Origin of the sequence: Myroides sp. LoEW2-1 (assembly GCF_009767705.1) — a bacterium.
GTDB lineage: Bacteria > Bacteroidota > Bacteroidia > Flavobacteriales > Flavobacteriaceae > Flavobacterium > Flavobacterium album_A.
In genome coordinates this window covers 1-47,483 of record NZ_WSPP01000190.1, presented here as the reverse complement: position 1 = coordinate 47,483, position 47,483 = coordinate 1, and the positions used below count along the sequence as shown (strand labels likewise).

General features: G+C 35.1%; 39 protein-coding genes. 10 read left to right on the top strand and 29 right to left on the bottom strand.

Features of this window, described 5'->3' with window-relative positions:
* Window positions 1-187: 187 nt before the first annotated feature.
* The 5 genes from GOQ24_RS11590 to GOQ24_RS11570 all read right to left on the bottom strand — a co-directional run bounded on the left by GOQ24_RS11590 (window position 188) and on the right by GOQ24_RS11570 (window position 6,442).
* Window positions 188-775: a DJ-1/PfpI family protein gene (locus GOQ24_RS11590; RefSeq protein ID WP_155092698.1), complete on the bottom strand. Its 588-nt coding sequence runs from the start codon at window positions 773-775 to the stop codon at window positions 188-190.
* A gap of 144 nt (window positions 776-919) precedes the next feature.
* Window positions 920-1,747: a mechanosensitive ion channel family protein gene (locus GOQ24_RS11585; protein WP_160339760.1), complete on the bottom strand. Its 828-nt coding sequence runs from the start codon at window positions 1,745-1,747 to the stop codon at window positions 920-922.
* A gap of 20 nt (window positions 1,748-1,767) precedes the next feature.
* Entirely contained in the window at window positions 1,768-2,967 is a 1,200-nt protein-coding gene (locus GOQ24_RS11580) for an aminopeptidase C (protein WP_160339759.1), read from the bottom strand.
* Window positions 2,968-3,418: 451 nt separating this feature from the next.
* Entirely contained in the window at window positions 3,419-4,300 is an 882-nt protein-coding gene (locus GOQ24_RS11575) for a hypothetical protein (protein WP_160339758.1), read from the bottom strand.
* A gap of 240 nt (window positions 4,301-4,540) precedes the next feature.
* A complete protein-coding gene (locus tag GOQ24_RS11570) occupies window positions 4,541-6,442 on the bottom strand; it encodes a S9 family peptidase (protein ID WP_160339757.1) in 1,902 nt (633 codons plus the stop codon).
* 419 nt (window positions 6,443-6,861) lie between these two features.
* Here GOQ24_RS11570 and GOQ24_RS11565 point away from each other — a divergent pair, with 419 nt between their 5' ends.
* Both GOQ24_RS11565 and GOQ24_RS11560 read left to right on the top strand, forming a co-directional pair.
* Complete coding sequence (locus tag GOQ24_RS11565) at window positions 6,862-8,094, top strand: dicarboxylate/amino acid:cation symporter (RefSeq protein ID WP_155092693.1); 1,233 nt, start codon at window positions 6,862-6,864, stop codon at window positions 8,092-8,094.
* 25 nt (window positions 8,095-8,119) lie between these two features.
* Window positions 8,120-8,833, top strand: coding sequence for a DedA family protein (locus GOQ24_RS11560; RefSeq protein WP_160339756.1), 714 nt, complete (start codon window positions 8,120-8,122; stop codon window positions 8,831-8,833).
* Window positions 8,834-8,975: 142 nt separating this feature from the next.
* On the opposite strand, the gene GOQ24_RS11555 is transcribed toward GOQ24_RS11560, so the two are convergent.
* The 13 genes from GOQ24_RS11555 to GOQ24_RS11495 form a co-directional block, all read right to left on the bottom strand.
* Window positions 8,976-9,314, bottom strand: a complete 339-nt coding sequence (locus GOQ24_RS11555; protein ID WP_155092691.1) for a 2Fe-2S iron-sulfur cluster-binding protein — start codon at window positions 9,312-9,314, stop codon at window positions 8,976-8,978.
* Between the two features lie 2 nt (window positions 9,315-9,316).
* The gene (locus tag GOQ24_RS11550) at window positions 9,317-10,369 is read right to left on the bottom strand and encodes an NAD(P)/FAD-dependent oxidoreductase (RefSeq protein WP_155092690.1); all 1,053 of its coding nucleotides are present in this window, start codon (window positions 10,367-10,369) and stop codon (window positions 9,317-9,319) included.
* Window positions 10,370-10,488: 119 nt separating this feature from the next.
* The gene (locus GOQ24_RS11545; RefSeq protein WP_155092689.1) at window positions 10,489-10,728 is read right to left on the bottom strand and encodes a NifU family protein; all 240 of its coding nucleotides are present in this window, start codon (window positions 10,726-10,728) and stop codon (window positions 10,489-10,491) included.
* A gap of 20 nt (window positions 10,729-10,748) precedes the next feature.
* The gene (locus GOQ24_RS11540) at window positions 10,749-11,879 is read right to left on the bottom strand and encodes an Mrp/NBP35 family ATP-binding protein (RefSeq protein ID WP_160339755.1); all 1,131 of its coding nucleotides are present in this window, start codon (window positions 11,877-11,879) and stop codon (window positions 10,749-10,751) included.
* Between the two features lie 118 nt (window positions 11,880-11,997).
* Window positions 11,998-13,293 carry a TolC family protein gene (locus GOQ24_RS11535; RefSeq protein ID WP_160339754.1) on the bottom strand — a complete coding sequence of 432 codons (1,296 nt, stop codon included), beginning with the start codon at window positions 13,291-13,293 and terminating at the stop codon, window positions 11,998-12,000.
* Window positions 13,286-15,715 (bottom strand): ABC transporter permease, encoded by a 2,430-nt coding sequence (locus GOQ24_RS11530; RefSeq protein ID WP_160339753.1) that lies wholly within the window; start codon window positions 15,713-15,715, stop codon window positions 13,286-13,288. The genes GOQ24_RS11535 and GOQ24_RS11530 overlap by 8 nt, the downstream gene beginning before the upstream one ends.
* A gap of 20 nt (window positions 15,716-15,735) precedes the next feature.
* A complete protein-coding gene (locus GOQ24_RS11525) occupies window positions 15,736-16,566 on the bottom strand; it encodes a GIN domain-containing protein (protein ID WP_160339752.1) in 831 nt (276 codons plus the stop codon).
* Window positions 16,567-16,585: 19 nt separating this feature from the next.
* The gene (locus tag GOQ24_RS11520) at window positions 16,586-19,039 is read right to left on the bottom strand and encodes an ABC transporter permease (protein WP_160339751.1); all 2,454 of its coding nucleotides are present in this window, start codon (window positions 19,037-19,039) and stop codon (window positions 16,586-16,588) included.
* A 2-nt stretch (window positions 19,040-19,041) separates the two neighbouring features.
* Window positions 19,042-21,462: an ABC transporter permease gene (locus tag GOQ24_RS11515; RefSeq protein WP_160339750.1), complete on the bottom strand. Its 2,421-nt coding sequence runs from the start codon at window positions 21,460-21,462 to the stop codon at window positions 19,042-19,044.
* A gap of 2 nt (window positions 21,463-21,464) precedes the next feature.
* The gene (locus GOQ24_RS11510) at window positions 21,465-23,840 is read right to left on the bottom strand and encodes an ABC transporter permease (RefSeq protein ID WP_160339749.1); all 2,376 of its coding nucleotides are present in this window, start codon (window positions 23,838-23,840) and stop codon (window positions 21,465-21,467) included.
* Window positions 23,841-23,842: 2 nt separating this feature from the next.
* Window positions 23,843-24,595, bottom strand: coding sequence for a GIN domain-containing protein (locus tag GOQ24_RS11505; protein ID WP_155092682.1), 753 nt, complete (start codon window positions 24,593-24,595; stop codon window positions 23,843-23,845).
* 3 nt (window positions 24,596-24,598) lie between these two features.
* Window positions 24,599-25,282 carry an ABC transporter ATP-binding protein gene (locus GOQ24_RS11500; RefSeq protein ID WP_196216225.1) on the bottom strand — a complete coding sequence of 228 codons (684 nt, stop codon included), beginning with the start codon at window positions 25,280-25,282 and terminating at the stop codon, window positions 24,599-24,601.
* A 25-nt stretch (window positions 25,283-25,307) separates the two neighbouring features.
* Window positions 25,308-26,564: an efflux RND transporter periplasmic adaptor subunit gene (locus GOQ24_RS11495; RefSeq protein ID WP_230381539.1), complete on the bottom strand. Its 1,257-nt coding sequence runs from the start codon at window positions 26,562-26,564 to the stop codon at window positions 25,308-25,310.
* Between the two features lie 139 nt (window positions 26,565-26,703).
* On the opposite strand from GOQ24_RS11495, the gene GOQ24_RS11490 reads away from it, so the two are divergent.
* Both GOQ24_RS11490 and GOQ24_RS11485 read left to right on the top strand, forming a co-directional pair.
* Window positions 26,704-28,050, top strand: coding sequence for a sigma-54-dependent transcriptional regulator (locus tag GOQ24_RS11490; protein ID WP_160339748.1), 1,347 nt, complete (start codon window positions 26,704-26,706; stop codon window positions 28,048-28,050).
* A gap of 13 nt (window positions 28,051-28,063) precedes the next feature.
* A complete protein-coding gene (locus GOQ24_RS11485) occupies window positions 28,064-29,389 on the top strand; it encodes a sensor histidine kinase (protein ID WP_155092679.1) in 1,326 nt (441 codons plus the stop codon).
* Window positions 29,390-29,483: 94 nt separating this feature from the next.
* Here GOQ24_RS11485 and GOQ24_RS11480 read toward each other — a convergent pair whose 3' ends face one another.
* The 6 genes from GOQ24_RS11480 to GOQ24_RS11455 all read right to left on the bottom strand — a co-directional run bounded on the left by GOQ24_RS11480 (window position 29,484) and on the right by GOQ24_RS11455 (window position 34,259).
* A complete protein-coding gene (locus GOQ24_RS11480; protein ID WP_160339747.1) occupies window positions 29,484-29,846 on the bottom strand; it encodes a hypothetical protein in 363 nt (120 codons plus the stop codon).
* 899 nt (window positions 29,847-30,745) lie between these two features.
* Window positions 30,746-31,078, bottom strand: a complete 333-nt coding sequence (locus GOQ24_RS11475; protein WP_155092677.1) for an MGMT family protein — start codon at window positions 31,076-31,078, stop codon at window positions 30,746-30,748.
* 2 nt (window positions 31,079-31,080) lie between these two features.
* The gene (locus GOQ24_RS11470) at window positions 31,081-31,710 is read right to left on the bottom strand and encodes a LysE family translocator (RefSeq protein WP_155092676.1); all 630 of its coding nucleotides are present in this window, start codon (window positions 31,708-31,710) and stop codon (window positions 31,081-31,083) included.
* A gap of 1 nt (window position 31,711) precedes the next feature.
* Window positions 31,712-32,383: a tRNA (guanosine(46)-N7)-methyltransferase TrmB gene (gene trmB / locus GOQ24_RS11465; RefSeq protein WP_160339746.1), complete on the bottom strand. Its 672-nt coding sequence runs from the start codon at window positions 32,381-32,383 to the stop codon at window positions 31,712-31,714.
* Between the two features lie 81 nt (window positions 32,384-32,464).
* Window positions 32,465-33,541 carry a sensor histidine kinase gene (locus GOQ24_RS11460; RefSeq protein ID WP_160339745.1) on the bottom strand — a complete coding sequence of 359 codons (1,077 nt, stop codon included), beginning with the start codon at window positions 33,539-33,541 and terminating at the stop codon, window positions 32,465-32,467.
* Window positions 33,542-33,563: 22 nt separating this feature from the next.
* Window positions 33,564-34,259, bottom strand: coding sequence for a response regulator transcription factor (locus GOQ24_RS11455; RefSeq protein ID WP_155092701.1), 696 nt, complete (start codon window positions 34,257-34,259; stop codon window positions 33,564-33,566).
* Between the two features lie 180 nt (window positions 34,260-34,439).
* On the opposite strand from GOQ24_RS11455, the gene GOQ24_RS11450 reads away from it, so the two are divergent.
* The 4 genes from GOQ24_RS11450 to GOQ24_RS11435 all read left to right on the top strand — a co-directional run bounded on the left by GOQ24_RS11450 (window position 34,440) and on the right by GOQ24_RS11435 (window position 40,193).
* Window positions 34,440-37,184, top strand: a complete 2,745-nt coding sequence (locus tag GOQ24_RS11450) for a TonB-dependent receptor (protein ID WP_160339744.1) — start codon at window positions 34,440-34,442, stop codon at window positions 37,182-37,184.
* A gap of 314 nt (window positions 37,185-37,498) precedes the next feature.
* On the top strand, window positions 37,499-38,671 hold the full coding sequence (locus tag GOQ24_RS11445) for a hypothetical protein (RefSeq protein WP_160339743.1): 1,173 nt from the start codon (window positions 37,499-37,501) through the stop codon (window positions 38,669-38,671).
* Window positions 38,672-38,778: 107 nt separating this feature from the next.
* Window positions 38,779-39,129: a T9SS type A sorting domain-containing protein gene (locus GOQ24_RS11440; RefSeq protein ID WP_166520744.1), complete on the top strand. Its 351-nt coding sequence runs from the start codon at window positions 38,779-38,781 to the stop codon at window positions 39,127-39,129.
* Window positions 39,130-39,212: 83 nt separating this feature from the next.
* The gene (locus GOQ24_RS11435) at window positions 39,213-40,193 is read left to right on the top strand and encodes an acyl transferase (protein WP_160339742.1); all 981 of its coding nucleotides are present in this window, start codon (window positions 39,213-39,215) and stop codon (window positions 40,191-40,193) included.
* A gap of 53 nt (window positions 40,194-40,246) precedes the next feature.
* On the opposite strand, the gene gldC is transcribed toward GOQ24_RS11435, so the two are convergent.
* Together gldC and gldB are read right to left on the bottom strand one after the other, a co-directional pair.
* Window positions 40,247-40,585, bottom strand: a complete 339-nt coding sequence (gldC, locus tag GOQ24_RS11430) for a gliding motility protein GldC (protein WP_155091529.1) — start codon at window positions 40,583-40,585, stop codon at window positions 40,247-40,249.
* A complete protein-coding gene (gene gldB, locus GOQ24_RS11425) occupies window positions 40,585-41,571 on the bottom strand; it encodes a gliding motility lipoprotein GldB (protein ID WP_160339741.1) in 987 nt (328 codons plus the stop codon). Before gldB ends, gldC begins: the two co-directional genes overlap by 1 nt.
* Window positions 41,572-41,640: 69 nt before the next feature.
* Between gldB and nadE the strand changes: the two genes are divergently transcribed.
* Both nadE and GOQ24_RS11415 read left to right on the top strand, forming a co-directional pair.
* A complete protein-coding gene (nadE, locus tag GOQ24_RS11420; RefSeq protein WP_160339740.1) occupies window positions 41,641-42,444 on the top strand; it encodes an NAD(+) synthase in 804 nt (267 codons plus the stop codon).
* A gap of 73 nt (window positions 42,445-42,517) precedes the next feature.
* Window positions 42,518-42,988: a hypothetical protein gene (locus GOQ24_RS11415; RefSeq protein ID WP_160339739.1), complete on the top strand. Its 471-nt coding sequence runs from the start codon at window positions 42,518-42,520 to the stop codon at window positions 42,986-42,988.
* A gap of 30 nt (window positions 42,989-43,018) precedes the next feature.
* On the opposite strand, the gene dnaG is transcribed toward GOQ24_RS11415, so the two are convergent.
* The 3 genes from dnaG to rlmN form a co-directional block, all read right to left on the bottom strand.
* Window positions 43,019-45,010 (bottom strand): DNA primase, encoded by a 1,992-nt coding sequence (gene dnaG, locus GOQ24_RS11410; RefSeq protein WP_155091533.1) that lies wholly within the window; start codon window positions 45,008-45,010, stop codon window positions 43,019-43,021.
* A 96-nt stretch (window positions 45,011-45,106) separates the two neighbouring features.
* Complete coding sequence (locus GOQ24_RS11405) at window positions 45,107-46,087, bottom strand: polyprenyl synthetase family protein (protein WP_160339761.1); 981 nt, start codon at window positions 46,085-46,087, stop codon at window positions 45,107-45,109.
* A 140-nt stretch (window positions 46,088-46,227) separates the two neighbouring features.
* On the bottom strand, window positions 46,228-47,268 hold the full coding sequence (gene rlmN / locus GOQ24_RS11400) for a 23S rRNA (adenine(2503)-C(2))-methyltransferase RlmN (protein ID WP_155091534.1): 1,041 nt from the start codon (window positions 47,266-47,268) through the stop codon (window positions 46,228-46,230).
* Window positions 47,269-47,483: the final 215 nt, after the last annotated feature.

Here is a 47,483-nt window from a genome sequence, read left to right as displayed (position 1 = left end):
ATTAAATAACAGAGGGGGGCTTGAAGCCCCCCTCTGTTATATGTATACTCTATCTATGAAATTAATCAACAACAAATATATCTATATAGATAAAGTCATTTCACATTCATTACAAATAGCAAGCGAATTGTAGCTGCACATCTAAAGCACAAACCATAACAAAATACAACTACACAGACGGAGTTACTCAAGAAGCCTCACTCCAAACACCGTGCTTAAACAATTGATACCATTGCTCAACGTAATATTTATCGACATTTAAAACTAACAATATTTCCTTTGTAAACTCAATAGGAGAAATCCCATTAGCTGTAATCACGCCATCATCAAAAACGACAGGTTGATCAATATATAGTAGCTCGCCTTTATACATCGATGCTTGCTCCTGTAAATACTCAAGCGAATTACTCGTATGTAATTTATTGTCTAACAAACCGACACTTGCCAACAACAATGTCGCACTGCAAATTGAAGCGATGACACACTGACTTTCAACCACTTGATTTAAGTAACTAAACAATTTCGTTTTTGTCCTGCGATTGCTCTCCCATAAATGACCACCAGGAATAATAAAAGCAGCAACGCGATTCCATGCGATGTCCCTTAAACTTTTCGTAGGAGTAACTTCCAATCCCCCCATAGAAACCACCTTTTGCCTGCAATCAGATACAAACTCAATCTTGAATTGATTCAATTTTCTGAGTTCAGGAAGTAGAAAAGATATTTCCCAATCCGAATATCCTTCAAACAAATAGATATATACAGTCTGTTTCATAACCTTTAATTTTTATCAAATTTACCCATAATATAGCAAAAGCTATTATTTGTATTGCTATTAATATTAGCAATCTATTGAATATGAAACAGAAAGGCCCCGTACAATAAATGTACGAGGCCTATAACTTATTATGAATTTATCCTACTTTGTATTATCTGATATAATATGCAAATCTCTTTGTGGAAATGGAATCTCGATATTTGCCTCATCTAAAGCATTTTTAACTATCTGCTGTATCACGAATACGGTATCCCAGTAATTAGCTTTATCCATCCATACACGTACATTTAAGTTTACAGAGCTATCCGCTAAACTGTTCACAAAAATGATAGGCTTCGGATCTTGTTTGACTGCTTCATGTTTGGCAAGAGCCTCTTGGATAACATTCTGTGCTGTCTTAATATTAGCATCATACGAGATACCTACTACGAAGTCATAACGACGAGAAGTAATATCACTATAATTAGTAATTACCGAGTTAGCCAACGGCCCGTTTGGACAATAGATCTTTAATCCTGTAGCTCCAGTTATCGTAGTATAAAGCAGGTCTATTTTCTCAACTGTTCCTTCTACTCCCCCAGTGTTAGAGATATACTCTCCTACTTTAAAAGGCTTAAACAACAAGATCAACACCCCTCCAGCAAAGTTAGATAAACTCCCCTGAAGTGCTAGACCAATAGCTAAACCTGCAGAAGCAAATATCGCTAAGAATGAAGATATCTCAATTCCCATAGTATTAGCAGCAGTCAACAGTAATAGTATATACAATATCGCCTGTATAATACTCAACAAGAAACCTCTAAGAGACTTCTCCATATCACGCTTTTCAAATCGATGGCGTAAACCTCTTAAAACAGCTTTAACTATAAACCCTCCAATAATTAATATTAGAATTCCTACCCCAATTTTAGGTAGAGCTCCCATAATATTAGTTATCATATTTTCTAATCCTCCAGCAAATTTTTCCATAACAATTTTTTAATTTCTATTTACAATTTCATTTTTTTAGCTATTCCCTTAGGGATACCATCTTTATGGATCATGATATCCGTCGTTTTATACTTCACGAACTCTTTACTCATATACATATATCCTTTATAGTCATTCGTAGTTCCCCAAGAGTTCTTGATGATATAGTACTCTCTACCTTTTTGATCTTTAGCGATACCTACGATGTGCATCCCGTGATCATCTGTAGTCGTATAGTTATCGAATGCCTCTTGACGCATCTCAGGAGTAACTTTTCTCTCTGGTTTTGGCCCGTTAAACATTTCTTCTTTCTCTTCAGCAGACATATCCTCCCAATCCTTTTCAGGAACGAAAGCTACACCATTTTTCCAGCTAAAATATTTCTCACTCACATCACCAGCCCATGCTACAGTAAAACCATTATTCACTGCGTGATCGATGATCTCTGTTAGCTCCTGCATCGGTACATTATACACTTGATCAAATGCCCAGTTATCAGGAACTAATAAAATAAACTTTTCATAGAAAGGATAGTTCAAATCAGAACCTATTTCAATATAATCATCTGCATTTAGGCCAATTACTTCACTTGCAAAACTTTTAGGAGTATATTCTTTACCTTCCCAAGTAAACTTTTCAGGTACCTCTCCAAGATAAGCATCTATAGCAGCAGCATAAGCTTTTTCCCAGTTCGGAGTAAGTTTCCCATTGGGATTGGAAACGACAGCTTTGAGGATTCCCTCTTGAATAGCAGCCATTTCAGCAAACTTATTCTTAGTCGTACCATAGTTTAATCCTGCATAGACAGACTGAGGCACCGCCCCATATTTTCTATACATATTAATTACATCGTGAAAGGCACCACCATCACCAAGTGTAACAGCTCCATGCATTTTCACATACATTTTTCCCTTTTCAATATAAGCATTACGCGCTGAGAAGATTTGAGATATCTCAACAGGACGCTTACCCATGCGCATCATCTCTGATTCAAGAAATGAATTTGCAGAATAGCTCCAACAAGTACCCGAAGACCCCTGATTTTTAATCGTAGTATTTTCTATATCAACTACAGGTGTAAATTGATATAACTCTTTACTCTTCTCACTTGCATTGTATTTCAACGCATTCACTAAATTATCTTGTGCAAAAGATTGCACAGAAAAGCCCGCTGATAAAATAGCAGCAAATACCCATGCTTTTAATTGATTTCTATACATATTGTTAGGTTTGTTAGAATCGTAAAGATAAAAAAAGTGATTTAAACAGCCTTATTTTCTATCATAAAACTATTTTTCTGTCATACTTTTAGGTAAAACAGCAACTTTAGTTACTTAATTCGCAATCTGTTTTTCTAATGTGATAGCCCTACCATCATCCACACCCCATGCCAGCATGGTACGCTAACTCTTACGACTTTGATTGTATTGATATGTATATGATTACTATATGTTCGGGTAGTGATCGGCTAATAATGGTACTTTTAAGCCGACCATATGCCTATCACAAGCCGACCACAAGCCGACCACCTCGAAAAAAAGTAAAAAACACTGGGATATCCCATTTATACGAACCAGCACAATGACAGAAAAATAACCCTGTCTTAAACAAAAAAGAGGTTATTTCCCATTGCAGGAAATAACCTCTTCTATCTAATATATGATAGACTTACTATAACTCTTTATAAATAATTACAGCACTACCATCAACTTTCTGTGTAAAAACTACTTCCTTGTACTTATTCTCCTCTCTATCCCATTCATCACCAACAAAGTGTTCTTCCATACTATAAACAAATGACACTGGATAATTATCAGCATCATAGGTATAAGTAATAACAACTTCTACTTCTTCCTTACCTTCTACCAGCGTATGTTTTAAATAAGTAGGATTATTAGAAGGCAGTAACCTATTTGCATAATCTAATCCCATAATAGCTCCCTTATTATTACCAAAATCAACCTGTGTTTTCTTACTTAGGTCAACGGCTCCAGTAGTATTCAAGGTATGAAATGCTCCAAAAGGTTTGTCATCATATTTCATAACACTGCTATATGTACCGACAACTTGATTTTCATCATTATACGAATAAAAAGTCATATCTACTACATTCCCTTTATCAACACTATTAATAACACCCAGTTTACTAAAATTAAAAGGAGTTAAACCTAAAACTTCTGCCACAACATACTTGGTAGTTACTAACTGATCTCCACCTGGAAAATACTCAAGTTGAGTCGATTCGACCTCTTTTACTATCCCTTTATCATCATAGATAAATTTGTAGCCAGAATCGTTATCTGAATCAGACACTCTGTGTAATTTCTTATCTACATAGGTAAAATCAACAGTAGCTTCTTCTACTTCTTCTATTTCACCTCTATCATTAAGCTTACTGTCAATTATAATCTTATCGATTACCTTTATTTTATTATTTGGTGGAGTTATCCCTCCACCGTTCTCACCATTGCCAGTAGAACCTCCGTCATCTGAGCTACAAGATGCTCCAAGAAATGCAAGTGCAATAAAAGCACCAAAAACTATCTTTTTCATATTAATTAATTTTTACACAAATTTAAGTTAATTAACACTTATTATTAACAATAAAGCAATTATTGCATTTTTTAAATATAAAGAGCTCTTTTGCCATACAACACACTGTGTTTCAATCACATATTTAACACAAAACAACCAATTACAACAAATTGATAGAATAAAAATATTGACATAAAAAAACAGTGTATCTCCATTACCAGAGATACACTGTTTTTTAACCATAAAATGTATTATCTATTACAACGTTTCTTTCAACCAACGGAAGAACTCACCTTGCCATACTTGAGCATTCTGTGGTCTTACAACCCAGTGATTCTCCTCTGGTAAATACAAGAATCTACTCTTTACCCCTCTCAATTGAGCTGCTTGGAAAGCTTCTTGTCCTTGTCCAATTGGTACGCGATAATCTTTCCCTCCTTGAATAATAAGGATAGGTGTATTCCATTTATCAACATTATTGATTGGATTGAAATTAGCATAAGCATTTTGAGCATCTTTGTTGTCTTTCTCCCAATATGCACCTCCAGTGTCAAAATTAGGGAAGAACACTTCTTCAGTCGTTCCATACATACTTACCAAGTCAAATACTCCACAGTGTGAAATAAAAGACTTAAAGCGATTCTCGTGAATACCTGCTAAGAAAAACACTGAATATCCACCATAGCTCGCTCCTACAGCACCTAATCTCTCTTTATCAACATACTTTTCGGTAGCTACATCATCTATAGCTGCCAAATAATCTTGCATTGGTTTTCCACCCCAATCTTTGCTAATTGCCTCATTCCACTCTACGCCATGACCAGGCATTCCTCTGCGGTTTGGAGCTACAATAATATATCCCTCTGCAGCCATCAATTGAAAATTCCAACGGAAAGAATAAAACTGAGATAAGGCAGACTGCGGTCCTCCTTGTGCATAAAGCAATGTCGGATACTTCTTATTCGGATCAAAATTTGGAGGATAAACTACCCAGGTAACCATATCTTTTCCATCCACAGTTTTCACAATTCTTTTTTCACTGTGACTCAAAGCAATTTTTGAATAAATATCATCGTTTACTTTCGTAATTTGATTCCAAGTTTTCTTTTTCATATCATACGAAAACACTTCTGTTGCATGGTTAAAGTCTGTACGGGTAACAATTGCTTTATCACCGTCAATGCCAACAATACCAGTCACGTCAAACTTACCATCCGTAATTTGTCTTACTACAGGAGCAATTCGCTTTCTTCCAGGAAAGTTAACTTCAAAAAGCTGTATAGTTCCACCAACAGCAGCAGTAAAGTATATCTTACTTCCATCTTTACTCCATTGGTAACTACCTACTGTACCATCCCAATTTGCGGTTAGATTTTGATCTCCACCTTCATAACGCACAATTAAGTCATTCTTGTCTGCTTCATAACCATCTCTTTTCATTTGCAGCCAAGTCAAATATCCTTGTGGAGAAAACGTAGGATTCGTATCATAACCAACATTTGCCTCAGTCAAGTTCTTCGTCACTTTTGTAGCTAAGTTATACTCATACAAATCTGTGTTTGTACTTGTAGCGTACTCTGTACCGAACTTCTTCTTTGCTACGTAAACAATACTCTTGCCGTCAGGAGCCCATACGTAATCTTCATCTCCACCAAAAGGTTTTTGTGGTGCGTCATAAGGTTCATTAGGCATAATATCAATAGCTGCATCTTCCTTTCCAATAGGAGCATAAAAAACGTGGTTATGAGAACCATCATTCCAAGTATCCCAATGTCTATAGTCTAATCCATCAAAAACGTAAGCATCCGACTTAGGCATGTTCGGATACAGATCTTTTCCTAATACATTATTGACTTTAACAGCCTTGTCCAACAGCATATATTCTCCTGTAGGAGATACATTCTTATCTGTCAGTAAATCTTTATACTCAGTAATCTCAGTTGGCACACCACCTGCTAAAGGAATTTGATAAGTAGTAGTATCAAACTTATCTTCTTCCATATTGGCATAGCCTACTTTGTAAATTAAGTTTTTACCATCTTTCGAAATTCCGAGTGGAGACACTCGTCCTAGTTTCCAAAGTAATTCTTTAGTCATTACCTCTTGTGAAAACGCGCTTAAACTTGCTAAACTCAAGGCAAACAAAAATATTTTCTTCATAGTTAGGGATTTATAAAGCCGTAAATTTAGCCTTTTCTTTTAATTATCAAATCTTCTATACCGTTTAATAAGCCTCTTTAACAGTCTTCTAATTGGAAATCGCAAAGCAGGAAGTCAAAGAAAAGTTCTAAACAGCTGAGTTAAGACCATAGCAAATGGATCTGAATAAACTGTAAATCAAATGGGGCGAATCAGCCAAAAAAGAATTACTTAATTGTCAATAAAAACAAGAAACAACTAACTATATCACATGCTTCAGTAGTTAAACATCTAATATATAGACAAAGAATAGTTAGACATTAAAATAGAAAAGAAACAAAGAATACAACAAAACCATCTTTTATCTATTGTTATTTTTTTGTGAAAGAGGATATTATTATAAAAAAATAACTATTTTCACGCACAAATCTTTATTGTAGATGAAAAACAACAAACTTTTTATCGCAATTATTATTGCTTTAATCATGGGTGTACTTTTGGGATGCACCTTTTATTACCAGTTCCCAGCACATAAAGAAGTCTTTGCGAATAACATTAGGTTACTTGGAACAATTTTTATTCGACTGATCCAAATGATTATCGCTCCACTTGTATTCTGTACACTTGTTGTAGGAATAGCGAAAATGGGGGATATGAAAATGGTGGGCCGTGTAGGAGTAAAAGCGATGGCATGGTTCATCACAGCTTCCTTCTTTTCACTTGCAATTGGACTTGCTTTAGTCAATTTATTCAAACCCGGTGTTAATGCAAAGTTTGACTTAGACAATATGCAAGATGCAACTGAGTTAGTTTCTAAAACTGATGCTTTAAGTCTTAAATCATTTATAGAACACTTGATACCTCAGAGTGTTTTTGAAGCCTTTGCGCACAATGAGATCTTACAAATTGTAGTATTTGCCGTTTTCTTTGGTATTGCCTTAACAACCTTAGGGGAACGCGGTAATCAAATCATAACCTTATTCGACAAAATATCTGAAGTTGTCTTAAAGATGGTAACCTATGTGATGTGGACTGCACCATTAGGTGTATTAGGAGCTATAGCGGGGATTGTCGCAGTGAATGGACTTTCCATCTTCTTGGTTTACGGAAAGTTCTTAATTGCATTTTTAGGAGGCCTAATTGTTCTTTGGACTATCTTAATCATTGCCGGATACTTCTTCCTTGGCAAAGACGTATGGCGCTTAATGAAAGCAATCAAAGAGCCGCTATTAATTGCCTTTTCTACAACGAGTAGTGAAGCTGTATTCCCTAAATTAGTAGAAAACTTAAAAGAATACGGATGTTCTCCAAAAGTAGTGTCATTTGTATTACCTTTGGGATACTCTTTCAATTTGGATGGCAGTATGATGTATCTAACATTTGCCAGTATCTTCATCGCTCAGATTTACGAAGTAGAAATGTCATTAGCAACACAGATAGGAATGCTATTAGTACTAATGGTTACAAGTAAAGGTGTTGCAGGAGTTCCACGTGCATCTTTGATTGTTATTGTAGCTACTTGTGCAATGTTTAATATACCACCTGAAGGAATCGCTTTAATATTGCCAATTGATCATTTTTGCGATATGGGCCGTAGTATGACAAACGTATTGGGGAATGGTTTATCAACAGCAGCGATAGACAAATTTGAAACAAACAGTCAAGAAGAATAAAACAGACAAACTATAAAAAAACACTATGGAAGAATTTCAAATTTCCCAATTGATTAACCCAGAGTTTTACATCAATTTACAAATTGCAGGGCATTCAATTGGAATTTATGTAGTACTATTTATTGTATTTGCAGAGACAGGGTTATTTGCAGGTTTCTTTTTACCTGGAGATAGTTTACTTTTCTTATCAGGTATTTACAGTACTGCTCTAATGCAAGAACTTTTCAATATTGACAGTGATTTTATCAATGTTGCATTACTTGCCACTTTTGTCGCTATCTCAGGTATATTAGGAAATACCTTTGGCTACTGGTTTGGGGCAAAAAGTGGAAATTATCTCTACAATGTAAAAGATAATTTCATTTACAAAAAGAAATACTTATACGAGTCAAAAGTATTCTTTGAAAGACACGGAGGTAGAGCAATTATCTTTGCGCGTTTCTTACCTGTTGTAAGAACATTTGCTCCAATTATCGCAGGAATTGTTCGCATGGATGTTAAGCGTTTTATGTTCTACAATGTGATTAGTTCATTCTTGTGGGCAACTACATTAATCTTCGCTGGGCACTATTTGCAAGTATGGTTATTAGAAAGCTATGATATCAACTTAAAACACTATATAGAGTATATCGTATTGTTCTTAGTATTAGTGACAACACTACCTGTAATCATCAAACTATTAAAGAGCAAAGCAGGCAAATCTAATAAAAAGGAAATTTCATCTGAGGAAGGAGAATAATCCTACTTCATTCTAATTATATCAAAAAGCTTCATTGAATACATGAAGCTTTTTTATGGTCTAAAATAGGTAAAACTAAAAAAGGGAATTACTTCGTCTTGAAGTAATTCCCTTTTTGGTATAGTGTATTTAGTTGACAAGTTTAACTCTCAGGAGCCAATTGAACAACTAATCCTTCTAAACTTGGTTCAATGTGTATTTGACAACCTAAACGACTATTATCCTTAACGTTAAACGCCTCGGAAAGCATAGCCTCCTCATCTGGGTTCATTTCAGGTAACTCAACCTCATCGCCATTGATGACATAACATTGACATGAAGCGCACATTGCCATACCTCCACAAATACCAATAGTACCTTCTGGAGCAAGTTCATATGCACGTACCACTTCCATCACATTCATTCCCATATCAGTAGGAGCATCCACAATATGTGTTTCTCCATCTCTGTCAATAATGGTAAGTTTAATATCTTCTGCCATAACTATTCAATAGATTTTACAACAGCTTTTTCAGCCTCTTTACGAGTACCATCAAAGCCATTAATTCCAGAAACAGTAGTATATTTCAATACGAACTTCTTACCTGGGTTCAACATATTATACACACTTTGACACATTAAAGTAGCTTCGTGGAATCCACATAAAATAAGTTTTAATTTTCCAGGATAAATATTCACGTCACCGATAGCGTAAATACCTGGAATATTCGTTTGGTAGTCCAATGCATTATTAACTTTAATAGCGTTCTTTTCTATCTCAAGTCCCCAATCTGCAATAGGTCCTAACTTTGGAGTTAAACCAAACAATGGAATGAAATAGTCACAAGCTATTTCTCGTTTTTCTCCTTCGATATCAACGACAACAGCTTCTAACTTATCCGTTCCTTTTAATTCAACTATTTCACCTGGAGTAAGCATATTAATCTTACCTTGGTCTTTTAAAGCCTGTACTTTTTCTACTGAATCTAAAGCTCCACGGAACTCGTTACGTCTGTGAACTAAATGTACTTCCGCAGCAAGATCTGCAAGGTAGATACTCCAATCTAAAGCAGAGTCACCTCCACCAGCAATAACAATCTTCTTGCCAGCAAACATTTCAGGTTTTTTAACGAAATACTCAACCCCTTTATCTTCGTAAAAAGCTAAGTTTTCTAACTCTGGTTTACGTGGTTCAAAAGATCCTAATCCTCCAGCAATAGCAACTGCCTTACCGTGGTGTTTTGTCCCTTTGTTAGTTGTAACAATGAAAGTTCCATCTTCTAATTTTTCAACTGTTTCGGCTACTTCATTCAAAGTAAAGCCAGGTTGGAACTGTTTAATTTGTTCCATCAAGTTGTCAATTAATTCCGCTGCTCCTACAGAAGGATAGCCCGGAATATCAAAGATTGGTTTTTTTGGATATAACTCAGTTAATTGTCCTCCAGGTTGTGGTAACCCGTCAATTAAATGACATTTTAATTTTAAAAGCCCTGCTTCGAATACAGCAAATAGCCCCGTTGGCCCAGCTCCAATAATAATTATATCTGTCTCGATCATGATGTAGTGTTTACTTTAGTGCAAAGTTCAACTTTGCAGTGATTATTAGAAATGATAAAAGTCAATCAGCAGTAAAAAACACCATGAATGCCTTATTAACTGATTGACCTTAAATATTATTATCCAACATTAACTACAGATTCAATCTCTGGTGCGTACTTTTTAATAGTAGTTTCAACACCAGCGCTTAAAGTCATTTGGTTTACGCTACATGCAGTACAAGCCCCTTCTAAACGAACTTTAACGTGTTTATCATCAACAATATCGATTAAAGTGATGTCTCCTCCGTCTGTTTGCAAAAATGGGCGTATTTCATCTAACGCCTTCATAACATTTTCTCTGATAGTTTCTGATGCCATAGTTTTCAATTGATTAATTCTTATTTTTTACCTACTGCTGAACAACCAGCCATGGTAGTTATTTTAATAGCTTCTGTAGGAGGCAAAGATTCGTTTCTCTTCACAACTTGTTCTACAACATTTCTTGTTACTTCTTCGAACACGCTTGTTACTACCGTGTCATTTTGTAAAGCTGCTGGGCGACCAAAGTCACCAGCTTCGCGAATGCTTTGTACAATAGGTACTTCTCCTAAGAAAGGAACGTCTAAATCTTTGGCTAAATTACGCGCACCGTTCTCTCCGAAAATATAATACTTATTCTCAGGTAGTTCAGCAGGAGTAAAATATGCCATATTTTCAACGATACCAAGTACTGGTACATTGATACTTTCAGACATAAACATAGAAACACCTTTCTTAGCATCTGCTAAAGCAACTGCTTGAGGTGTTGATACAACAACAGCACCTGTTATAGGTAATGACTGCATAATAGATAAGTGAATATCTCCAGTTCCAGGAGGTAAGTCTATCAATAAGAAATCTAATTCACCCCAATCAGCGTCAAAAATCATTTGATTCAATGCTTTTGCCGCCATTGGACCTCTCCAGATAACAGCTTGATCCCCTTTTGTAAAAAATCCAATAGAAAGTATTTCTACTCCATAGGCGTTGATAGGTTTCATCTTAGATTTACCATCTACCTCAACAGAAATAGGTCTTGCACTTTCAACGTCAAACATAATAGGCATTGAAGGACCATAGATATCTGCATCTAATACCCCCACGTTAAAGCCCATATTAGCCAATGTTGCTGCAAGATTAGCAGTTACAGTAGATTTACCCACACCACCTTTACCTGATGAAATCGCAACTATATTCTTTATGCCAGGAATTGCTTTTCCTTTGATCTCAGGTTTTTCAGGAGCTTCAATCTTGATATTAACTTTAACCTTAGCTTTTTCATAGACGTGATCGTGAATAGCTTTCATCACATCTACTTCAGCTCTTTTCTTGATATGTAATGCTGGTGTAGATAAAACTAAATCAACAACTACTTCGTCTCCGAAAGTCATTACGTTAGCTACTGCACCACTTTCAACCATATTTTTCCCTTCTCCAGCTACAGATATAGTCTCTAAAGCTTTAAGAATCTCTTTTCTCTCTAATTTCATTATATAAGATTAGTTTTCAACAAATTAATATGATAACACTTATATGCAAAGATAATAGGAAATATTGAGATTTTAGTGTTAATATATTCTAAATACAAATAAGCCTTTAAACTCAGTATCAGAGCTTATTGCTATTATTCAACGCTAATCTTTTTTCTAAAAATTGACGATCTAAGTTATTCTTCACCAATGCATATTGAGAAGTAAGCAATTGGTTTTTTGCTGAATTAAAAGAGAAGATATCTACCTTGCCATTTTCGTATTTCACTTGTGTTGTCGTAAATGACTTTTCGGACATTTCAATACTTTTTATCAAGTTTTTCTCCAGTGTTTTTAATTGCTGAATCTCGTGTTCTAACTGTGTATTTTCGTTGTTTAATTCAAGCTCAATTTCCTTAATTTTCAAATCGTTAAGTGCTATTTCAGTATTCTTTGTTCTCACCTGCCTAATCACAGTTCCTCCCGTAAAAACAGGAATACTAAGGCGGATACCAACATAGTGACTTTTGTTGTCGCCTAACTGCTTAGAGAAGGCATTCACCTGTGCATCTAAAGCTGTATTAAAGGGTTTTGAATAGAATGATCCATATTGATAACTTACAGAAAGTTTTGGTAAACTTTGAGAACTTATCAATTGCTTCTCTTTTTGCAAGAAAAGGCTATTTAAACGTTGTTTTTCCAACCTTGGATTAAACAAATAATCCGTAAAAAGTCCAATAGATTCCGTGTTATTTACTAATTCAAATAACTCCACTTGACTGTCACTCACATTGAGGAAATGTAAAAACTGTAACTTTTGATTATACAGGTTATTTTGGGTTCTTTCTATTGCTATTTGCTCGCTGTTATAAATATACTCAATGTCATACAAATCACTATTAGGCTTAGCTCCAGCATCTACTTCTTTTAATACGCGCTTGTAATTTGTCTCACTATTTTTCAGTTGTTCTACTTGAATTTTCAAATACTCTTGCAAGCCTAATATCTCATAAAAGCGAAGAAGCAAAGAACTCTGATAGTGAAACAAAACTTCTTGTTCAGAAAGTTCTGACAGATTCAAGGCCAAGCTCTCTTGTTGATATTTCACAATATTAGACCAGTTAAAAAGCTCTACATTAGCATCCAAAGAAAGCTGAGTAGATGCCATATTTGAACTAACTCTGCTATTAGTCGTCGGATCAATTGCTGACCCAAAATTATAACCTTGATTGCCATTTACTCCGATATTGGGCAAATAATAAGAAGCTACACTTTGTTTCTGACGCTCTACAACTTGTGTTTCTAAAGCAGCTACCATTAGTTTTAAACTATTCTCTTTTCCTTTTTCTACACAGTACTCCAAAGTCCACTTCTCCTGAGCTACTCCGACAACACTGAACAGAATAGTCAATACTAAACACCAATTCTTACTCATACTTTATATATTTTAAAACGTCAATACGCGTTGCCTTCCTTGCCTTCCAAATCACTAATAGGATAGATAATAAAAACAAACTACTAAATGCTATTATAAAAGGCACTGCCGTTATCGCTTCACGGTATGCAAAATCTTCTAACCAGAGTTGAACAGCAAAATAAACAGGGTACACAGAGATACAGAATCCGAGTACACAGTACAGCATAAAACTTTTCGACAAAGCAACAGTCAACTTTCTCGAATCGGCACCCATAACTTTTCGGATAGCAACTTCTTTTAATCTATTCTCAATACTGAACGACACAATAGACAATAGCCCTATAAGTGCCGTAAATACAGATATACTCATTAGTACAAAGAACAGTGTTTTTTGATACGTTGCTTGGCGGTACGTATTGGCAAACTGTTCATTTGCAAAACCATATTCCATAGGGTATACTGGCTCTACGCGATCTTTCCAAAACTTCTCTATACGAAATAATGTACCTTGCACATCATCTGTCTTCAGCTTGACAGATATAGTCCCTAACAGATGATGAAACCATCCTACTGAGTCACCTAAGAAATAAGTTTGAGGAGATACTTCCGTATTAAAACCGTGTAAATTAAAATTCTTGACAACACCAATAATCTGAAATACTCTATTATTCCAACGAATCTCTTTGCCAATCACTCCCTCTTTAAAATTAAATGCCTTCTCAAATGCTTCATTAACTAAGACCTTTTCACTATTATCCGTCCGTAACTCTGGATCAAAAAACCTTCCTTCCTTTAATTGAATTCCCATAACATCTAAAAAGCTATGATCTACAACTATATTACCACTATGCAATGAAACATCTCCAATGAAATTAGTAGAAGAACTTCCTACTTGTTGTCCAATTTTAAAAGAATGAGCGGTTACTCCTTCTACTCCTTGAATCTTTAAAAAGTCATCCTTAAAGTCCCTAAATACCTCATCTCGATTTTGGAAGCCCGATAGTTCGTATTTTATATTTACAATTTGCTCCCCTTTAAATCCAAGGTTTTGATTTATGAGATAGGTTATTTGCTTATTCATAAACAAAGCTATCGTCAAAAAGAAGAAGGCAATGACAAATTGCAAGACCAAGAAGATATTGCGAATAACAACTCCTGATTTACTTCTTACAAAGTTTCCTTTTAGCACTTTCAAGGGATTAAAAGATGCGGCGAAAAGAGCAGGTAATATAGCTGATAATAAAAGTATAACAACGACCACAATAGACAATTCAACTATAAAATCACTTATATAGAAAACAAGTGCTCTGTCTACTAATAAATTAAAATATGGCAACAACAATTCGACTAAAAACAAAGCGATTATAAGAGACATGAGAATTGTCAAAAGGGATTCAAACACGAATTGACTGATTATATTTGATCTCGCACCTCCTAATGCCTTTCGAATACCTACTTCTCTTGCACGTTTAAAACTCTGTACCATGCTTAAGTTAACAGCATTGAAAATAGACAATAGCAATAACAACAAAGAAACAACTAACATACTCGTCAATATTTTCTTTGCATTACTCCCACTTCCATATATCTGAGATTTCGGATTAAGATGAGCAGATTCTAAATCAAAAAACACGTACTGATCTTCCTTCAGATACTTCGCACGGTACTCGTCTTCGGTAATCCCCTCGCTTTTAGCATAACTTGTTAAGAAAGGTTGATAAAGTGTATTGATGACTCTGTCTTTTACTATATCGAGTTGAACGCCCTCTTTTAATTTTATCAGGATATTATAATTATAATCACCCCAAATATTGATATTATCTTTAATCATCTGCTCTGCTCCATAAGATACAAGTGCATTAGGAGCATTAGACGTCGCCGAAGGAATTTGATAAACTAAACGAACAACAACATGCTTTCCTCCATCTAATTCAATCTCTTTTCCAACTGGATCTACTCCTTCACCAAATAGGCGAATAGCTTGTTGATGTTCTAATGCGATAGCATTGTCTTTATTATCTTGATAGCTCTTTATAGACCCATATACTGCAGGAAAAGGAAACATATCGAGATAAGAAGCCTGGTGATCAGCTATATTAAATATAAAATCTTGCTTATCTCCAACGACAATACTCTTTCTGCGAGTGAAGTTCCACAAAAAAGTATATGATTCAACAACATCTGAAAGCTCCTCAATTTGCGTCGCCATAGGAGCAGGTAACCAAGGACTTATTTCCCCATCTTCAAACCCCGCACTATAAACCTCATATACTCTATCCTTGTAAGGATTCCATTGATTGTAACTATGTTCATTATGCCAATATATTAATACTAATAATAAGGCAGTTACCCCAATAGATAATCCCAGAACATTTAAAATAGTGAAGAACTTATTCTTCCAGAAATACCTTAGATATAACTTAAACCAGTTGTTAATCATTAGAATCCTTATTTATTTAATTAATCTATATTTTTCACTTGTCCTGAAGAGGAAGTGTTTGAACTCACTATCTTAGCTCCTCCTGTATATAAAACACGTCCTGAAGAACTCGCTCTACCAGATACCTCATCAGTTACATTAAACACCATAGAACCAGACGAACTTGCCTTGCCTTCTAATACCTTAGTCGTAAAGTCACCAGCTTTTATATTCCCACTGCTTGACGCAGTAGCATTCACTGAATCAGCCTTTCCAGATAAACTCATTCGTGCAGAACTACTCACTCCAAGACTTACATCACTTGTCTTTAAAGAGATATCTATACTCGCAGAAGAGCTAGCGCTTGCAGAAGTCTTATTCATCACTTCAAACTCACCTTGCACTTTAGAAGATGAACTACATTCAATATTCAAATTATCAGCTTGTACTAACGCTCCTGTAAACTTTGCTGAACTACTCGTCTTCACGTCAAATGACTTTGCAATAACCTTGTTCAATAAGTTAAACTTAGATGAAGATGATGCTCTTACTCCTTCTAAAGTAGGATTACTAACGGTTACTTTTACTTTGCCAAATTCACTCGAATTAAAGCCCCAGTTCTTTCTGTTTTTCTTCTTCTGTTCAATATAAATCTGCAATTCTCCTGTAGCAGTAACCTCCGTCTTTACATCTTTCATATTCTCAGATTTCTCCACCTCAACTACTACACTCTTCGACTCACCGTAAGTAAAGTTTACTTCTATTGCCTGTGAAGATTTAACGGAACTAAAATCGTTCACTTGACGTGTTTCTTTTGACTGTGCAAATACACTTCCTCCTACTAATAAGAAGAACATGACTATTTTTTTCATATTTAAATTTGTTTTATGGTTATTCATACTTGATGTACTTCAATACATTGATCTTCGTCGCTGACCAGGCTTTAATAAAAACAACTATCCCTGTTAATAAGAGAATTAGTAAAAGACTCACTACAAAAGGCATGACACTGATATCAATTCTAAAAGCATAATCACTTAACCACTTATTCAAAAAGTAATAACTCGGGAATATAGCTATACCAAATCCTATTAAACACATCATTACATATTGCATCGATAACTGCATTAGCAAACTTGAAGCACTTGCTCCTAATACTTTGCGAATAGCTACTTCCTTTAAGCGGTTATTAATATTAAAAGAAGCCAAGCTATACAGTCCAAATAAGGCGATAAACACAACAATTGCGTTAAGCGTTAAAAAAACGTCTTTCTCTTTCTTTACATTATTAAATGTCTTTGCATACTTTTTATCCAAAAACTCATAACTAAAAGGCTCTTCTGAAACATCTCTTCTCTCCCATATCTTTGCTATTTCATTCATCGTTTTTTCAACATTATCTCCTTTAACTTTGACTGTAATCTGTCTGCTATTTAATCCCACCCATGAAATGGTTTTTAAACTAAAGAAAACAAGAGGAGCATAATCGGCTTTCAAATTATATAGATTAAAATCTTTAACGACTCCCACTATAGTTAATTTTCTATCGTTCCACTCTATAGTTTTTCCTATAGGATTCTCTTCTTTCATCTCGTAAGCAGTGCGCTCACTAATCAATATATTAGAGATAGAATCAGTGGAAAATTCAGATGACAAACTTCTACCCTCTTTCATTTTAATATCTAATACATCTAAATAGTTATAATCCATTCCTACATTGATCCCTTGTACCCTATTACCCTTATACAAAAAACTAGATGAACTACCGAAATTACTACCGATACCAATAGAAGCAATCGAAATATCTTCAACCCCATTTAGTGTCATTATCTCTTCTTTAAGAGAGTGATAAACATTCAGCTTCTCTCCATGAGGTCCTTTATATAAATAAGGAATAATGACAACTTGATCTCCCTTAAATCCAAGATCCTTATTCATCATATATGTCACCTGCTCATATACGATATAACTACCCACCATAAAAAAGCAAGCCACCGTAAACTGCACGACTAACATGACGTTCTTTAATGTCTTGCCTTTCTTACTCTTATTTACCTCGCCTTTTAGCACCTCTAACGTTTTAAAACTCGCAGTAAATAAAGCAGGAATGATACCGACCAAAAGAATCACACATACCATGAACAACAATAACCACGGCAATATATAAGCTCCTTCTACTTCCATCTGTGAATTGAGAAAAACCCTTAACCAAGGTATTGTAAATTCAATCAATACAAAGGCAATAATACAAGCTAATGCTGATGTGATGAAAGCTTCAAATAACCCTTGAAAAATAAGGTTCTTCTTAGTCGCACCTAATGTCTTTCTAATTCCTACTTCTCGTGTACGACTGATTGCCTGAGCAGTACTTAAGTTGATATAGTTAAACACTGATAATATCAATATCAGCAGAGAAAGTCCGATAATTATATTTAATCTCCCAACATTAGTTGCCCCTTCAGGTGTACCACTTAATTCAGATCTCTTCTGCATTCTTTGTTCTGATAAAACATGTAATTTATACCCTTTGTCCTTTAGTGCTCTAAATTCGTCCAAGGTCACTCCTTCTTCTTCTACCATGTACTCCTCTAAACTCATACCTTTATCCTGAGCCAATGACGCATATACATACCTAATCAAAATATCTTTTATCAGCCACTCTACTTCAGCTGTGTACTTAGCATCATCTAACTTTAACCAAATAGTTGAATTATAGTTACCCCATTGTTCTATCCCCTCTTTTTCATACTGATCTACTGCATTAACCAGAATGTTAGCCATCACAGAACTTCTCCTCTCTTTTAACTTATAAATAGCACTAATGACATAGTTTTCTTTATAACAAACTACAGTTTTACCTATTGGATCTTCATCTCCAAACAATTGCTTTGCATACTCCTCTGCAATCACTGCAGTATTAGGTCCGCTAAATGGATTACTTCTATCTCCTTTTATAATCTCTGATGGAAAAAAGCTAAAAAAGTTAGACTTTACAAAACCTACCTTCTCTACCTCTCTTTTCACTCCTCCTATAGCTATTTTTCCTTCTCCATAATAATTGTCCATATACGTATAATCAACGATATGAGAAGACTCTTCTTGTAGCTTAGAGCCAAAGGGATAAGGCAACTTCATCCAGCTTGTATCTGCATTCAGAATAGACTCTACTGTGAAGATATTGTCTTTATTCGGGTTATCTTGATCATAAGAAACCTCTTCTCTATAATGTACAAAAGACAGTATAACAGAAGCAAACCCCACCCCTAAACTTACTAATGTCAGAATAAAATAGATTTTATTCTTCAACACATTAGACCAATATATTTTCAACCAGTTCTTTAACATTTTTATTCGTATTTGATATACTTTAATACATCTACTCTTGTCGCCTTATAAGCACGACTGATAACAATCAACAATGTCAATCCTAAAATCAACAATAAACTATACACGTACACACCCCATCCAATCTCTATGCGATAAGCATAGTTTGCCAACCACTTATTTAAAAAGTAATAACTCGGGAATACTGCTATACCAAATCCAACCAAACAATAAACAACATACTGATACGACAACTGTCTTAGTAAGCCAGTTGTCTCAGCTCCAAGTACCTTGCGGATAGCTACTTCTCTTAGCTTTGTTCCTATTGTAAAAGACGATACAGCAAACAATCCAAATAAAGCAATGAATACAACAATATTGCTCAATACACCAAACATCTTTCGTTCTAATAATACCCGGTCAAAAGTCTTGGCAAACTGCTTGTCTACAAACTCATAATCGAAAGGAATCTTACTCTCATTATTGTACTTTAGCCATAGTTTCTCTATGTCCTTCAATACTTGTTCTATTCGCTCTGGTTCTACTTTGATTGACACCTCTTCAAACAGTCCCTTAGCACCCTGAAAAGTTTCGTGATGTGCAAATACTTGAGGGTTAATACCATTCTCTACACCACTTAAATTAAAGTTTTGTATAACTCCTACTACTGTATATTTCTTTTTATTACTGACTATTTCTGAATTAATAGGTTCTTTGATATTAAACATTTCGATAAATGCCTCATTGACTAAAACATTATTGATACTGTCTGATGCAAATTGATCTGAGAGCATTCTTCCCTCTTTAAGTTTAATCTGCATAACATCAAGATAATCATAATCTAAAACAATGCGACTAACCAATAATTTGTCCTCTCCCTTTTCAAAAAAAGAAAACACGTTTCTACCACCTAATGGACCAAAAACCATTGAAGAAGCTGTTACATTAACTACACCAGTTACATTCTGTACTTCCGTTTTAAAGTTATTGTACTTATCAAAGCGAATGCTATCGTATTTTGTCTCTGATAAGAAAGGAACTGAAATAATTTGATCTCCTTTGAACCCGAGATCTTTGTTGAGCATATAATTAACTTGTTTATTAATAATTATAGAGCCTATAATAAAAAAACAAGCGATAACAAACTGCAAAACCAATAAGCTGTTACGCATTAAGCTACCCTTTGCATCATTAGCAATACGCCCCTTCAGCACACTGATTGCTTTATGTCTTGAGATATACATAGCAGGGACAAATCCGCAAAGCACGATAACCACTATCAGAATAGCTACTATAATAAATATATGCTGTATAAAAGAGATACTAATATTTACATTCAAGAATATATTGATATAAGGCAACAGTAATTCCATAACGCAAATAGCCAATACAAAACTTGTGAGAACCATTAAGGACGACTCAAAAATGCATTGTAAATAAATATCCATTCGCTTTGCCCCTAATACTTTACGTACTCCTATTTCTTTGCCTCTTTCCATCATTTGGGTTAAACTCAAATTGATATAATTAAAAATCGAGAGTAGTAGTAAAGCAACAGATAAACCAATTGTTATATACAGCAAATTCAAATTTGCGCTCGCCTCTGAAAAGAAGTATTTGCCATTCATCATATGTATATCTTTCAAAGAGTAAAACGTAGGTCTGGTAAGCATATCACTAATTACGGTTTTCTTATACTCATCTAAACTCATTCCTTTATCTTTGGCTGCACCTGCATAGAGATTGTCATCTATCACACTTTCGATGATTTCACTTACTCTATGAGTATCTTTTGTTTTAACAAGCATTGGAGTACTGGCTGATCCCCAATCATTGTTAGTCATTGCTTCCTGCGTTAACGAATGAGTCACTAATTCAGGCATTAACGAACTTCTCTTCTTTCCAATTTCGTATACTCCTGCTACAATATAGTTCTGATCATCGAATAAAATCTCCTGTCCAATAGGGTTAACCCCTGGACCAAATATACGTTCAGCCAAAGTCACTTCTAATGCTACATCATTCAAATTAACTAATGCTGTCTGTGCATTACCATAGACAAAATCATAGGGAAAGAATGAAAAAAAGGTATTCTGTGAATCAAGTGCCTTCTTTACTTCAAAAGACTTTCCATTGCGATTGACAGTAACTGATCTATAATATCTATAATACATATAAGATTCTACAGCGCCTGAATTATCGTGAATATACCTTCCTAAAGTCAAAGGTTGTGAACTATACATCATTCGTTTACCTAAATTCTCAATTACATAGACCTCATCCTTATTCGGATTCCATTGATTATAGCTCTTCTCTTCCAAATAATATAACGATGCCAATGTAATTGACGCAATACCAATCGCCAATCCTACCACTGTCAACAAGAAGTACATCTTGTGCTTCATCGTATTGTACCAATAAATCTTTAACCAGTTCTTTAGCATCTCTATTCGTGTTTTAAATAGTTTATTATTTTAAAATTCAAAGCCTTCAATACCTTCAGCAACAATATAGCTGTCACAATAAATGACAGTACAAGAAAGGAAATAACAAAAGGCATAAATGATATACCCTCTTTGTATACAAAGCGTTGCAACCATTTATCCATCAATAAGAAAGTGGGTACAACAGCGATACAGAAAGAGATAAAAACAGCTATTATAAAAGGATATATCAACTGTATCAAAAGCGTTCTTGTACTTGCTCCCAATACTTTTCGGATAACCAATTCCTTCATTTTCTGTTCCAATACAAAAGACAATGTTGCATATAATCCAAAAAGTGAAATAAGCACTACTGCTAAATTCCAAAGGACAAACATATTGCGTTGAGAAATTACCCTTTCATAAGTAAAAGCGATATGCTCTTTAATCGTCATCACTTCGAATGGATACTCCACATCCACATTCACAATCCAGTAAGCTAAAATCCTTTCCATTGTTTCCTCACTCTCGTCCTTATCAATCTTAATTGATAAAGATTCTATCATATAGGGAAGAAATTCTATATCTCGCCATTTAAAAAAGATAGTTGGCTTTACTCTTTGTTCAAATCCACTATTGTAAAAATCCGCTATAACTGATTCTATAACATAAGTAACTCCTTCAAATGAAATTACTTCTCCTATAACCTTCTCTATAGGAACTCCCATTTTTTGAACAAACTTTTGATTAACTACAACAGTAGATACTTCTGAAGGAATATCTACTTCTTTAGCTAAAACACGCGAACCTATTAATGTAAGATACTCGTCATCTACCCCTTCAAGTACAAAATCACTTACTAACTGTTGCCCAAAATAAGCTATATGATTACTACTCATTGACTTGCTCTTAAATGACAAAGTAGATAAGGCAACTCCGTCAACCCCTTTAATCTCTTTAATCTGGTCGATTATCTTCTCTCCTTTGTAGAACTTACGCCTAATTTGCTGTGTATATAATTTGACTTGTAAAACCTCCTCGTGTTCAAATCCTAATGGTTGACGCTTAACATACTCCACCTGACTGTGAATAATCAAGGCTCCTATCATAAAGAAAAAGGCAATGATCAACTGTAAAACAACCAAACACATACGCCATTTCATCGAAACCAATAATGAACCCTGCACCTTATTGACAATATGCTTACGAGTAATATAATTAGCATAAATAGCGGGGATAAATCCCCCTAATACTATAACAACAACACTAATTATAGCGATAATATCAAATGACTCAACAAAAGAAAACAGCAATGTCTTGTGCAGAAACTGATTGTATACGGGTAAGCTAATTTCTATAAATACCAATGTGACAAGTAGTGATAAGATTAAGTTGAGCAGTGTCTCAAACACGATCTGAAAAACGAGTTGAAACTTACTTGCTCCCACTATTTTTCGAATACTAAACTCTTTTGCTCTTATTAAAACACTTGTTTGATTTAATATGATATAATTTAGAATACTCAGTATAAAAATGAGAATAGAACAAGCAGTGATAAGGTTAACAGTATCATGCTTTGTCTTACCTTCCAAAAGGGCAGTCTGTTTAGAAACAAACCTACCTTCTCTAAAAGAGGATAAACTAACTGAAACATCTTCTCCTTCATCAAAAAACTTATTCGCTCGCTTTTGTTGCTTAAATGTATCTGCTAAATATCTTGAAACCAAAAGCGTATCTCCCTCGTGCTTCATCTTTACCAGTAAGCCTCCAATATTTTCTTGCCACAGTGATTTACTTTCCTCCTTATGCCATTCCATATTAGCCAGTACCACCTGTGGTCGAATAGTCACATTCTTATTCAGTTGATACACTCCTCTTACTATATAAGGCTGATGAGCCAAAGACAACGTATCGCCAATTGGATTCTTATCGCCAAAAAAAAACTGAGCGACCTCATTCGAGATAGCTATAGAATAGTCATCTTGAAAAACCTCATCTGCCCTTCCATAGACAAAATCGAAGGGAACAAAGTCAAAAAAACTCCTTTGTGTATTCAATATCCCCTTTTGCACACGATTACTGAGTGTGCTTGCTGCATAAAATTCGAGGTACTCTACTGCAAAATAACAATAGTTGTCAACCAAACTATTTTGCTGTAAAGAAGGCCCAACCCCTGCAGGTATATAAATTGAATTGGCCTCTGTACCTACATCAATATTTACTTCATATATCTTATCCACCTCAGGTATCCAACGGTTATACCCATATTCATCTTGATAGTGAATAGTCCCAAGTACAACCGCACTGATTCCAAGTGCTAATCCCAAGATATTCCACAAGAAAAAATACCTTGATTTATTGATGAACGCAATATATAGTTTAAGCCAATTCTGCAACATTATTACTTTGATTTCACAGACCCCATTGAGTCAGTATATTTCTTTAATTCTTTCGGTGTGTTATAATAGACCACTTTTCCCATTGAATCTGCATAAGCATTTAGGCTTTCTGTAGGATATACCAATGCTTTCCCCATTGAATCTGCTTCCACTTTGACGTTTTTAGCCTTTAAGTCTTTACCGTCAAATGTTGCTGCACTATCGACATTAACAGTTAGCGACTCTACATCTCCACTGACAGTAACCTTAGCAGCAGAATCTATATTTGCCTTTATAGAAGTTGCTGATATATTCCCTTTAAACCATCCAGCAGAATCTATATTCAAGCTCACTGAATTTGCCTGAAAATCTCCTTGAAGACCACCATTCGCATCAACGCCAACAGTAAGGCTATTCACTTTCATCCTCCCGCTTACATATACTTTTGCAACAGCACTAACCGAAAACTTTTCAATACTCTTTTGGCTGAGGTAGACATTTACAGTTCCAATTCCCAGATTTCTTCGTTTACTTTTAGTATCTACATCAACAACAACTTTCTGACCTACCTGCCTTACAGAGATATACTCAATTACATCTTCCTTTGCTTCAACCTTTATGACATTATCGTCCTTCGTCGCATCGACATAGACGTTAATAGGGTAAGACACATCCAGAGCAACAATACTCCCTGTTATATCAACTGTTTTTGTCGTTTGGGCACTCATCACCCAAGACATTAAAAACAAGAAGAAACTAATTATTATACGTACCATAATTTATTCTGCAAAAACATCAACAATCTTTGTATTAATCTTTTCAGATAGGATCATACCGTCTTTCATCAAAATAGTACGCTCTGAATAAGATGCATCATGGTTAGAGTGAGTCACCATAATTATAGTCGCTCCTTGTTGATGAAGTTCTGTTAACAACTCCATAACTTCTCCCCCATTTTTACTGTCTAAATTTCCAGTTGGCTCATCGGCTAAAACAATCTTGGGATTTGTAACCAAAGCACGTCCTACCGCAACACGCTGCTGTTGACCACCTGACAATTGTTGAGGATAATGTTTCAATCGGTGTACAATATTTAAGCGTTCTGCAATTTCCATTACACGCTTTTTGCGCTCACTGCTCCCCACTTTATTATAAAGTAAAGGCAGCTCTATATTATCGTACACTGATAACTCATCTATCAAGTTAAAGTTCTGAAAGATAAAACCAATATTCTCTTTTCTTACTTGTGAACGCTGTCCTTCGGTTAGTCCAACCATTTCTTTGTCTAACAAGAGATAGCTACCTCCTGTTACACTATCAAGTAAACCGATGATATTAAGCAACGTTGACTTTCCACAACCTGAAGGTCCCATTACAGAGATAAACTCTCCTTTTCTCACCTCAAGATTCACTTTATTAAGGGCTGTTGTCTCTACCTCTTCTGTTTGAAACACACGAGACATATCTTTAATCTGTATTACCATAATCTCAATTTTTAATATTTAAATATTCAACTCTCAAATAATCTTTATAACTCGATATTATCACTTCTTCCCCTGGCTGTAACCCCGATACTATCTCATAATAGGCTGGATTTTCTCTACCTATTTCTATTTTTCTTCGTTCAGCTCTATTGTTCTTTACGACATAAACCCATTCTCCTAATGTCTCTTGGTAAAAATTACCCTTTGCCAATAAAAGTCTTTTCTCTTTTCCAGATAGGAATAATTTTACACCAAAGGTGCTTCCTTCCTGAAGCTTCAATTCTTTATCTGTTAAGAACTCCAATTGTACTTCGAACCTTCCCTTTTTTACCTCCGGAATAATCTTCTTTACCTCAACCCCTAACAATTGTCCCTTCATATCGATTTGACCTTTCTGACCTACCTGAATGCGCTCAAGATAAAACTCATCAACCTGTGCTACTAATTTATACCCCTTCATAACGTCTATCTTTCCAATGCTCTCACCTGCAGCATAGGTTTTTCCTAAAATTACATCAAAAGATGACAATCGACCCGATATAGGAGCTGTCAATAAGAAATTTTCTTTGTTTTCTCTTAACTTCACAAGACTCTTCTGCATGACAACCATAGATTGCTCTATCTGAGTAAGCTGAACAGCACTTGTCTGCTTTTCTTTGCTAATACTTTCTTCAATCAAGGCCTTGCGCTCTTGTTGATAACGAAAAGATTCCTTTGTGCGTTCCCAATCACTTTTTGACAATACCTCTTGATCATATAGTTTTTTGTTCAACTCATACATTAACTCTGCCTCCTTATAATCATGTTGAACACTAATAAGATCTTTTGTCAAGTTAATCTCTTGATTTCGTATATTCATCTTACTGACATTCAGATTATTCATTTGCTCAATTAACGCATTTTCCTGCGACATAAAGTTGTACTCCGTACTTGGATTATACAATCTCACTAAGGGATCTCCTTGTTTTACAAACGCACCGTTCTCAATGAATAACTCTTGAATAGCACCTCCCTCAACTATATTTATCAACATGGAGTGCAAAGGCTCAACCTGTCCCTGAAAGGAAATATAATCCTCAAAAAAACCTTCCTCAACCGCACGTATGCGAACTTCTTTTCTCTCAACATTCAAAGCGATATTTTGAAAGAAAGTTTTATAAGTAGCGAAAGTTAAAAGTAATATTGCCACGACAATTGCAATTACTTTAACTTTTTTTCTATTTTTACGAGGCAATGCTCTATCCATGTCTTTCTTTTTCAAGTATTTAAAAGGAAAACTATACCAATTAATAAAGAATTGCTAACAACATATTATTCAACAACTTGCAAAACGGAAGCTAAAGCAGACTGTTCGATAATGAACACCTTTATGTTCGATTTTGTAAAACCGTCCACTAACTATGAAAAAAACAATTGCTAATATTCTAATTCTCGATGACAACACTGAGATTCTAATAGCTGCAAAAATGCTTTTAAAACGTCATTTCGAAACAGTAAATACGAATACGAACCCAAAAAAGGCTATCGAATACATCTCAACAGAAGAAGTAAACGTTATCCTTTTGGACATGAATTTTAGAGTTGGATTTGAAGACGGAAAAGAGGGTATATTTTGGTTTAAAGAAATAAAGCGCATCTCTCCGAAAACGCAAATTATACTGATGACTTCCTATGGAAATGTTGAAACTGCAGTGGAGGGCATCAAGCTTGGGGCTATCGACTATATACTAAAGCCTTGGAGCAATGAAACTTTAGTAGAAACCATCAAAGTAGCAATCAAACAAACTCGCAAGAAAAAAGCAATGGCCTTAGCCTTACCAGAAAAAGACAATGTGTTTGTCGGTCAAGCACCTTCGATTGAAAAGGTATACAATATGGCAAATAGAGTAGCCAAAACAGATGTTAATGCCTTAATCTTAGGAGAGAATGGTACGGGAAAATATGTCCTTGCCAAACACATCCACGACAATTCTACACGTCGTGACAAGCCTTTTATTCACGTTGACTTAGGCTCACTCAATGAGAATTTATTTGAAAGTGAATTGTTTGGTTATGCTAAAGGTGCTTTTACAGATGCTAAACAGGATACAGAAGGTCGATTCGAAGCAGCCAATGGCGGTACAATCTTTTTGGATGAAATTGGCAATGTTCCCCTTCACTTGCAAGCAAAATTACTTCAAGTGATCCAATCAAAAAGTGTGATTCGACTGGGAGAATCTAAACAGAGAGCAGTGGATATACGCATCATTACAGCTACGAATACTGACTTAGAACAAGAAGTACAAAACAAACTCTTCAGAGAAGACTTATACTATCGAATCAATACGGTTGTTTTGAATCTACCTCCATTGCGTGAACGCAAAGAAGATATCATTCCCCTTGTCAATTTCTTTCTGGAACAGTATGCAAACAAATACGACCGCGCGATTCCCAATATCAAAACAGATGTCCTTGAAACACTTGAACAGTACGATTGGAAGGGTAATATTCGGGAAATGCAAAACCGAATTGAACGAGCGATGATCTTATCTGAAGAAAATGATTTGGCAATAAGCGATTTCGGTATTTCCTTAACAATGGTCATACCCCAAAATCAAGAAGAAAATACCCTACAAGATATGGAGCGTATTTCTATCGTCAAATGCCTTGAAAAACACGAGGGAAATATATCCCAAACGGCAGAAGAACTTGGTTTGTCAAGGGCTGCACTTTATAGACGATTAGAAAAATACAATATTAAAAATTAAAGTTACTTGAGCTATGTCATTCCACATCAAAGCATTTTTACGCATTTTCACCATATTGTTACTCGGGCTTTTAGCAGTAGTTGTCTTTGAACAGAAACTTAACTACTCCCTTGTGTTGATTAGCTTCGTAATTATCATGCTATTTGTTGAGTTTTACTACTTTCAGAAAAAGTACTACAATACCATAGACAGGGTCGTCCTTGCTATGCTCTATGAAGACTATAGCTTAAAGACTTCCAAACCTCAAAAAAACGACACTTTTGACAATCTGCAAAAGCTCTATCACAAATTGCAAAATGACCAAATGAAAAATGAGGTTAAAGAACTCGTTTACCTCAACATATTAAACAGCTTAGAAACAGGAATTATCATCTTTGAAAGAAAGGTAGATACGTGGGAGCTTTTCCTTGTCAACAATTATTTCTCTGAACTATTTGACATCCCAAAAGTAAAGACATGGTACAATCTCAACCGATTACTACCTTCATTGACCAATCATATTACCCAACTTGGGTTCAAAGAATCGAAAGGGTCTATTGACCTCCAAATAGAGAATGAAAATAAACAGACGTTCATGCTACAAACTTCAAAAACAGTAAGTCATGACCAAGAATACTTTATTGTCCTATTGGACTCGATACAAAATGTTTTAGACAAAAAAGAAAAGGATACCTGGGAAAACTTAATGAAAATTATTTCTCATGAAATCATGAATTCACTAACTCCTATTCACTCGCTTGCACATAATACACAACAAATCTTAAACGATAATACAGAGCTTACCTCGGAAGACTTAGAAGATATCAAAATTAGTGTACAAACGATTGTCAATAGAACAGACCACTTAAAGCACTTTATTGATAATTACAGGAGATTGACTATGTTGCCAAGTCCAAAAAAACAGATTACAAATCTAAAATCTCTATTAAATAATAGTATCGAAACTTTGCAACCACTATTTAAAAAAAGCGGTATTTCTGTAAAAGTAAACCTGGCTGACAATGTCCTATTAAACGTAGATAAACAACAGATAGAACAAGTATTTATCAACTTGTTAACCAACGCAATTTACGCTGTACTCAAGCAACCTACCAAGCAAATAACGGTAGATCTATACGAAAAGAATAATCGTATCTACATCGACTTTACAGATTCAGGTAGTGGGATTGCCGAGGAAATTCAACACAAAATATTTATACCTTTTTACACCACTCGCGAAGAAGGTGCTGGTATCGGACTACCGCTCTCTAAGAATATTGTAGAGATGCACAATGGGTACCTAACGTACCACAGGCGAGAAGAAAGAACGGTCTTCAGTCTTAACTTCCCACTGTATTAAATTAATTAAAGAATTAGAAATCAGACACTAAGAAGCTGTGCCTACCGCATCATGTACAGATACATTATAATCTACTAAGATCGACAGCGTGGGCTTAAAGACCATGCTCTATCTCATATTCTGCATTTGTCAATTTCACCTTTTTCAACTGCAACTCTACGCCTTGAAGCACTATTCCATTATTGACAACTGGATTCGCTAACCTTCTATAAAAAGAAAGCGTATCCGCAGATAATTCTTTAATTACCACCATATCTCCCAAAACTAAATCCCCTTCACCGTCAAGTGTATAAATACAGTTATCTCTCAAATCGTACTTTACTTTTTTGATCAATACTATGCACTTTCCTTCTTTGTCTATACCATTATACTTAAAATACTCTATGCTTTCTTCACCAAAAGTTATAACCAATAACTTACAGTGATTAGGGCTTTCCTCTCCCACTTCACTTACCATATTCCCCTCTATATCATATACCTTCGAATACACAAATTCCCAAGACCCGAAAAGGTCTTTCTTAATATAGGAGGAATACCTATCACCACTTGATTAACAAGTAGTCACCATCGTAAAAAGAGATAACACTAAAAATAAAAAGCTTTTCATAACTATTTTTGACTTCTAAAATTATACATTAAAATGCAATAACTCATCCTCAATATCTTTAGTTTCTTTAATTTATTCAACAACACCCCAAACTATCTTCAAGACCGATATAATTTCTAACCTATCAAAACACTAAAAGATATATACTTTTAATAATCAACAACTTAAAGTAATACAATCTCAATAGTATTACTAAACAAGAGTGCTACAGCCTAAAGAAGTGAAAAAATATAAAAAACCTTGAACTCGATAATAGAAAAGAAAAAATACTATCAATATGAAGACATTAAGATACAGATATTTAAGCACTAACTAAAGTTAATTCTATCTTATCTAAGGACGAAATTACCAAAATCAATGAGGAGGTTGATGAATTTTAAAAAGCAGATTAGCATACTTTATAAGAGGGGTTGGCTTGCACTTCCTTGGGGTTTTCTTGCACTTTTCTAGGGGTTTACTTGCCTAGAGGGCCCTTTTGTCGAAGAAAGGTGCAAGAAAACCCCAAGCAATGTCTTTGTATGTCGCTACAAAGCGATAGGTAAGTTGCCAATAAATATGCAGAAGCAATAATCTGAAGGCTTAAATCGAATGAATAGTAAGAGAAGAATCCTAATAGACTTACAAAAAATAGCAATCATTTTACTTTCAAAATTTGATGTAAACAAACTAATACAAAATATGAGCTATTGGCATCTAAACAACAAGAGAGTAATATGCCTCTGTAGAAAAAGGGGAATTTTTAAAACTATTTATTCTCCTTCGTACACGGTAGGTTCCCAAAGGAGTTCTTTAAAATTGACTACTTTATTATCAACAACTTCCACTCCTTCACTCTCCAATAACTGTTGCATTAGATTCGTTCCATCGAAGTGAAATTTGCCTGTAAGTAGTCCATTGCGATTAACTACGCGATGAGCAGGAACTGTATCGTCATCATGCGAGGCATTCATCGCATAACCAACCATACGTGCAGATCGAGCTGCACCGATAGCCCTGGCGATAGCACCATATGTAGTTACTCTACCATGAGGTATTTGCCTAACTACGGCATAGACGCGTTCAAAAAAATTCTGTTCCTTCATCTTTAACGCAATAACTTATAAACCGTAATTAAACTAATAATCGCAGTAATACTACCTATAATGTAATTGATGTTCTTTAGGATAAAAGCATCTTCCCTGGTAATCTTCTTAAAGAAGTAGATATACATATAAAACATCAAAGCCGATCCCATCACTACTCCTAACGAAAATAGTATAGTGTAGATTTGATCAAAGATATGGTAATCGTACGTGGCTAATGTTATACTCAAAAAGACATAGAAAGGAATAGAAAAAACATTGATAGAGGCCAACAGGATTCCCTGTAGAAACGGAGTTTGTCTTTTGGGAATGTCTCCTTGGTGTTTTCTTTTTTCTTTGCGCTTAGCAAAGAAAAAAAAGTAGATCGTCAATACTGAAAAAATTGCCAGTCCAATCTCGTGTAAAGCTTCCGTAATAGCAGGACTCGATTCAATCAATCGAGAGAAAAATATAGCGATAAAAGTCTGAATAAATATTACGCTCAAAGCCCCGCAGATATATTTAAAGGCATCGTTGTACCCATATTCCTGCGAAATCTTTACAGCAGTCATGTTCAACAGTCCTGGGAGTGAAACTCCAAGGACTGCTGCCATAAAACCATATAATAGTAATATTATTCCTTCTACTTCCATTCTATTTTATTCTAAATTGAATGTAAGTAATAGGTTTATTTTCCTCTAAATATTGTGACTCGTAAAATGTTTGAATTTCAGTAACCACTGCAGGAGCACCTTCATTTTTATAAATATGGTGATTTGCATACAATACCTCATGACCTTCTCCGTGAAGAAGTCCTAAAGTATACCCATGCATAAACTCGCTATCCGTCTTAAGATTCATAATACCATCCGCTGTAAGGATATTCTTATATCTCTTCAGAAACTCAGAGTTGGTAAGACGGTGTTTAGTGCGTTTATATTTTATCTGTGGATCAGGGAAAGTAATCCAAATTTCACTAACTTCTCCTTGTGCGAAAGCATATTCAATCAACTCTATTTGCGTGCGTAAGAATGCAACATTAGTCATTCCTGACTCTACAGCAGTCTTTGCTCCACGCCAAAATCGAGCTCCTTTAATGTCAATGCCAATGAAGTTTTTCTCAGGGAAACGCTTAGCTAACTCAACTGTATATTCACCCTTTCCACATCCTAATTCCAAAACAATCGGATTGTCATTTTGAAATACTTCTTTTGCCCATTTGCCTTTTTGTGGCAAATTTTCAATCATATCTTCCCTTGTAGGCTGGAAAACGTTACCAAATGTTTCGTTCTCTCTAAATCGCTTTAACTTATTTTTACTTCCCACTATTTATTTTATTTAGAAAAATTTTGAGCAAAAATAATTATTTAAACTTAAAGAAAAACATTCTATGCTATTTTGATCAAACTAATCTGTCGCTAAAGGATCTGCATAAGCGTCTAAAGGAGCCTTTTCTAAAGTAAATGAAAACTCCGATCCATATCCATAACTGCTTTCGACATAGATATGCTCTTCGTGTGCCTCTACGATATGCTTGACAATAGACAAGCCCAATCCAGAGCCCCCTACTTGCCTTGATCCCGTTTTATCTATTCGATAGAAACGCTCAAAAAGCCTTGGTATGTGCTCCTTCTTGATGCCTTCACCATTATCAGTTACGCGAATAATCATTTTATTTTGAACTAAATCTTCAATACTCACTTCAGTAGTTCCCTTGTCTTTTCCGTATTTAATTGAGTTACTCACCAAATTAGTCAATACCTGACTAATGCGATCGCGATCGCCCTTCACATAGATTGGCATATCGTAACTCATGTCAAACATTAAAGTGATATGTCGCTGTTTTGCCTTGTACTCAAGAAAATAAAACACTTCTTGGATACAAGCTACAATGTCAAATACACCAACTTCTAAATGTAAAGCACCTGTTTCTAATTTAGATATCATATCTAAATCCTTTATGATAAAGGTTAGACGATCCACTCCTTGCATCGCGCGCTCGAGGTATTGATCGCGGATATCAAGATCGTCTATAGCGCCATCTTGAAGCGTTTCTAAATAACTTTGGATAGTATATAAAGGAGTTTTCAATTCGTGAGAGATATTTCCTAAATAATCACGGCGATACTCTTCTCTCACTTGAAGAGATTCGATCTCAATCTTCTTGTTTGTAGCAAACTTCTCTATTTCCTCAGTTAGCGTTTGCATATCAGTAGTGACAGCTTTAGATCGCAATTCAGTATGCTCTAATAAAGACACATTGTCGTAGATTTTTTTCACTCTGCGATAGATAAAGTGCTCAACTCTGTACTGAATAATAAAGAAAGAGATAAAGAAAACCAGGATACTGTGGACGATATACAGCCACCATGAAACAGTTGTAAAATAAATAACTAAAGGCATGACTAAAACAAAACCATACAACATGATATACAGTGATGCCTTCAGTGCAAATTTATAAGTCTTCTTGAACTTTACAGACATTAATACGCTATGTTTAAAAATATTAATATTCTACATTTTCAAACTTATATCCCACTCCTTTAATTGTTTTAAAGTAGTCTTCACCTAATTTCTCACGCAATTTTCGAATATGTACATCAATAGTACGCCCACCCACAATCACATCCATGCCCCATATAGACTCCAGTATTTCCTCACGTGTAAATACATAACCGGGTTTAGATGATAGTAAAAAAAGTAGTTCAAACTCTTTTCTTGGAAGGACTAACTCCTCCCCTTTATAATAAGCCTTGTACGTATTCTTGTTCACAAGGAAATAGCCAATCTTAACGACATTCTCATCGATAATCTCATCGATTTTCACTCGTCTCAGCAAAGATTGTATTTTACTAACAATAACCTTCTGACGGATAGGTTTAGTTAAATAGTCATCTGCACCTGCAGCAAATCCTGCTATTTGAGAGAAATCCTCCTCACGTGCTGTTAAGAAGACAATTACTGTTTCCTCAAAGCCCTCTAAAGTGCGTATCTCTTGACATGCCATAATCCCATCCATCTCAGGCATCATGACATCAAGAATAATTAAATCAGGTCGATATTGCTTTGCTTTTGCTACAGCTTCTACACCATTCAAGGCAGTAACTAAGTTGAAACCCTCCTTTTTCAAATTGTAAACTAAGGGTTCAATATTTTGGAACTCGTCATCTGCGATTAAAATAGTAATATCCTCATTTTTCATCATAATGTTGTGTGTTTATAGGGCTCAAAGATAGAATATTCTAAAATACAAAAAATTTAGTTTACGATTTTTTAATAACTTAACCATTTAATAACAATGGCATAACGATTTGATAATGTTGCCTTAACACTCACTTCACATTCAGTTAAGTTATTTGCGTCAAAACACAACTGAATTTTTATGAAATTATTAAATCTGGTTGCATTAGTTGCAACTACCTGCGCTGTCCAAGCGCAATCAGTCAAAGTAAATGGTATAGTGACTCACCAAACAACTCAAGAACCACTTGCTTTTGCAACAGTTAGTATTAAAGACCAAACAATCGGTACAAATACTGATATTAACGGAAAGTATGAATTCAACTTAAAACCAGGAAATTACACACTTGTATACCAGTACTTAGGGTATAAAACTGCGGAAAAGACCATTCAAGTTATTGAAGACAAACCCCTTAAAGTAAACATGAGTTTAGAGGAGGAAAGCATCCAACTTGAAGGAGTAGTCGTAGAAGCTACACGTTCAAAAAGTAGGGAATCAGCTCTATTACTTGACCAACAAAAAGCAGCAGAAATCAAACAACATATCGGATCTCAAGAATTATCGAGAAAAGGAGTAAGTGATGTTGCGACTGCTGTAACAAAAACAACAGGAATATCTAAACAAGAGGGGTCAGGTACAATCTTCGTAAGAGGACTTGGCGACCGATACAATAGTACATCGTTAAACGGACTGCCTTTGGCGTCAAACGATCCAGAGAAAAAGAATATTGACTTAAACATTTTCTCAACTGATATTGTTGAGTACATATCTATAGACAAGGCTTATAGCGTAAAGCAATATGGAGATGTTGCTGGTGCAAATATCGACATCATATCAAAAAAACACCACGGGAATGATTTTCTCGAAATAGGTATCGGCTCGAATGTCAATACTAACGCCATAGGAGAAAGTACATTTTATTCTATTGCTGATAGAAACTCATTTGGTTTTTCAAATACCAAGATTCCAAACAACCCTTTGAGTTCTTTCTCTTTCAATAATTCAACTCAATCCGAAAAGAGAGTACCAATAGGAACAAGCATAAACGTCAATGGTGGTAAATCATTTTTCTTTGGTGAAGAATCTTCATTGGATTTATTTGCAACTGTTTCTTTTGGAAATAATTTTGGATTCCACGAAGGACTTTCTGGCTCAGTTCAAGCACAAGATAATTACACTAAAAAATTGAACAGAAAAGTTTATGAGTACAGTACAAATACAACAGCAATGTTTAATGCTGATTACAGTATCAACCCGAAACACAATATTAAATATAACTTCTTATTTATCAATGATTCAAAAGAGAAAAACGAGCAATATAATGGATATATAAGAGATACTACTTCAGAAGAATTAGGAGCTGAAACACTAATATCAAGAGGTACCTATAGACAAGATCGCTTATTTGTCAATCAACTTTTGGGAAATCACGAAATCAATGAGCAACTTAAGTTTAGATGGGGGACAGCATTCAACAGCATTTCTGCTCAAACCCCAGATAGACAACAATACACACTAAACAATAATGGAAGTGATTCATATGCCTTCTCTACAAACTCGAGATCAGACAATCACCGTTATTTTGAAGATCTAACAGAGAATGAATTTGCAGCTAACGTAGCTTTAGATTACAGTTTTGCAAAAAACAGTGAGAACCTTTACAAAGGAAAAATGACTGTGGGATACAACTTCCGCAATAAAAAGAGAGATTTCGAAGCAACACAATTTAACTTCCAAATCGTAAATGCACATAACAAAAACATTAACCCTTTAGCATTAGACAGTTTCTTTAACCAAGATAATTTTGAAAAAGGATACTTTAGAACATATACGTTTAGAGGTGGAGCTGAAACAAAAGATGCGTTAAAACCACAAACTTATACAGGAGATCTTGATATACATTCAGGTTTCATCAATGTTGAATATCAATTGAGTGATCGTTTATCTGGGGTTGTAGGAGCGAGATTTGAAACAATCACTCAGAATGTAAAATGGCAAACGCAATTAGACAATGTTGGTAGTGAAAACGAGTTGACAAAAAATGCTTTCTTACCAAGCTTGTCTTTAAAGTATGAGCTAACAGATATTCAAAACTTGAGATTAGCAGCTTCAAAGACATATACTTTACCACAATTTAAAGAAAGAGCTTTATTTTTATATGAAGATATTACAGAAACGAAAACGGGTAACCCATTCGTTTACGCTTCTGATGACTACAACTTAGATTTGAAATGGGAAATGTTTCCAACAAATGATGAAGTTTACTCAGCAACTGTTTTTGGAAAATACATCCAAAATCCAATTAACGAGGTTACTATAGCTTCTGCATCTAATGACATTTCTTATGTCAACACAGGTGACTATGGATATGCAGTGGGATTAGAAGTTGAAGTTAGAAAAAACTTAATCTCATTTGACGATGCTGAAACAAATAAAATTACAGGAGGTCTTAATGCGTCTTGGATGAAGACTTACCAAGAGTTAGACAATAAAAAAGTGGCTGATGAAAACCCACTTTCGACAAGCTTCACAGAAGAAAACTCATCTTTTACAGGAGCTTCAGATCTATTGTTAAACGCAGATTTATCCTATATCAAAGAGTGGAAAGAAAAGAGCTTAATCGCTACTCTATCTTACGCTTACTTCTCGGATAAGATCTATGCACTGGGAACAGAACAAAGTGGAAACTTAGTAGATAAAGCATTTAATATGTTAGACTTTGCTTTCAAATTTAACTTCAATGAAAATTTTGGAATTAGTTTAAACGCTAAGAACTTACTTAATCCTTCAATCGAAAGAAAACAGGAAAACAAAACACAAGATGTAACAGTACAATCATATAAGTTAGGTTCTAATTTAAGTCTTGGTTTGAAATACACATTCTAAACTAAACTCTAAATTAATTATTCGAAAAGTGGATTACATCTCTCAATGTAATCCACTTTTTTTTGTTGGAATACGTTCTCAAATACAAAAAAGCTACAAAACATATTACATTGACTTCAACGATAAACAAAAATGTTTACAAAGCCTTAACAAAAGACCTACCTATAGGGGTATGTTAAGTCAAAACGAACAATATTATTTGATTTTATGTTCATTACTTAACGCTTTGTTAATGATTAGTTTACAATCACTTAACCTGCAAATAAAAATTGTTTTCAATATTTGTATAACAAAATAAGTAACACAATTAAATTATGAAAAAATTATTTAGAAACGGTTTATCAATTTTAGCTCTATCAGTAGCTATAACAAGTTGTTCATCAGATGATAATAGCAACAACAGTGATAACGGAAATGGAAATGGAAACGGTAACGGAAATGGAGAAGGAAAAGAAATTTCAGGGTTAGTGAAAAAAGGAGAAACTCGCACACTTGAAAAAAACAAAGAATATTCATTAACATCAAAACTTGAAGTACAAGATGGTGGAAAACTTGTGATCGAAGAAGGAGCAAAAATCATCGGTACTGGAGGAACCGCTTCTTATATTGCAATCGCTCAAGGTGGACTAATTGATGTAAAAGGAACAAGCACAAATCCAGTAGTAATGACTTCTTCAAAAGTAGAAAGAGGTTCATGGGGAGGATTAGTGATTTGTGGAAAAGCACCAATCAATGGAGGAAGTGAAACTGCACAGTCAGAAGTAGCAGACTTGACATATGGAGGAAATAAAGCAGATGACAACTCAGGATCTATTAAATACCTAAGAATTGAGTATGCAGGAGCTAACTTCTCATCAGAAAAAGAATTTAACGGACTTTCATTATTTGGAGTTGGTTCGGGAACAGTAATAGAATATGTACAAGCTCACGAAGGTTCAGATGACGGATTCGAATGGTTTGGTGGTACAGTAAGTGCTAAATACTTAGTTTCAACAAATAACGAAGATGATCAATTTGACTGGACGCAAGGTTGGTCTGGACAAAATAACGAATTCTGGTACTCAAAAAGAGCTGAAGGAAATAGAGGTATTGAAGCTGATAACAGCAGTAAGGATAACGCAGCAGCACCTTATTCAAACCCTACAATCAAGAACATCACTTTACTTGGTTCATTAGAAGGGTCAGAAGCTCAAGCATTAAAACTACGTGAAGGTACAAAAGGAAACTTATCAAATGTTTTTGCTGATTTCTGGGCTGTTGGAGTAGATATTCAACATGATGAAACAATCAAAAATGTAAACGATGGTTCTTTAAAAATCAATGGTATTCAATTCGGAAAGAATATCACAGAGAAATTCAAAGGAGCTAATAGTGGTAAAGAAGCTGTTGACGTAAGTAAAGCAATTGTTGAGAAAGATAACGATGGAGCAGGAAACAAGGATAAAGCTCCAGAGTGGACAAAAGGTTGGACTGTAGGTCTAAACTAATTAAGTGAATAAAATGTGTTATAAAAAGTTCTGCTATAAAAAAAGCAGGACTTTTTCCTTTTATATTTGATTTTTATTAACTACATTTATACCAAATATTTACGTATATGGCTAAAAAATACTTTTATACTCTTTTAACATTCTTTGGTTTGATAGCTGGAGGTACAGCTTTCGCTCAGGATAGAATCCAACCAAACGAAGCAAGATATTCTACACAGAGTATTGAAGGACTTTCTATATACCCTAATCCTGTTGTAAACAACAGTAAAATATTTATAGAATCTTCTAAAAACGCACAAAAAGAAGTTGAATTGTATAATGTAGTTGGAAAGAAGATGTTTCAAGTTACATTAAACTCTAAAGAACTTGTTTTACCTTACAGTGTAAATGCTGGTATTTACATTATGAAAATAACAGAGGAAAACTCAACAGCCACTCGTAAGATTATAGTGAAGTAAATAATATAATTAATATACGTAAAAAAGCATCAATATATATTGATGCTTTTTTTATTTGTATTTTTGTACAAAATTTGACACTCGTGTTTAGACCAGAAGATATTATACAAATACAGACGAAGAAAGACTTTCATAAAGTAACCATGAAAGTATATCGCTTTCAATATGAAAACAATCCTGTATATAAGCAATTTTGCGATTTACTTCAGAGAACGCCTCAAGAGGTCAAGACTGTAATTGATATTCCATTTTTACCAATCGAATTCTTTAAATCTAAAGATGTATTAAGCTCTACATCTCCGATACAAACAACCTTTACAAGTAGCGGTACGACTGGTATGGTGACAAGTAAACATCATGTCACTGATTTAGCTTTTTACGAAGATAGTTTTAGACAGGCTTTCTCGTACTTCTATGGAAACATAGAAGATTACGTAGTTTTAGCCCTTTTACCGTCATATTTAGAAAGAGAAGGCTCTTCTTTAATCTATATGGCAGACGATTTCATTAAGTCCTCTATTCACCCTGAAAGTGGGTTCTATTTACACAACTATAAAGAATTAGCAGATACACTAACGACTTTAGATAAAGAAGGCAAAAATATCTTGTTGATAGGAGTAACTTATGCTTTGTTGGATTTGATTGAATTGCAGTCTTTTCAATTAAACAATACCATCATTATGGAAACAGGAGGTATGAAAGGAAAACGCAAAGAGATGATAAGGGAAGAACTTCACAATCTATTGTGCAAAGGTTTGGGCGTAAATAAAATACACTCTGAATATGGGATGACTGAGCTATTGTCTCAAGGATATTCCTTAGGAGACGGCATTTTTCAATGTCCTCCATGGATGGATATCTTAACAAGGGATCCTGAAGATGCCTTAAGCTATGTAGAGAACGGGAAAACCGGAGGGGTTAACGTCATTGATTTAGCTAATATAAACTCTTGTTCGTTTATCGCAACGCAAGACTTGGGAAAGAAATATACAGATGGTACTTTTGAAATATTAGGTAGATTTGACAACTCTGATATCAGAGGTTGTAATTTAATGGTAGTCTAAGAGTTAAACTGATTAAGATACATAACAAAATAGAGGCGTAAACGCCTCTATTTTTATTTTTCTAACAATTCCATTTTCTCTGCAAAATACTCGCAGAAATCTCTCATTGTTGCAGACATTTTCTCGTCTTGTGTAGCACGTTCAAAAGTATCTGCCATTGCAACAAGCGTTTGATGAAAGAACTTTTTCATCTCATCTACTGGCATATCCTTCGTCCATAAATCGATACGCAATGTCTCTTGAGCCTTGTGATCCCAAATAGACAATAACATTGCTTTGGCAGCAGCGGCTTCAACACCTCCATCTTTAGCATTCCACAATATTTTCTCCGGAACTCTATTGTCGTCTAATTCTACTCTAATATTAATATCAGAAACGTGTTTCTTACTCATTACTTCTTAGGTTTGTATTTTGATTGTTGAAAAATTTCGTCAGTACTTTTTGTTAAAAGCTCCCGCAAAGTTACATTATTATTTTTCATATACGAACGCACAATTTGCCAACCTATCCAGGTACCAATTCTTCCAGGAGCCTCATTGTCTATTTCTAAATAAAACTTAGAGAATGGAGCTGTGTCGATAAAACGTTTATTCAATTTAAGATCTGTGCTATAAAGCAACTGTTCATCCATAAAATAACGCCAAACTTCTCCCTCATTTAATTCTACCCAGCGTAGTTGATCTGCAGAGTACCCTATAATATCTTCTTTACTGACCTTTGGCAATAATACCTCCTTACCATACAAAATCTTGCCATGATGAATTAAATTACCAATAAAACGACGGTCAGTAGGTTGCTCCATTTTTTGAATAATAAAATTCTCTGCCAGATCAGGTAGCATTCGATTCAGATTAAACTCCGGTCGCAAATACTGCGCAAAACCTTGATAAAACTTGTGATCCTCTCCTAAGTATGTGTCAAGTGAGACAAAGACAAGTGTATCTGCATAAACAGCTTTCAACGTAATATCTACCTCACTCACAACAGTAATAAATTTCTTTTTATCGCTTTCAGCTGGAAAATAATACTTGGCGCGCTTTGAGAAAGCCTCAACTTCCTGTGGAATACTTCCCAAATCTTTAAACTTCTTCTCAACCTCCTGATTTAATTCTGCAAACAAAGTATCCTTTTTCTTATTCAACCAATATTGCTCAGAAACCTCATGAGGAAATAGATACGGAAACTGTTCCTTTACAGCGGGAACCTCTTCCATAGATGCTTTGTAAAAAATCTCATCAAAGCGATATACTTCAATATTCATTGGAATCTTAGCAACTTCTTGATCTAATTTACTATTCTCATCACTGCAACTCACTAAAAAAAGGAAAAGACTACAGAAAAGAACAGCTGATAATTTACTAAATTTGAAAAATGTCATAGCTCATCGTGATTTTTATTCAAACAAAGATAAAAAGATAGCTGAGACTGCACTAAAAAATTGGATACTATGAAGAATAAAAACTTTCAAGTGGAAGCTGTAACTAACCACATTGTAATGTGGTTAAAAGAGTATGCAACTCAAGCTAAAGTTAATGGCTATGTAATCGGTATATCGGGAGGAATAGACTCTGCCGTAACCTCAACACTTTGCGCAATGACAGGCTTACCCCTATTATGCGTAGAGATGCCTATACATCAAGAGGTTTCACAAGTAACAAGAGCAAAAGAGCACATCTCATTCTTAAAAGCCAAGTTCAATAATGTACAATCAGTAGAAGCAGATCTTACAGATACATTTGAATCTCTAATTAAAGCGGTACCAAGTAGCCAAAGCGAATATTTACTTAACTTAACACTGGCCAATACAAGAGCAAGAATTAGAATGACTACTCTTTATTATTTTGCGGGAATAAACAGATCATTAGTTGCGGGAACTGGAAATAAAGTCGAAGACTTTGGTGTAGGCTTTTTCACAAAGTACGGTGATGGCGGGGTTGACCTAAGTCCAATTGCTGACTTAATGAAATCAGAAGTTAGACAAATAGGTGAATATCTTCAAATACCAAGTAGTATTATCATTGCAAAACCTACTGATGGTTTATTTGGCGATGATCGATCTGATGAAGATCAATTAGGAGCGTCATACGACGAATTAGAGATAGCAATGCTTGCTCACGAACAAGGAGCTAAAACAGATGACTTTACAGGAAGAGAGAAAGAAGTCTTTGAAATCTACAGCAGATTAAATCGAATCAATCAACACAAGATAAACCCTATACCTATATGTATTATTCCTACCAGTTTAAAGTAAACTGTTAAAATAACTCATTCTTACCATACATACTATTTAAAATATTAGCTACTTTTGAATAAAAATTAAAACTATGAAAAAAGTATTTTATTTATTAATAGTAATGTTTGGTTTAATATCGTGTAGTACAGATGATGACTATTGTGGCAATGATTACTACGAGACCTATAAACTAAACGAACAAAGACCATCACCTACCAGTAATCTCCAAGTGATTGGCTTACAAGGAGATTCTTTTACAGTAATCAGATCTGAACATGAATTTCAAGACAGAGTTAGAGGAGCAGTATATTACAGAGGTCAAATTGATTGGAGAAATGAAGATTTGATTATAGGTCAAGTTTATGTTAATGGGTTTCGCAGTGTAATCAACTTTAATTCTATATTTAAAGAAAGTTGCAATAATAGAAATGACAACTACCTTCGAATGAAATTAAACCTTAGTAAAGGACAAAACAATAACTATATAACATATCATGCAATAGTCCGTAAACTTTACAACACAAATACGCAAGTCACTACTGACATTGAAATCTTTAATTAACAAAAGATAGCAAAGGCTATCTTTTGTTAATTATCCCTCTATATTTTTAAACCTTGATGTGACTTGTCCTAAGCGTTTAGAGAACAAATTAATCAAGCTTGTATAATCCATAATTACAGTGAGCATTTCATTTGAGCGTTTCACATTCGTTTCTGCAGGTAATTTCTGTTTGTACTTCTCAACAAGATTATTAACTAAGTACATACGCAAGGTAAGAATGGTTTCTGAAACATACTGTGCAATACCCTGTGTTTTCTGTTTAACGAAGATATTCTGTGACTCCCAATTGTGTAACGTCCATTTCTCATCATCCATAATGATACTTGTAACCTCATTTGAAAGCTCCGTATCTAATTGCTTTAAATAGTTTTCTAAACTCCACTCATTGTGATTGTAATACGCAATTAAGTTCGAGTAAATCTTTTGAAAAAGAGAATTAGTCAAGTGTACTTCATCCTCCTGTAAACTTAAAAATACTCTTTCATAGACCTTTTGTTCAACTTTGTGTTCATTAACAACAATGTCATTCTCCTCATTGGTTTCATAAACAAGTTCCGTAAACACTTCCTTTACATTGCCATACAACAATAAGATCTCTATAATCTTGCGTTCAAGAATATACAAAGGATCGTCCTCAGGTCGGTTGCGTTGTTCGCTCTTGCTGTGAACAACCTCAAGTTTCTTGCGTTCCTCATTATATTTTTTATTTGCCTCTTGAAGCTCCTTTCTACCTTGTTGAGCAAGTGAATTAAAGATAACATCCTCCGATATATCCATAATACGCGCACACTCCTGCACATATACTTCTCTTTGTATCTGATCTGGTATTTTAGAAATACTCATGACCATATCGCGTATCAGATCAGCTTTTTTAATAGGGTCGTGTTTAGCCTCGTCCATAAGCATATTCGCCTTATAGCGAATAAAGTCCGTTGCATTCTCCTCAAAATACTTCTCCAATTGCTCCAGCGAATGTTTACGAGCAAAACTATCCGGATCTTCTCCATCAGGCAAAGGACAAACCCGAACATTCATTCCTGCCTCTAAAATTAGATCTACTCCTCTAAACGAAGCGCGAATACCGGCAGCATCACCATCATATAGCATAGTGATATTCTTCGTCAAGCGATTTACCAAACGAATTTGGTCTGGCGTCAATGCAGTCCCTGAAGAAGCCACAACGTTCTTAATACCAGATTGATACATTTGGATAACATCTGTATAACCTTCTACCAAATAACAATTATCCTTCTTGGCAATTTCCTGTTTAGCATGTGATATACCGTACAATATTTTACTCTTATGGTAGATATCACTCTCTGGAGAATTCAAATACTTAGCAGCCTTCTTATCATTCGTCAAAATACGGCCACCAAATCCCAATACTCGACCAGACATACTCATAATAGGAAACATGACACGCCCTTTAAATCGATCAAACTTACGATCTTCTTTGACTATTGTCAATCCAGTTTTCTCGAGGTATTCCAAAGAGTACCCTTTACCAAGTGCATCAGAAGTAAACGCTTCCCATTTATCAGGAGAATAACCTAATCCGAACTCTCGAATCGTATCCTCTGTAAAACCTCTCTCCTTGAAATATGATAATCCAATCGCTTTTCCCTCCTCGGAATTAAACAGTACCTCTTGAAAGTATTTCTTAGCATACTCAGACACGACGAACATACTTTCTTTCTCGTTCAGCATTTCTTTTTCTTCTTGACTTTGTTCTGTCTCCTCTATTTCAATGCCATACTTCTTAGCCAAATAGCGAATAGCTTCTGGATAGGTAAAGTGCTCGTGTTCCATAATGAAACTAATTGCATTTCCACCTTTTCCTGAACTAAAGTCCTTCCATATTTGCTTTACCGGAGAAACCATGAAAGAGGGCGTTTTCTCATTCACAAAAGGACTTAATCCTTTATAATTACTTCCCGCCTTTTTTAAATGTACAAAATCCCCTATCACCTCCTCTACTCGAGCGGCGTCAAAAACGGCATCTATGGTACTTTTGGAAATCATATTTTACTTTACTTCTTGATACTTGCAAAGATAAAAAAAGAAGTCGCTTAAGGTAATATCAAGCGACTTCTTTATATATCCTGTCAGTTTATATAACTATTTCTTTCTTTCAATAACATAATTCACCATTGTAACCAATGAATCTTTGTAAGGGGATTCTGGAAACTGATTCAAAATTTGAAGTGCCTCTTGCTGATACGCTATCATTTTAGTAGTAGCATACTCAAGGCCTCCTTTTTCTTTAACAAAGGCGATTACCTCTTTCACACGTCTTTTATCTTCGTTGTGATTTTTGACAGAATTGATAAGCCACTTACGCTCTTTTGCGTCAGAAGTATTTAAGGCATAGATAAGAGGTAGAGTCATTTTCTTCTCTTTAATATCAATACCTGTTGGTTTACCGATAGGACCATCGGTATAATCAAATAAGTCATCTTTTATTTGGAAAGCCATTCCGATCACTTCGCCGAACTTGCGCATCTTCTCTATTAATTCTGTATTGTCAGGTTGTACTGAAGCAGCACCCAACCCACAACATGCTGCAATTAAAGTCGCAGTTTTCTGACGGATAATCTCATAGTAAATTTCTTCCGTAATATCCAATCGACGGGCTTTCTCTATCTGTAACAACTCTCCTTCACTCATCTCACGAACTGCCACGGATATAATACGCAATAAGTCAAAATCTCCATTGTCAATGGAAAGAAGTAATCCTTTGGCTAATAAATAATCTCCAACTAATACCGCAATTTTATTCTTCCAAAGCGCATTAAGAGAAAAGAACCCTCTGCGTTTATTACTATCATCGACCACATCGTCGTGAACCAAAGTAGCCGTGTGGATAAGTTCTATGACAGAAGCTCCTCTATAAGTACGCTCATTGACTTCGCCTTCACCGACCATCTTTGCCACTAAGAAAACAAACATGGGTCTCATTTGTTTCCCTTTGCGATTTACAATATAATAAGTGATTCGATTCAACAATGCGACCTTAGTAGTCATTGACTTGTGAAACTTTTTCTCAAAAAGCTCCATTTCAGTTTTAATCGGACTCTGTATTTGCTGTACTATGTTCATAACGAAATCAAAAATACGACTTTTTTGTTGGTAAACCGTTTCCAAAAAAAAACTCTTTTTGCTACAAATGAAACAAAAAGAGTTTTTATAATACTATTCTCAATTACTGTTTTAAATTAGCTTGCAAAAGCTAAAGGCAATTAAGATTTATTAGCCAACTGCCCACAAGCAGCATCGATATCTTTACCGCGACTGCGTCTAACGACAACAGTTATATCATTTGCTTCTAATGCTCGGATATACGCATTCGTTGCCTGTTCTGAAGCTTGTTGAAACTCTCCATCGTCGATAGGGTTATATTCAATCAAATTCACCTTACACGGTACATACTTGCAGAACCTAACTAAAGCATCAATAGATGCTTTATCATCGTTTATATCTTTCCATATCACGTACTCATAAGTCACTCGACTCTTCGTCTTGCTATACCAGTACTGAAGTGCTTCTCTCAAATCAGTCAGTGGAAAGTTCTTTGTAAATGGCATGATTCGATTACGCGTTTCTTCAATAGCTGAGTGTAGTGAAACAGCCAACTTAAACTTCACTCCATCATCCGCCAATTTCTTAATCATCTTAGGCAAACCAGAAGTAGACACTGTGATACGCTTAGGAGACATCCCTAATCCTTCTTCGGAAGTAATCTTCTCAATGGCTTTCTGTACGTTATTATAGTTCATTAACGGCTCTCCCATTCCCATAAACACAATATTAGACAACGGATGTCCGTGATTTTGTCTACTTTGTTGGTCTATGGTTAATACTTGATCGTAAATCTCATCTGGATTCAAGTTACGCATACGCTTAAGGCGTGCCGTAGCGCAGAACTCACAATCTAAACTACAACCTACCTGAGAAGAAACACAAGCAGTCGTGCGCGTTTCTGTTGGGATCAAAACAGACTCCACAATAAGACCATCGTGTAACTGCACACCATTCTTGATTGTACCATCAGTACTTACCTGCATACTATCTACTTTGATGTGGTTAATGACGAAGTTAGCATCCAACATTTCACGGGTAGCCAATGATAAGTTACTCATATCCTCAAAGCTATGAGCTCCCTTACTCCACAACCACTCGTACACTTGGTTTCCTCTAAATGCCTTATCTCCCTGAGAAACAAAGAAATCCCTTAATTGTTCCTTAGATAAACTTCTGATGTCTTTTTTGTCTATTTGCATGATGCAAAGTTAATCTCAAATTATCCGACTGCCAAATACTGTAATAAAATTATAACAATAAAGTATTTAGGTTAACGGTGGACAGTGAACAGTTTACATTCAGTAAACTAATAACTGGATATCCAAACGAAATCTGGACAATTAGTTAAGCAGCTTTATTACTATTTATTATTTGATTAAATTCGTTGATTGTCTGGTAGTTTAAGTAGGAGTGT

Excerpts from the sequence above, each read along its gene's own strand:
- GOQ24_RS11570 (WP_160339757.1), bottom strand. The coding sequence starts at position 6,442 with ATGAAGAAAATATTTTTGTTTGCCTTGAGTTTAGCAAGTTTAAGCGCG.
- gldB (WP_160339741.1), bottom strand. The coding sequence starts at position 41,571 with ATGACATTTTTCAAATTTAGTAAATTATCAGCTGTTCTTTTCTGTAGT.
- GOQ24_RS11470 (WP_155092676.1), bottom strand. The coding sequence starts at position 31,710 with ATGGAAGTAGAAGGAATAATATTACTATTATATGGTTTTATGGCAGCA.
- gldC (WP_155091529.1), bottom strand. The coding sequence starts at position 40,585 with ATGAGTAAGAAACACGTTTCTGATATTAATATTAGAGTAGAATTAGAC.
- GOQ24_RS11565 (WP_155092693.1), top strand. The coding sequence starts at position 6,862 with ATGAAAAACAACAAACTTTTTATCGCAATTATTATTGCTTTAATCATG.
- nadE (WP_160339740.1), top strand. The coding sequence starts at position 41,641 with ATGAAGAATAAAAACTTTCAAGTGGAAGCTGTAACTAACCACATTGTA.
- GOQ24_RS11535 (WP_160339754.1), bottom strand. The coding sequence starts at position 13,293 with ATGAGTAAGAATTGGTGTTTAGTATTGACTATTCTGTTCAGTGTTGTC.
- GOQ24_RS11520 (WP_160339751.1), bottom strand. The coding sequence starts at position 19,039 with ATGTTAAAGAACTGGTTGAAAATATATTGGTCTAATGTGTTGAAGAAT.
- GOQ24_RS11485 (WP_155092679.1), top strand. The coding sequence starts at position 28,064 with ATGTCATTCCACATCAAAGCATTTTTACGCATTTTCACCATATTGTTA.
- GOQ24_RS11460 (WP_160339745.1), bottom strand. The coding sequence starts at position 33,541 with ATGTCTGTAAAGTTCAAGAAGACTTATAAATTTGCACTGAAGGCATCA.
- GOQ24_RS11550 (WP_155092690.1), bottom strand. The coding sequence starts at position 10,369 with ATGATCGAGACAGATATAATTATTATTGGAGCTGGGCCAACGGGGCTA.
- GOQ24_RS11480 (WP_160339747.1), bottom strand. The coding sequence starts at position 29,846 with ATGGTAAGTGAAGTGGGAGAGGAAAGCCCTAATCACTGTAAGTTATTG.
- GOQ24_RS11525 (WP_160339752.1), bottom strand. The coding sequence starts at position 16,566 with ATGAAAAAAATAGTCATGTTCTTCTTATTAGTAGGAGGAAGTGTATTT.
- GOQ24_RS11415 (WP_160339739.1), top strand. The coding sequence starts at position 42,518 with ATGAAAAAAGTATTTTATTTATTAATAGTAATGTTTGGTTTAATATCG.
- GOQ24_RS11540 (WP_160339755.1), bottom strand. The coding sequence starts at position 11,879 with ATGAAATTAGAGAGAAAAGAGATTCTTAAAGCTTTAGAGACTATATCT.
- GOQ24_RS11515 (WP_160339750.1), bottom strand. The coding sequence starts at position 21,462 with ATGCTAAAGAACTGGTTAAAGATTTATTGGTACAATACGATGAAGCAC.
- GOQ24_RS11560 (WP_160339756.1), top strand. The coding sequence starts at position 8,120 with ATGGAAGAATTTCAAATTTCCCAATTGATTAACCCAGAGTTTTACATC.
- GOQ24_RS11580 (WP_160339759.1), bottom strand. The coding sequence starts at position 2,967 with ATGTATAGAAATCAATTAAAAGCATGGGTATTTGCTGCTATTTTATCA.
- GOQ24_RS11445 (WP_160339743.1), top strand. The coding sequence starts at position 37,499 with ATGAAAAAATTATTTAGAAACGGTTTATCAATTTTAGCTCTATCAGTA.
- GOQ24_RS11575 (WP_160339758.1), bottom strand. The coding sequence starts at position 4,300 with ATGAAAAAGATAGTTTTTGGTGCTTTTATTGCACTTGCATTTCTTGGA.
- GOQ24_RS11405 (WP_160339761.1), bottom strand. The coding sequence starts at position 46,087 with ATGAACATAGTACAGCAAATACAGAGTCCGATTAAAACTGAAATGGAG.
- rlmN (WP_155091534.1), bottom strand. The coding sequence starts at position 47,268 with ATGCAAATAGACAAAAAAGACATCAGAAGTTTATCTAAGGAACAATTA.
- GOQ24_RS11555 (WP_155092691.1), bottom strand. The coding sequence starts at position 9,314 with ATGGCAGAAGATATTAAACTTACCATTATTGACAGAGATGGAGAAACA.
- GOQ24_RS11505 (WP_155092682.1), bottom strand. The coding sequence starts at position 24,595 with ATGGTACGTATAATAATTAGTTTCTTCTTGTTTTTAATGTCTTGGGTG.
- GOQ24_RS11545 (WP_155092689.1), bottom strand. The coding sequence starts at position 10,728 with ATGGCATCAGAAACTATCAGAGAAAATGTTATGAAGGCGTTAGATGAA.
- GOQ24_RS11530 (WP_160339753.1), bottom strand. The coding sequence starts at position 15,715 with ATGATTAACAACTGGTTTAAGTTATATCTAAGGTATTTCTGGAAGAAT.
- GOQ24_RS11590 (WP_155092698.1), bottom strand. The coding sequence starts at position 775 with ATGAAACAGACTGTATATATCTATTTGTTTGAAGGATATTCGGATTGG.
- GOQ24_RS11440 (WP_166520744.1), top strand. The coding sequence starts at position 38,779 with ATGGCTAAAAAATACTTTTATACTCTTTTAACATTCTTTGGTTTGATA.
- GOQ24_RS11510 (WP_160339749.1), bottom strand. The coding sequence starts at position 23,840 with ATGTTGCAGAATTGGCTTAAACTATATATTGCGTTCATCAATAAATCA.
- GOQ24_RS11475 (WP_155092677.1), bottom strand. The coding sequence starts at position 31,078 with ATGAAGGAACAGAATTTTTTTGAACGCGTCTATGCCGTAGTTAGGCAA.
- GOQ24_RS11490 (WP_160339748.1), top strand. The coding sequence starts at position 26,704 with ATGAAAAAAACAATTGCTAATATTCTAATTCTCGATGACAACACTGAG.
- GOQ24_RS11500 (WP_196216225.1), bottom strand. The coding sequence starts at position 25,282 with ATGTCTCGTGTGTTTCAAACAGAAGAGGTAGAGACAACAGCCCTTAAT.
- dnaG (WP_155091533.1), bottom strand. The coding sequence starts at position 45,010 with ATGATTTCCAAAAGTACCATAGATGCCGTTTTTGACGCCGCTCGAGTA.
- GOQ24_RS11450 (WP_160339744.1), top strand. The coding sequence starts at position 34,440 with ATGAAATTATTAAATCTGGTTGCATTAGTTGCAACTACCTGCGCTGTC.
- GOQ24_RS11455 (WP_155092701.1), bottom strand. The coding sequence starts at position 34,259 with ATGAAAAATGAGGATATTACTATTTTAATCGCAGATGACGAGTTCCAA.
- GOQ24_RS11585 (WP_160339760.1), bottom strand. The coding sequence starts at position 1,747 with ATGGAAAAATTTGCTGGAGGATTAGAAAATATGATAACTAATATTATG.